Genomic DNA, 57,671 nt, shown 5'->3' with positions numbered 1-57,671 from the left:
TAATGCTGGTCACGGCATTTTCATATCGTGATATCTGCTGCTGGCTCAGATTTAATAATTTACCCAACTGCTTACCCGATAAGGATTTATTTTTACGTGCATTTTTAATATAAATACCAATATTTTTCCGCAATAATAAATCATTATTTCCTCTCATGTTATAAAATTGTTTTTTTTGATTCATTATGATTATCTCACCATACTCATCGAATTTAATTAGTCGAAATAAGATTCCTTTATTATTATTTAACTCTCTTTATTACTTTCTTTATTTTTTATTATTTAATAATTTATTGAGTTAAATTTAATATTATTAATAAGCCGTGTAAACACGTTACTACCGATCAATAAATAGCAATTTGATAGGAAAAACCTATTAAATAACTTATTATTGATCGTTATTTTCTATTTGTTTTTTTATATTTTGCTTTATTATCAATACATTAATGATAAGATCACTAATAACATGAACAGATAACATTAAAAAAGGTTTAGAGGATATTTTCAATTTATATGATGAAGATAAATATTAAGTAATCGAATAATGATTAAATGCGTAATAACCTAATTTAAAAAATGGTTAGACTAGGTTTGAATAAATAAATAATGCGAATAAAAATAAATTTTCTTTAATCAATTTCTAAGAGCGCAAATAAAATTTCGCGGAGTTATTATTTAAATTAGCGCCCTTTTTAGCGTCTTATACATCAAGTTCAATCCCCGAGACTTCCTATGAAAATGGATACTTATTTTTATCGAAAAATAAGCCAATTTAAGACTAGTTATTATTAAAATAAAAAGATCCTGTATTATTAATAATTTTATCTAAAAATAACTTGTGGATACATAAATAACCTGTGTTTATATTGACTTGTTACAGAACTAGCTTGTGCCATCCAAATTCACTCAAAAGAGAGTATGCCGATCCTATTTACTTTAGTGTTTCCTAAATAATAATTAAACCATGCAGCTCATTTTTATCGGTGATCTTGCTTTGTAGTGATCAACTAAAACTAACCACGGTGTTAGCGTTTTTCCAGTATCACTTTTCAAATTTGTTGGGTGATAACCCTCGGTTATATTCGTGCGGTCTGTGTATGCTGCAATACCCAACGATATGACCCGTTATTACATGAGCATCATCACTAAACTTATGTAGCCAGCCACTGGTACCCGCTCGTTCTTCAGGCTCATAAAGAAGCACTCCATTAAGCTATTATCCCAGCCGTTTCCGCGCCTACTCATAATTTTGTCTGATCCGGTATCTCCACAGTAACTACCAGAACTGCTTACTTGTATAGTGACTAACCTGATCGCTATGGAATTACCTCGAGTTGCCCACTCCATATCTAGCGCTTTGATGGTCAGTTTATTGTCCAGAGAAAACGATACTGCAAACGCCAATATTTTGAGCCGTTGGTATGTATCATCAAGTGCATACCATCACCGTCTGTTAGTTTATACGATTTATCCAAAGGTTTGGCAGCCCTGACTTGAGCATCTGTAAAAGCAATTATTTATCTACTTCTATTGATACAAACTATTATCGAATCAAAAGATGCCAACACTTATACCAACAGTAGGTACTTGATGTGGGTTGATCTTAATATACTTGGGAAGATTAAAAAGTGGCGAAAAGCCTTATAAAACGCAGATTTTGGACATAAAAAAAGACGCTCTTAGGCGTCTGATTTTGGTGCCGAAGGCCGGACTCGAACCGGCACACCCGAAGGCGGTTGATTTTGAATCAACTGCGTCTACCAATTTCGCCACTCCGGCACTGAAGTGTATCTGGAAAACCCGCCCATTATACTTGCGTTAAATAGCCCCGCAACAATTATTGTTGATTTTCAGGCTGATTGGCGAAAAAAAGTGCACTTCTGACTTTTGGTGTATATAAAATCTGCTATTTTTACTATCCAATCAATTATTAGCTATCCTTAATCCTTAATCCTTAATCCTTAATCCTTAATCTTAGATAAATATTATGATTAAATTATCAATATATTTATATTGGTTAATTTATTTCGATATCTCGATATAAATTATTTTATATATCGAAAAGCAAAAAAAGGATCAAAACTTGGGTTAGTGTTTTGATCCAACAGTACTTCTAATTGAGGGCTTAGTTTTGTTTTAATGACTATAAATTATTATTTTAGCGTCACTGCCCTTTCTTCCCTGGTGTGAGGAAGATGGTAGTTATTTTTTATATAAGAGATAACTCTATTACAAATAGATATTTTATTTTTAATAAAAAATATTTTTTATTAAAACAAAGAGCTTCATTTTAATTCTAGGTACTTTGTAATATATTTAAAGAAATATCTCATTTAATATATAATAATGTAAAACTAAAAATTTATTCTTATTTATAATTTACTTTATTAAATCTCTATTATTTACTGTGTTATCTTTGCTCTATTTAAAACAATTTACTGGCTCTTAACTCGATGAAGCTATAATAAGTTTAATTTGTGAATCTCACAATGGATAAATTATTACAAAATATGACACACCATTATATTATCTTTATATAACACCAAAGATTACATCATAAAAAGATAATATTTAAAATAAAGAACCAATATTGTTAACCATATTGAATGATAACTCTATTAATTAACATTTTCTTGATAAACATATGCTAACTGAATAATAAAGAAAAGCTAATATTTAGATTGAAATAGCAGAACTTAAGGCTAGATTGTAACTTAGCTGTAATACTAATTTCTTTTTTCGATGGTAAAAACACAAAAAAGAATATTTATTGTCTTTTTGTGATACCCACCGTAAACATTTTTGAGTTATGACAATTTGACACATTTACCTTCATATTTTTGTTAACTCACACTTGCACTGATAGACATTCTTATTTCTGATAATATAATCAAAATTTAGTTTAAATCTGATAGAACGGGGTGGGTTATGGGCATAGTTGGCTGGATTATAACAGGTATGTTTGTTGGTATTATATTAGGCGCTGTACTAAAAATGATAAATAAAAACAAGAAGTAGCACGACGAAAACAGCACAAACCAGAACATAAATGGATTTATGTTGCTCATACTCTTTCTACTCACTTACTTTTGTTGATCGTAAAAATGAAAAAACATGTTCTGAATTATCTATTGCTCCCTCTTGCCATGTTAACGCTAAATGCTTGTAGCCAGCGATCATCAATACCACCAGCATCATTGCCTTCTTCAACATTTAGCCAGAATGTACCTGAGCTAACGCAGTGGCCAACAACGTTAACACCAAATGCCCGAAATGCCAGCGCTCTATTTGATAAATATGCATCACAGATTTATCAAAAAAGTAATCCGCAAGGTATGGTCATTGTGATGATCAATAATGATCAATCTATGAATCGTGCATTTGGTACCACAACACCTGAAAGCCGTAATGCTCCAACAATGAATTCACTTATCCGTATTGCCTCTATTACTAAATTAATGACGAGCGAAATCATGCTCAAACTGCAAGATGAAGGCAAACTGTTAGTGACAGATCCTTTGCAAAAATATAATTATTACGGTGTTGATATCCCATTAGTTAGTGCACAGTCGCCTATTCGTCTTTATCATTTAGCGAGCCACACTAGTGGCTTTCCTCGCGAGCAGCCCGGCGGAAAATGGGGAAGACCTGTTTTTATTTGGCCGACACATGGTGATCGTTGGAATTGGTTGAAGAAAGCGACATTAACTTCGCCTGCTGGAAATAGCGCCGCTTATTCTAATTTAGCTTATGATCTTCTTGCTGATGCGCTAATTAAAGCATCTGGCAAAAGCTATCCTCAATTACTGCAACAATATGTCGCTAAACCTGCGGGTATGAGAGATACCACTCTGACGCCAACACCCGCGCAGTGTCAGCGTTTATTAGTAGGTTATCGTCCAAGTCCATGCTCAGATACTTTAGCGGCAGCAGGTAGTGGTGGGGTTTACTCAACACCAGCCGATATGCAACGCTGGATGCAAGGTTTTTTAACCTCACATAACGCCATGAGAAAAGCAACAGCGAGTAAAGAGCAATCTATCTATTTTCCTCGTAATCAACTCTCGTCAATAGAAGGTATGGATGTTGCCGGGCGTGCTGATGGCGTTGGCTTAGGTTGGGTTTATATGGCTCCGGCAAATGGTATTCCGGCTATTTATCAAAAAACCGGTGGTGGTGGTGGATTTAACACTTATATGGCCACCATTCCAGAACTTAATATTGGAGTGTTTGTGGTGATAACACGTAAACCTAATGGCACTAAATTCAGCGAAGTCACACAAGGTACCAATGCCCTTGTGCGTGCTTTAGCAAAAGATTTTTATCAATAACACGATAAAACATCCATAAAATAACCAATAAAAAAGCACCTTCGATTTTTAATCAAAGGTGCTTTTACTTTTAATTATGCTCTATCTTTTAACGATTACGTCTCATTAATAACCAAAGGCTAAGAGTAAGAAATAATATTCCTGGGACTAAAGCAGCAATGACTGGCGGAATGCCATATACCAAACTTAATCGACCCGAAACTTCATTCACAATATAGAACAAGAAACCAAAAGCGATACCTGTTACTACTCTTAATCCCATGGGTACTGTACGTAATGGCCCAAAAATAAATGACAATGCCATCAGCATCATTACCGCAACAGAAACAGGAGCAAAGATTTTTTTCCAAAAGTTCAGCTCATAATTACCAGACTCTTGCCCACTCTGTTTTAAATATTTAACGTACTGATATAAACCACTAATGGATAAAGCATCAGGATCTAATGCCACGACACTCAGTTTTTCAGGCGTTAAACGTGTATTCCACTCGACTGAAACCTGTTTTTTGCCCGTGATTTGTTGCTCATTACTTAAATTCGATTCTTCAACTTGTTTTAATACCCAAGTTTTCTTCTCGCTATTGTACGTCGCACTAGAAGCGTATCGAACTGATACCAGTTTTCTATCCTCATTAAAGTCATATAGTGATACACCTTGCATCTCATTTTGACTTTTAATACGGTTGATATAAATAAACTGATTACCGTCTTTTGCCCACATACCGCGATTAGTTGAAACCAAAGAGTTACCCATGATTTTCTCTGCACGATAGTTACGAGCGTATTGCTCGCCTTGTGGTGCGCCCCATTCACCAATCAAGACTGTGAGTAACACCAGCGGTATTGCTGTTTTCATCACTGAGCCCGCAATTTGCAAACGGGTAAAACCAGAAGCTTGCATTACCACCAACTCACTACGCGTGGCTAATGCACCTAGCCCCAACAATGCACCAAGTAATGCCGCCATAGGGAAGAAAATTTGCACATCTTTTAGGATATTTAAAATGGCATAAATACCAGCATCTAATGTGGTGAAATCACCTTGCCCTACTTTACGCAGCTGATCGACAAACTTAATAATGCCAGAGAGTGATACCAGTAAGAAAAGCGTCATCAAAATAGACTGCAATATAGTACGCCCGATATATCTATCTAATACACCAAACATCAGGCAACTCCTTTCTTAAAGCGAGAGCGTAATTTACGCATTGGCAAGGTATCCCAAATATTAAACAAGATAGCCAATGCTAGATAGGCGCCATTTACCGCCCACATTGCAATTAAAGGATCTACTTTCCCTTTTTCTCCACTAGAGCGTAGAGAGCTTTGTAATAAGAAAAAGACCAAATAGAGCAACATTGCTGGCAACATACTTAATACTCGACCTTGACGAGGATTTACCTCACTTAAAGGTACGACCATTACCGCCATTATGACTACAGAGAAAATCAGCGTTAATCGCCAATGGAATTCAGCAATAGATTCTGCTTCTGTCGAGTGCCATAACTCTGACATGGTTTTTTGTTCAACACGATTACTGTTGATGGTTGACTCATGGTGCCCAATGACAGCTTGGTAGTCGGTAAAATCAGTAATACGGAAATCACGCAACACCGCAGTACCTTCGTAGCGAGTCCCTTCACTCAAGACCACAACCTGATTACCATTTGGTAATTCTTTGGTATAGCCCTTATCGGCAACAACCACAGAAGGACGCTGATCTTGTGTTGGTCGTACTTGTGCAAGGAAAACATCTTGGAACTGATTTCCTTTTACACTACCAAGATAAAGCACCATATTGCGGTCGCTGGACATTTTAAATTGCCCTTCCATCAATGCTGCTAAACTTGGATTTGCTTTAGCATCTTCAAGTACTGTCTCTTGGTGCACTGATGACCAAGGAATAAGCCAAATAACATTCCCTGCGGCTAATGCGGTTGTCAGTAATGACAGCAGAAGTGCAGCTTGCACTAAGGCTTTCTTACCTATTCCACACGCATTCATGACGGTTATCTCACTTTCAACATAAAGTTTGCTGTAAGTCATCAAGAGCCCAAGAAAAAGGCTTAGTGGAAGAATAAGCTGTGCCATCTCTGGTATTCCCAGCCACAGCAGAGAAATAACAAGATTAGTAGGGATATTCCCTTCTACTGCTGCCCCTAAAATTTCAACCAATTTCTGGCTAAAAAAGATAAGCATCAAAATAAATAAGATGGCTATCTGACTTTTAAGGGTTTCCCGAGCTAAATATCGAATTATAATCACGCTAGTTATGCCTGTGAAAACTTGTCTTTTTGCAGGAAAATCGCTAACTTCGTTGTCTATCTATCATTTGCGCATCTCAGTTAGACATTCTTGCAGCCCAAATGATATCAAAACATGCTATAAACAGGTTCCCAATAAGAACAAGCTTATAAGTTAGCTAAATTAGTTGTGTTCAATTAATGCATTTAGCTTAACATAAAAAGTAAACTTTCTATGGGGTAGATTAATGCGGATCGTTATTCTAAACGATACTTTCCGTCTTTGTCTTTAATATTCAGGAGAACGCATGGAGTTTAATGTAAAAAGCGGCAGCCCAGAGAAACAACGCAGCGCTTGTATTATCGTGGGGGTGTTTGAGCCTCGTCGTTTATCTCCGATAGCGGAGCAACTAGATAAAATCAGCGATGGTTACATCAGCGCCTTATTACGCCGAGGTGAACTGGAAGGTAAAGTCGGCCAGTCATTGCTGCTTCACCATGTACCAAATGTTCTCTCTGAGCGCGTGTTACTCATTGGTTGTGGTAAAGAGCGTGAGCTGGATGAACGTCAGTATAAACAAATCATTCAGAAAACAATTAATACGCTCAATGAGACGGGCTCAATGGAAGCAGTCTGCTTTCTGACTGAGTTACATGTTAAAGGCCGTAATAATTACTGGAAAGTTCGTCAAGCTGTCGAGACTGCAAAAGATTGCCTCTATACTTTTGATCAACTGAAAAGTAATAAAACTGAATTACGCCGTCCATTGCGTAAAATGGTCTTTAATGTGCCAACTCGTCGTGAGTTACCAAGTGGTGAACGAGCTATCGCTCACGGTTTAGCTATCGCATCAGGAATTAAAGCCTGTAAAGATTTAGCGAACATGCCACCAAATATCTGTAATGCCGCTTATTTAGCCTCTCAAGCGCGTCAATTAGCAGATACAGCACCTAATGTTGCAACGCGTGTTATCGGCGAAGAGCAAATGAAAGAGCTGAGTATGAATGCTTATTTGGCAGTAGGCCAAGGCTCGCAAAATGAATCTTTAATGTCGATTATCGAATACAAAGGCAGTAAAGATCCGCAAGTACGCCCTATCGTATTAGTGGGTAAAGGACTCACCTTTGACTCTGGTGGTATTTCAATCAAACCTGCTGATGGCATGGATGAGATGAAATATGACATGTGTGGTGCCGCAACTGTTTATGGTGTGATGCGCGTCGTTGCTGAATTACAATTACCTATCAACGTCATTGGTGTACTTGCTGGCTGCGAAAACATGCCAGGTGGCAAAGCGTATCGTCCAGGTGATATTCTCACTACGATGTCAGGCCAAACGGTTGAAGTACTTAATACTGATGCGGAAGGCCGTTTAGTATTATGTGATACATTAACTTATGTAGAACGTTTCGAGCCTGAATTAGTTATCGATATCGCAACACTAACGGGTGCATGTATGGTCGCTCTTGGGCATCATTACAGTGGATTAATGTCAAACCATAATCCATTAGCTCATGAATTAATGAATGCATCAGAACAAGCAGGTGATCGTGCATGGCGTTTACCATTAGGCGATGAGTTCTACGAGCAAATCGAATCTAATTTTGCTGATTTAGCCAATACAGGTGGCCGTTTAGGTGGTGCTATTACCGCGGGCTGTTTCTTGGCGCGTTTTGCAACCAAATACAACTGGGCACACTTAGATATCGCAGGTACTGCATGGCGTTCAGGTAAAGCGAAAGGCGCAACAGGTCGTCCTGTTTCTTTACTGTCTCAGTTCTTACTTAATCGCGCGGGTTTGAATAGCGACGATTAATACCGCATAATTATTAGGGTAAAGGTATTATCCTAATTTGCTAGCGACGTACTTAATAGCTAGTTAATTATTACGGTTAATAGAGCAGACTCAAAGAAGGGTATTGCAGCGCAATACCCTTCTGTTATCGGGATATCATGAAAAACGCCACGTTTTATTTAATGGAACATCCATCAATACATGAAGATCTACAGGCTCATGAGTGGCTTGCCTGTCAACTTATTGCTACTCATTGGCGATTAGGTAAACGTATTTTGCTCGTTTGCGAGTCACAGGCACAAGCTGAGTTACTTGATGAAGCGCTATGGGCAAGAGAGCCTCATCAGTTTGTTCCTCATAATTTAGCAGGTGAAGGGCCTCGTTATGGTGCTCCTGTTGAATTATGTTGGCCTGGTAAGCGTGGAAATGCCCCTCGTGATCTCTTAATTAATTTGCAATCTCAATTTGCAGACTTTGCCACAGCTTTCCATGAAGTGATAGACTTTGTACCTATCGATGAACAATTGAAACAGTTGGCGCGTGAGCGATATAAAATCTATCGTAGCGTCGGCTTTACTTTGACTATGGCTACGCCGCCAACCTACTGAATACGTAAAGAATATGGAAAATAAATCCGCACCTAAAGAGCCATCGCTCGACACAACTTATAACCCAGCAGAGATTGAACAACCTCTGTATCAGCACTGGGAAAAAAACGGTTATTTTAAAGCTAATGGTGATACGACCCAGGAAAGTTTCTGCATCGTTATCCCGCCACCAAACGTTACTGGTAGCTTACATATGGGTCATGCTTTTCAGCAAACCATTATGGATACCATGATCCGTTACCAGCGTATGCAAGGTAAAAATACCTTATGGCAATCAGGTACAGACCACGCCGGTATCGCGACACAAATGGTAGTAGAACGTAAAATTGCGGCTGAAGAAGGTAAAAATCGTCATGACTATGGTCGTGATGCATTTATTGACAAAATTTGGGAATGGAAAGCTGAATCAGGCGGTAACATTTCTAACCAAATGCGTCGTTTAGGTAACTCCGTGGATTGGGAGCGTGAGCGCTTTACCATGGATGAAGGTCTATCAAAAGCCGTTAAAGAAGCGTTTGTTCGCTTACATAAAGAAGACCTTATCTACCGCGGTAAACGCCTCGTTAACTGGGATCCTAAATTACACACTGCCATTTCTGATTTGGAAGTGGAAAATCGTGAAGTAAAAGGTTCCATGTGGCATCTGCGTTATCCATTAGCGGATGGTGCAAAAACCGCTGAAGGTAAAGATTACCTGATTGTCGCAACCACACGCCCAGAAACCATGTTAGGTGATACAGGTGTTGCGGTTAACCCTGAAGATCCACGTTATAAAGACTTAATTGGTAAAGAAATTATTCTGCCTATCGTCAACCGTCGTATTCCAATTTTAGCGGATGAACACGCTGATATGGAAAAAGGCACGGGATGTGTAAAAATCACCCCTGCTCATGATTTTAATGACTATGAAGTAGGCCGCCGTCATCAATTACCAATGATTAATATCATGGATTTTGATGGCAATATTCGCGTGAGTGCCGAAGTATTAGATACTAACGGTGTCGAGACTGACGTTTACAGCACAGAGATCCCACAAGCCTACCAAGGCATGGAACGTTTTGCTGCACGTAAAGCGATGGTTGCTGAATTTGAACGTTTAGGTTTATTAGAAGAGATCAAACCGCACGATTTAACCGTACCTTATGGTGACCGTGGTGGTGTTGTTATTGAGCCTTTACTCACAGACCAATGGTATGTGCGCGCTGCGCCTTTAGCAAAACCCGCTGTTGAAGCCGTTAAAAATGGTGATATCCAGTTTGTGCCAAAACAGTACGAAAATATGTACTTCTCTTGGATGAACGACATTCAAGACTGGTGTATTTCTCGTCAACTGTGGTGGGGTCACCGCATCCCTGCTTGGTACGATAATCAAGGTAATGTTTACGTTGGTCGTGATGAAGAAGAAGTTCGTCGTGAAAATAATATCGCGGCTGATGTCGCATTACGCCAAGATGAAGATGTGCTGGATACTTGGTTCTCTTCTGCATTATGGACATTCTCAACATTAGGCTGGCCTGAAAATACTGAAGCACTAAAAACATTCCATCCAACGAATGTATTGGTCAGTGGCTTTGATATCATTTTCTTCTGGATCGCACGCATGATCATGATGACCATGCACTTTATTAAAGACGAAGATGGTAAACCACAGGTTCCATTTAATACCGTTTATATGACGGGTCTTATTCGTGATGAAGAAGGCCAGAAAATGTCAAAATCTAAAGGTAACGTACTTGATCCTTTAGATATGATTGATGGTATTTCATTAGAAGCGCTGTTAGAAAAACGTACGGGTAACATGATGCAGCCTCAAATGGCTGAAAGAATTGGTAAACGTACGAGCAAAGAGTTCCCAGAAGGCATTGAAGCCCACGGTACAGATGCACTGCGTTTCACTTTGGCGGCATTAGCCTCTACGGGTCGTGATATCAACTGGGATATGAAGCGCCTGTCTGGTTACCGTAACTTCTGTAACAAGCTGTGGAATGCTAGCCGCTTTGTGCTGATGAATACCGAAGATCAAGATTGTGGTTACCAAGGTGGAGAGATGACACTCTCGCTAGCAGACCGTTGGATCTTAGCTGAATTTAATAATACCGTTAAAGCCTATCGCGAAGCGTTAGATAACTACCGTTTTGATATTGCAGCAGGTATTTTATATGAGTTCACATGGAACCAGTTCTGTGACTGGTATCTGGAGCTATCAAAACCTGCGGTACACAAAGGTAATGATGCGCAAAAACGTGCGGCTCGCCATACGTTAATTGAGGTGTTAGAAGGCTTACTGCGTCTTGCACACCCAATCATTCCATTTATTACAGAAACTATCTGGCAGCGTGTGAAGGAAGTAAAAGGTGTTGAAGGCGAAACGATTATGTTACAACCTTTCCCTGCTTTCGATGCCGCTCAAGTGGATGAACAAGCGCTAAACGATCTGGAGTGGATCAAAGAAGTTATCGTTGCTGTACGTAATATTCGTGCTGAAATGAATATCTCTCCAGGTAAACCGTTAGAAGTTATCTTACGTGGTGCTGATGATACAGCGCAGCGTCGTGTCACTGACAATATCGGTTTCTTAAAGGCGATGGGTCGTTTAGAAGATATTCGTCCATTAGCGCAAGGCGAAGAAGCACCATTATCTGTAACCAAATTGGTTAGCGGTGCAGAATTGCTGATCCCAATGGCTGGCTTTATTGATAAAGATGCAGAGCTTGCACGCTTAGATAAAGAGCTAGAAAAAGTAGAAAAAGATATTACTACTTTAGATAGCAAACTCTCTAACGATGGCTTTGTTAGCCGAGCACCCGAAGCGGTTGTTGCTAAAGAGCGTGAGCGTTTAGCGACTTGCTTAAGTGCAAAAGAAAAACTGATTGCCCAGAAGATCTCTATTGCATCACTGTAAGTGATAAACCAACAAGCCACTTTTATAGTGGCTTGAACATTGGCACTAAAACCCGCATTTATCGCGGGTTTTTACTTATTTTATCATCAATAAAAACCAGTACCAAAGAAAGCTATTTTCTACTTAATTGTTATGATTTTTCTAGTTCATTTATTTATAAACTTATTTTAATCTCTCCATTTCCTCTTTGATTTAATTGATTAATAAAATATAAAACTATTAATAATTAGTATTACTTTATCAATGAGTCAGTTTCGCTGTTTACAATCATCTCAAATCAATTAAGATGGATTTTGTAGCTATCAATGCTACTTCCTATGAAGAAGTTCCTTTCCGGTGCTCTCTCAATAAATTATCAAAAAATATTCCACTAAAAAGTAAAAACGATGAGTGCAACTATGACTGCAATCCAAGCTACAACACAAAATATTGTTATCAGAGCTATTGAAGAAAAAGACAATGCGGGCATTGCACGCATTATTCGTGAAGTCTCTGCCGAGCATGGCTTAACTGCCGATAAAGGTTTTGCTGTTGGCGACCCTATTTTAGATACTCTATATGACGTTTATGATCAACCTCGTAGTGCTTATTGGGTTGTTGAAATGGATGGCGAAATCGTTGGTGGTGGCGGTGTTGCACCACTTGCTGGCGGCGATAATAATACCTGTGAGTTACAGAAAATGTATTTATCATCGGTATTACGAGGCAAAGGTATTGCGAAGAAAATCGTTCAGCAATCCTTGGCCTTTGGTAAAGAACAGGGCTATAGCCGCTGCTACTTAGAAACAACAGATATTCTGAAAGCGGCTATCGGTTTATATGAAAAACTTGGTTTTGAATTTATTGATGAAGCACTGGGTAACACGGGTCATGGTGACTGTGAGATCCGTATGCTGAAATACCTATAGTCGTTTAACTTTATACCCTCGATTAAAAATAAGAACAATCTATCTTACCCACATAATAATATGTGGGTTTTTCAACGCCAAATAGCATCTATCAACACAATTCCTATTTATCAAAATGATATAAAAGAGCAGTTTCCTTCCCCCTTCTTTTTCTAATTAATTTATTATTTAATAATGAGTGACTCAGTTCTTGCCTTAAATACTATCAAATTAATAAAGTTTAATTTATTTTTCATTTCACTATAAATAATCATATTTCATTTCTTAAATAAAATATTTTTTATCTTATTTTTTATTTTAAAAATTCTATTTTTTCACATTGCTATTTTTATTTATTTCAATATCTTTATACAGATAAAATCATGCATTGATTTTTATTACTCTAAAATTTAAAAGGAATTTTTTCATGAAAAACTTTGTTAAGATTGCACTTCTTGCTTCTGTTATCACCGTTATGACTGGTTGTACTGGTAGCGTATACAATAAAGAAAAAGACTGTAACTACGACTATTTATTGCATCCAGCAGTTTCTATTTCTAAAATCATTGGTGGCTGTGGCGACACAAGCAAATAAGAAATAAATTTATTAATAAATTACATTCTGACTTATTGTTGCTAAGAAAGAATGTAGTTTATTATCTTATAAAATAATTAATTCTATTTTCCTCTACATTATAAACTCTATTTTTAATTCTCTAAATAAACCTTATTTTTTATTCTTGTTCTACTCATTAGATTAATAGTTATTTCTATTCTCTCGTTATCAAAGTCATTCATATTTTTTGAACCCTATCAACAAATTCACCTTATTTTGTTTATTGTCAGAACACTTTAAGATGACTGTCATTAAGAAGTCGCGATAACCTGTTTTGCCTCCTTCTGTGTTTGGGTTGTTGCGATTTCTTTCCTTAACTCGGAGAATAATCATGACCATCAGACAGGTTAATCATATTTATGACGCGCCAAATTCACATTGGGTAGGTAACGGTTTTCCAGTGAGTTCAATGTTTTCTTATCAAGAAAACCCTGAGCAACACAGCCCATTTCTGCTGATGGACTATGCCGAGCCAACGCTTTTTAAACCAGTAACAAATGCGCGTGGGGTTGGAGCACATCCACACCGTGGATTTGAAACCGTAACCATTGCTTACCAAGGTGAAGTTTCACATCATGACTCAAAAGGTCATGCTGGAACTATTGGTACTGGTGATGTTCAATGGATGACCGCAGCATCTGGCATTTTACATAAAGAGTATCACTCTGAAAAAATGACCAAAGAAGGCGGCATGCTAGAAATGGTGCAGCTTTGGGTAAATTTACCAGCAGCGTATAAAATGACACAGCCTCGTTATCAGGCGCTGAAAGCAGAAAATATTCCCCATGTTGAATTACCCAATGCTCAAGGTTATGTCAGAGTCATCGCGGGTGATTATTTGGGAACCCAAGGCGCAGCAAATACCTTTTCGCCAGTAAATGTATGGGATATGCACCTAAATAATGCGGGTGTTTCTCATCACCACATCCCAAACAGCTATAATGCAATGTTATTTGTGGTAAAGGGTGCAGTACATATTAATGACCGTGAAATTGCTCGCCAAAACGAAATGGTTATTTTAGATAACCAAGGTGACACACTAACATTAGAATCAATGGGCGACACTATTGTGCTGATGTTAAGTGGTGAAGCAATTAATGAGCCGGTAGTCGGCCAAGGCCCTTTTGTGATGAATACACAAGAAGAGTTAGCACAAGCATTTGATGATTATGATAATGGGAAGTTTGGTGTATTAGAATAATGATTAATTGCTAATATTTAAGAACTAAAAACAAACAACACCAGTCACAACTCATTGATTTTGTGGCTGGTGTTATTATTTTGTACTGACAAATTTAGTACAAAGGGACAACATTTAGCGAAAAATTAATGTAAACGTGATGATTTGTCAGAATCGTCTTCGTCTTCTTCAGCTTCATCATCGCCATCTTCATCATCATACTCAGCATCAGGATCTTCAAAGTAAGTTCCCCAGCCATCGTAATAGACACCCATTTTTTCAGCTAAATTCATTAACTGTTCAACTTGCGCATCAATAAGTTCTGCATTAAGACCACTTTCACTTACGGCATCAAAACAGACTAAAATTTGCCCTGATTCAACTTCTATTTCTTCAGGTTCTGTCACTTCATAACCCAGTTTAAATACTTCAACGGCTGCTTTTTCTAATGTTTCAAAATCTTCACAAGAGATGTGATGTTCGATAGCATACAGCGCATCGGGATCACTACCATCCTCAAGTAATTCTTCAATAATCAGCCGAGTTTCTTCACATTGTTCTGCTAATTCTTTGCTGTCCGCCATAATCATGCTCCGCAATAGTCTGAAAAGGTATCCGGCTCATTCTCCCACAGCCAGAATCAACACACCATACCTAATCGCGCGCTCGTTAAGTTCTCTCTTTCTATTAAAAGTTTTCTTTCGGGGGTTGTTTGTGAATATTTATTGATATAAATTGAATATAAATTCAATGAGAGGATAGATTTTTTATGAACCCATTTTACCAAAAATCATTTTTGCGGTTGCTAGATTTTTCTCCTACAGAGATCCAGCAATTACTTACGTTATCGGCAAAACTTAAAAAAGCAAAAAAATCAGGTAATGAAATTCAATACCTTACTAGCAAAAATATTGCCTTAATCTTTGAAAAAGACTCAACACGGACTCGTTGTGCTTTTGAAGTTGCTGCATTTGATCAAGGTGCCAGAGTGACTTATCTCGGTGGTGGTAGCCAAATTGGCCATAAAGAATCAATTAAAGATACAGCCCGTGTATTAGGTCGCATGTATGACGGTATTCAATATCGTGGCTATGGGCAAAAAACAGTGGATGCACTAGCACAATATTCTGGTGTGCCGGTTTGGAATGGCTTAACTAATGAGTTTCATCCAACACAATTACTCGCAGATTTATTAACAATTACAGAGCATCAAACCAAACCATTGTCTGACACTGTTTTTGCTTACTTAGGTGATGCTCGTAATAATATGGGAAACACCATGCTAGAAGCAGCCGCATTAACAGGAATGGACTTACGTTTAGTTGCGCCAAAAGCCTGTTGGCCAAATGCAGAACTCGTTACACAATGCCAAACTATCGCGAGTAAAAATGGTGGAAAGATAACCTTAACAGAAGAGGTTGCAGCCGGTGTTAAAAATGCTGATTTTCTCTATACCGATGTTTGGGTTTCCATGGGAGAACCCAAAGAAGTTTGGCAAGAACGTATTACCCTACTCAAGCCTTATCAGGTAAATATGGATGTCATCAAATTAACCGGCAATCCTAACGTTAAATTTTTACACTGTTTACCTGCATTTCATGATGAAGAAACCACGATGGGTAAAACGTTAGCACAAGAATTTAATCTATTTGGCGGCTTTGAAGTGACAGATGAAGTGTTTGAGTCAAAACATAGCATTGTGTTTGATGAAGCAGAAAACCGTCTTCACACCATAAAAGCGGTTATGGTGGCAACTCTTGCAAATCCTTTCTAAAATACATATTCATGCAAAAACACCGTATTTTTTATCCTAAAAAGAGCGGTGTTTTATGCATTTATCTTCAATCTCTTTGATTTTTAAATTAAAAAAAATTATTTTGCAAAAAATAAAAGCAAACGCTTGCGTGCGAATTTAAGATGCGTATAATGCGCCACAATTTGTCAGGAGGAAAGATGAAACAGCGCCTATTCCAGTTTGTCTCAATAAAATGCACCCTACCATCGGGTCGCAAGCGCATTCTCTTTTTTCCAACAATCCTATTTTTTAAAACCCCTCTATTTGAGGGGTTTTTTTTGGCCTGCAAAAAACCATTCATCGCACTATTCCATCTCATCGCACGAGGAGAACTCAAATGACTAATCCGCTCTATCAAAAACATATTATTTCCATTAATGATCTGGACAGGGAAGATTTGGAGTGTGTTCTCCGTGTTGCTGATAAATTAAAACAGCAACCGAATAATGAATTATTAAAAGAGAAAGTCATTGCCAGCTGCTTTTTTGAGGCATCAACGCGTACTCGCCTCTCTTTTGAAACAGCCATTCATCGCCTTGGTGCATCTGTCGTCGGTTTTGCTGATGGCAGCAATACATCACTAGGTAAAAAAGGGGAAACACTGGCGGATACAATTTCGGTCCTTCGCACTTACGCTGATGCGATAGTCATTCGTCATCCTCAAGAAGGTGCAGCGCGCTTAGCGGCCGAGTTTGCTGGCGATATTCCAGTACTCAATGCAGGCGATGGTGCAAATCAGCATCCAACTCAAACTTTGCTGGATTTATTTACCATCAAAGAAACTCAAGGCCGATTAGATAACCTCAATATCGCAATGGTCGGTGATTTAAAATATGGTCGAACAGTACACTCACTAGCGCAAGCCTTAGCCAAATTTACAGGTAATCACCTCTATTTTATCGCGCCTAAAGTATTAGCGATGCCAGAGCATATACTGCACTTACTTGAGGAAAATGGTGTCGAATATAGCCAACATGAAACGCTTGACGAAGTAATGCCAGAGCTAGATATCCTCTATATGACAAGAGTGCAAAAAGAACGTTTAGACCCTTCTGAATACGCCAACGTGAAAGCACAGTTTGTTTTAACCACTGCTGATTTAACTCATGTGAAAGACAATCTAAAAATTCTTCATCCACTACCTCGCATTGATGAAATCACCACTGATGTAGATAAAACCCCTTACGCTTACTATTTTCAGCAAGCAGGTAACGGTATCTACGCACGTCAGGCATTACTTGCCTTAGTTCTGAATAAAACACTGGTTCTTTAATAAGGAGCACACCATGACACATGATCACAAATTAAAAGTTGAAGCAATTAAACGTGGCACTGTGATTGATCATATCCCAGCGCAGGTGGGCTTTAAAATCCTATCGCTCTTTCGCTTAACAGAAACAGACCAAAGAATTACTGTCGGTTTTAACTTACCTTCTGAGAACTTAGGTAAAAAAGATTTAATTAAAATCGAAAACGTGTTTTTAACCTCAGAACAAGCAAACCGTTTAGCGATGTATGCACCACAAGCTACGGTGAATATTATCGACGATTATCAAGTCGTTGATAAAATGGCATTAAGTTTGCCAGAGTTACTTGAAGATGTAGTTCCATGCCCTAACAGCAACTGTATTAGCCATAATGAACCCGTACAGAGCAGCTTCCGCGTTAAAAAGCTAGCCACAGACGTTGTATTAACCTGCAAATATTGCGAAAAAGAATTCGAGCGTCATGCCGTTATTCGTTAATTCTTTTAACTATCTGCTCGAAAGGGCAGATAGTTTTTTATTAGCTAATCTGTTGAATAACAAATTCTTTCCCACCTATAATAAAATGAATTAATTTACTATAATTAGAATCTGGGTTAGCAATAGAAATAACAACACTGATAAAAAATGCGAAAAATGTAAATATAATAGAACCCAATGCACTTTTTAACCCAGCTTTCCACCATCCTTCTCTATAGCGTTTGATCTCTTTAATAATTGAAATATTTTTAATTTCATCTTTAGCAAGATCAATAGCTATTTCTGTATATAATTCAGCAAACCTTATCAAGGATAATTCAGCACTATTTTTTAAACGTAATAAATATTCATCATTATAAATTAATAAGAAATTATTCAAATCACTCAATGGAATATTATTAGTATTATGTTTCTTTCTATATGACTCAGCCCATTCGTGCTTCTCTTGTTTATACATAGCATATGCAAGCATCCCTGAAAAAAAAGATTGGGTATCATTTTGATTAATATTAATAACAAGTTTTTCAAATATATTATTATATCTTTCATTATTTTTTATTTTATAATCATCCATAATAACTATCTCAGTTTTACTGCTCTACTCATTTTGCCTTACAAAATAACCACATTAATAATCCAGCCTCTCTAAATGCCTTTGAATAATGGTTCATATCTATTTTTTTTACCTTACCATTTATATATACAACTCTCAAATTAGAAAAAGAATTAATATTTATCTTAGCCATTACAAACCCCTTACATTAGTTTATTTTTAAATTATTTTATTTAATAAAATATAAATTTAAATCTGTACCAAAAAAAATAGAATTAAGATAAATATAAACAAAATTAAAAGAAATTCTAGCGAGTTTACAAAAGGTACTTTATTTTAAGACTGATTATTTACGACTCGTCATTATTAATAAATGTTTACTATAATTATTAATAAAATTAATTTTATTATTTATACAATAAAATACTAATTCACACTTATTGTAGATATTTTATCTACATAGAATCGCCAAATTCGTTCTTCTGTTTGATTTCACTTTTTGTCACCATAGCCATCAAGGATATATCCGCAAAACTATTTACTTACTCTCTTTAACAGGGACGAAATATCGTCTTCTGCGGATAGACTTATGCAAACGAAAACTCACTTATTACTTTTAACGCTGTCACTTGCTGTATTTGGTGTAATTACAACTGAAGTTGCAGTTATCGGGCTTCTACCTCAATTAATAGAACAACTTAATATTACTGCACCACAAGTTGGCTTTTTAGTCAGTATTTACGCCATTGTGGTCGCAATTACAGGTCCTGTGATTACTTTATTATTCGGTAAATTTAATCGTAAAACTATATTGTTGGTTATTATGGCGCTCTTTATTGTCTCTAATACTGTTTATGCTTTAACTCATCAATACCATGTTATTTTGCTATTTAGAATTCTGCCTGCATTAACGCACGCCCTATTTTTTGCCATAGCACTAATGGTAGCAGCCAATTCAGTACCCGTTGAAAAATCGGCACATGGTGTTGCAATTGTTTTTTCTGGGGTCGCGGTGGGGATGGTATTAGGTATGCCTTTAAGTGCTTTTATTGCTGAAACTTGGTCGCTTAATATGGCATTTTGCTTTGGAGCACTTACCAGCATTATTGCTTTTCTGGGTATTGCTATTTTTATTCCTTCGATGAAAGTCACACAACCACTAAAAGTTCGTGATCAATTAAAAGTACTAACACAATTTAATGTTTGGTTAAGTATCATAACTGTTACCCTTATTTTTTCTGCTATGTTTGCCGGTTTTAGCTATATCGCTGATTTTTTGGTTAATATCACCGGTTTTTCTAACAATATCACCAGCACATTACTCATTGTTTTCGGTATTAGTGGCTATATAGGTAACTTTATTTTTAGTCATTATTTACAGCAAAATACGATTAAAACCACACTGACTTATCCCATTTTATTTAGCTTAATCTATTTTGTTATTTGGTTAACCGGTGCTCATACATTTGCGATGATCCCATTAATTATTGTTTGGGGAATGCTCCATACTTCTGGGTTAATTGTATGCCAGACTTGGTTAATGCGAGATGCAAAAGCGGCACCTGAATTTGCCAATAGTCTTTATATCGCTTTTTCTAATTTAGGTATTACGGTGGGGTCTATGGTAGGTGGTTGGGTTATTTTACACCTAGAACTAAAAATGATTATGTGGGTAGGAATACTTTTTTCATTATTAGCCTTAAGCACAATTTGGTTGCGAGTACGCTTACCGTCACTGAATACTCATATTGCTTATCAATCAGAAAATTAATTAAATCCCCCTTCTTTTGCCACTTGAAGCAATGCATCTGCAATATAGCGGGTTTTAGGTGGCACATTGCGTCCTTTAGGCCACATCATATGAATAGCCGATTGATATCCTTGCGACTCAGGTAACACTCGTTGTAATTGACCTTCTTTAAGTTTATCGCCAATCATCCATAAAGGCAGTTGAGCAATACCATTACCTTGCAGCGTGGCCTCTAACATTGCATCACCATCCGCCAATTCATAAAAAGGAACAGGAGTATATTGACGAAATGTATTTCCCTCTTTTAATGTCCAATAAAAAGGCGTTTCTTGGCGAAATCCAACAATACAACGATGCGCTGATAACGCATCAATATCTTTAGGATGCCCTTGTTTTTGCAAATATAAAGGTGAAGCACAAAGCACTAATTTTTGAGTCGTGAGTTGTCGTGCAACCACATGAGTACTATCAGGTAAATGGCCGATTCGAATGACGAGATCCACACTTTCATCATGCATATCAATATAGCGTTCACTAAAAGAGACACTCATTTTAAGTTGAGGCTGTTTATCCATTAGCTTAATTAAAATGGGCATAATACATTTGCGACCAAAAGCAGCAGGCAAATCGATACGCAGTTTTCCTGTTAATACAGACTGATGTTCTTGAATTTGATGATTCGCTTGCTCAAGAATAGTCAGTGCCATTTGACATTGCTGGAGGTAATGTTCCCCTTCCGATGTCAAAGTTAAACGCCGCGTTGTTCTTAAAAAGAGAGTGACACCAAGATGTTCTTCTAATCGAGTCACACTTTTCCCTACCGCGGACTTTGTTATCCCTAAACGGGAGGCAGCACTAGTGAAGCTTCCTGTTTGAGCCGCGGCAACAAAAGCGGTAATACCAGCAAGTGAGTTAAACTGAAACATAAATTCCTACTACTGTTTTAGCCAAATCTAAAAATAATACTGAGTTTGTTTATTATAGAAGATTTAACCCTTAAATGAATAAAGGCTAGAGAAGCAAAAAATATAAACTTTCAAAAATCCATTATTTATAAAAAAATTTTCTATAAAACCCCCGTTAAACACGATAAAAAATGATGTTATATCGGGATCTTTACTTAAGTTCATTTTCTTTTTATCTATATAGACTTTATGATAAAGCCTGATATCTATCATATTGCTAATACTACCCGCTGGCTATAATAGCGGCGTGCTAACTCAGCGTTAGCGTCAATCTTATAAAAACAGGAGTTATACATGTCTTACGAGATTAATACCGAAAAAGCCCCTGCTGCTATCGGCCCTTATGTACAAGGTGTTGATTTAGGTAATTTAGTTATTACATCAGGCCAATTACCTGTTGACCCTGCTACCGGTGAATTTGTTTCTGACAACGCCGCAGAGCAAGCCCGTCAATCTTTAGAAAACGTGAAAGCGATTATCGAAAAAGCAGGCTTAACTGTTGCTAATATCATCAAAACAACTGTTTTCGTTAAAGATTTAAACGATTTTGGTACAATCAATGCTGCTTATGAAGCATTCTTTAAAGAACACAATGCCGCTTTCCCAGCACGTTCTTGCGTAGAAGTTGCTCGGTTACCAAAAGACGCAAAAGTAGAAATCGAAGTTATCGCTATCCGTTAATTTCGTCACAATTATTTATATTAAAAAAGCAAAGGTCTCTTTCTGAGCACTTTGCTTTTTTTATGTTCTCACTTTTTGATGGATAATTTATCACTTCGCTTTTCGGCACATATTTACAATCTCACCAAGCCCTCGACTTGCCTGATGTAGCAAAAATACCTTGATTTAGATCAGTATTTATGAAGATTATTTCCCTTTCAATTACTATATATTGTGCTTTAATACTTGGCGACATACAACATATAGTAATTATACACATCTTATCCACAATAAGCCTAAATGCAGTGCCATCGCCTGTTTTTATGGGATTTAAGCCTGTGGATAAACAGTTAAGGAGTAGGATTGTGAAAACCATAGTGATAAAACGAGACGGATGTAAAGTCTCTTTTGACCAAACCCGCATCAGCGATGCTATCAAAAGAGCAGCCGTAGCTTGTGAGATCACTGATGATGATTATTGCGAATCTGTCGCTCAATCTGTTTCGCAATCTCTCGCAGGACGTTCAAATGTCGATATCCGTGAGATCCAAGACGCCGTAGAAAATCAGCTGATGGCTGGCGAACATAAAGATGTTGCCAGAGCCTATATCGAATACCGTCATGACCGAGATGTTGCCCGTGAACAACGTGGCAGGTTAACTCAGGAAATCCGAGGTCTTATCGAACAAAGTGATGTCTCTATTCTTCATGAAAATGCGAATAAAGACAGTAAGGTTATCCCAACTCAACGCGATTTACTCGCGGGTATTGTGGCTAAACATTACGCAAAATTACATATCCTGCCAAGAGATGTGGTACTAGCTCATGAACGCGGTGAAATTCATTATCATGATCTTGATTATTCGCCATTTTTCCCCATGTTTAACTGTATGCTTATCGACCTTAAAGGCATGTTAACTAATGGGTTTAAAATGGGTAATGCCGAAATTGAGCCACCTAAATCAATTTCAACAGCAACCGCAGTAACAGCACAAATTATAGCGCAAGTTGCTAGCCATATTTATGGTGGTACAACAATAAACCGTATTGATGAAGTACTGGCTCCGTTTGTTAAAGCCAGTTATGAAAAAAACTATCAAGTTGCACAAGAGTGGCAAATTGCTGATAAAGAAGCCTATGCTAATGCACGTACTGAAAAAGAGTGTTATGACGCATTCCAATCATTAGAGTATGAAGTAAACACACTGCATACCGCTAATGGACAAACACCTTTTGTTACTTTTGGCTTTGGTCTTGGTACATCGAAAGAAGCACGCCTAATCCAACGTTCTATTTTAGAAAATCGTATGGCTGGCTTAGGTAAAAATCGTAAAACGGCGGTATTTCCTAAACTTGTTTTTGCTATTAAAGATGGACTAAACCATAAGTTTGGTGATCCTAATTACGATATCAAACAGCTTGCTCTTGAATGTGCAAGTAAACGTATGTATCCCGATATTCTTAATTATGATCAAGTGGTTAAAGTCACTGGCTCGTTTAAAACACCAATGGGTTGCCGTAGCTTCTTAGGTGTTTACGAAGAAAATGGTGAAATGATCCACGAAGGCCGTAATAATCTTGGTGTTATCAGCTTAAACTTACCACGTATCGCAATAGAAGCTCGGGGAGATGAAACCGCTTTCTGGTCACTACTTGATGATCGCCTCGAATTAGCGAAAAAAGCGTTAATGACACGTATTGCTCGTTTAGAAAATGTGAAAGCACGGGTTGCACCTATTCTTTATATGGAAGGCGCTTGTGGCGTTCGCCTAAAAGCTGATGACAATATTGCTGAAATCTTTAAAAACGGTAGAGCCTCAATTTCACTTGGTTACATTGGTGTTCATGAAACGATTAATGCACTCTTTGGCACTCAAAAACACGTTTTTGACGATGAAGTATTAAGAGAAAAAGCTGTCGCGATTATTAATCGTTTAAGAGAAGCCACCGATCAGTGGAAAGCAGAAACAGGTTATGGCTTTAGCCTTTACAGCACGCCAAGCGAAAATCTGTGTGATCGTTTCTGTCGTTTAGATGCTGCCGAATTCGGTATATTACCTGGTGTAACGGATAAAGGTTATTACACCAACAGCTTCCACTTAGATGTTGAAAAGAAAGTAAACCCATACGATAAATTGGATTTTGAAGCGCCTTACCCTCCTTTAGCGAATGGCGGTTTTATCTGTTATGGCGAATATCCTAACTTACAGCATAACCTCAAAGCCTTAGAAGATGTTTGGGACTATAGCTATACCCGAGTTCCTTACTATGGCACCAATACGCCTATAGATGAGTGTTATGACTGTGGTTTCACCGGTGAGTTTGCTTGTACCAGTAAAGGTTTTACTTGTCCTCGTTGTGGTAACCACAACCCTGCAAGAGTCTCTGTTATTCGCCGTGTATGTGGTTATTTAGGTAGCCCTGATTCACGCCCATTTAATGCAGGTAAGCAAGAAGAAGTTAAGCGTCGAGTAAAACATCTGGCAAATGGTCAGTTAGGTTAAGATTGTGAATTACCATCAGTATTACCCGGTTGATGTGGTTAATGGCCCAGGAACTCGTTGCACCCTGTTTGTTTCAGGGTGCATACACCAATGTCGAGGCTGTTATAACAAATCAACGTGGTCATTAAATTCAGGTAAGCCATTTACCCAAGAAGTGGAAGATCAGATCATTTTTGATCTTCAAGATAACCGTATTAAACGACAAGGATTATCACTTTCAGGTGGCGATCCCCTACACCCTCAAAATCTTTCTGCTATATTAAAATTGGTAAAACGTATTAAAACGGAATGCCCTGAGAAAGATATTTGGGTTTGGACTGGCTATTTACTCGCTGACTTAACCCCAGAGCAGCAAGAAGTCGTTAAGTATATTAACGTACTGATTGATGGGAAGTTCGTACAAGAACTTTATGATCCCGCATTACTGTGGCGTGGTAGTAGTAATCAGGTGATCCATAAATTGAAGTAATACACATTGAATTAACTGGAGGATGTATGCCTTTAAGTGATAATAAATATGTAAGCTTTTCTGAAGATCATGAATTGAACTACCATTTAAAAAAATGGGGTAAAAAGCAGTCTAAAGCGAATCGAGAGCAACTCGTGAAGCTAGGCACCGAATTGAAAAAGAAACTCGGTGCTAAACATCTCCAACATACTGAAATTGATGCTGAGATAGAAAAAAACCTTTCATCATTTGAGTAATAGTTAAAAAAACCTGCTGATAATAGCGATATTCTATCAGCAGGTTTTCTTTTTCTAGCTTCCTTTTACTTAATTCTAACTAATCACCTTAGTTATCAAATGCGAATCATTTTCAAAAAAGATAGCAAAATCTATTAATTCTGTTTTATTATTATTGTTCTTAACTATTCTTTTTACGATGATTAACTTTATGAAGTCTCTTATTTTATCTTTATTTTCAATCGTTTTACTTTCAGGATGTAGCAGTACTTGGGAGCCGAAAGGCGTATCAGACTACACATTACAAGAAGCAAAGCTTCTTTGTGATCTTAATGCCAATACCCGTTATCCAATACGTAAAGAAGTGCTACAACGTACAGTCTATCGTGATGTGCAAAAAACATGCCGCAAAGACGATAAAGATCACTGTGGTGATAAAAAAACCTACACAGAACGTGTGCCAATGACTGAAAGTTATGTAGAAGATATTAACCAAGAAGATAGAAAACTATTCTATACTTCATGTATGTCTTTAAAAGGATGGGAGCAAAAAAATCATTACTTTTGGGAATAAGCAGAAAATATTAATCTCGTTGCCAATAGAGTTTAGTGCCAAAACCTAAACTATTATTAACCATCTTGATTTCTTGCAATTGTAATTGCCATATGGGGGTATGAATTGCGGCCAACGCGACAGGAAAACGCGAACAATAATGCTGTCTTGCACTCAGTTCTTCAATACCTGTTAGCAAAGACACTGAGCCTGTAAATTGAATACCTTGCAGATTCGAGATACTCATCTCTTGTGTGCTAATACTCCCTGCAACAGATAAATTTTTCTGCATCATTTGAGCGTGACGCGTCTTTTTTTCTGTTAGAAAGATCAGCCGCATTTGCTGCTTATCAAACCAATAAAAACAATTCGCACACCAAATATCTTGCATAGAATTTGTTGTGCACAAAGTAAATACATGGTGTTCGTTTATAAATTGTTTAATTATTTTGAGCGAGTTTATAGGCAACATTATGTACCTGTATAAAATAAAAAGAGACGCTGTTCATCAGATAATTATATCATCAGAACAAGCGTCTTGCGCGTGTCTCTTATTACAGGTTATTTATCGTTAATAATATGCTATTAACGATAAATTTGAGCACTAACAGTCAGATATTCGTCACCTGTAGCACCAATAACTTTATAGCTTGTTGCACCTTGGTCTTTCGCGATTTGTGCAATTTTAGTTGTTAAACCGTCTAAAGTATCATTACCTGAAATAGTGATATACTCACCTGTTGAAGTATGGCTTGTAGATACGCTATCAGCAGCGATTGAACCGAATGAAATAGCACTTAAAGCTAATGTTGCAGCGATTAATGTAGATTTTTTCATAATAAACTCCAATTAAATTCTAAGATTTGTTATTTATCGCGGAGTATGTCTCTGTGATGTGATTTATATTATGCACTTTCATTTGACTTTAAAATTAGCAATAATTGCTGTTCTTATTCAAAAAAATTGATTATCTTTTTATTGAAATGAGTGATTAACATCACAAAATATTTACAACTCATTGATAAGATTGATAGATTTAACATTAATAAAGCTGTAAATTATTCACCTCAACAATTAAGAAATATAATTTATTAAATAAATTTTCAGCACAAAAAGGGAAAATACGATGCCAAGTGAAGTATGGTCACTTTATATCGTTAGAAATCGTTTAGGACATCTTTATACTGGGATCTCGATTGATGTTGAGCGACGTTTTACTCAGCATGAGAAAGGCGTTGGTGCAAAAGCGTTAAAAGGAAAAGGCCCTTTATCTTTAGAATTTCAATGCAAGATAGGCAGTAAACAACGGGCTTTGCAATTAGAATACCAACTAAAGCAACTGAAAAAAAAGCAAAAAGAAAAGCTGATCACAGACCAGCCTTCAGACATTGCATGCTATTTAGCTCAAAGTTAAACCTGTTATGGTTATATTAGCTAAATTGATCAAACAGCGGTGAGTAATTAACTAAACCGTGGATATTTTCAATGCTGCCATTATCCAACGCATAAATTTGAAATGCGTCTTCAGTATCAGGCCATTTACAGTAAAGCCCTTGTGTTTTGGCTGCAACAAATCCTGATTTTTGATAAAAATCAGGCGAACCTAATACCACTACGGCACCATAACCAAACTCATTTAGGATATCAAGGCCTTCATTAATAAGCTGGCGGCCAATGCCTTGACCTTGGAACTCTTTAGCCACAGCCAGAGGGGCAAGTCCAACCCACTGACAATCTTTTCCATCAATATCAACAGGCGTAAATCCGATATAGCCCATTACTTGTCCTTCATCATCAACTGCGACCATACCTAATGTCAGCAGCCCTTCTTCTCGTAAATGTCCTACTAAATCAGCTTCAGCATGAGTAGGAAAACTATGGCGCAAAAGGTTATCTATCGCGGGGATATCAACAGGAATTTCAACACGTATTAGCATGAAGTTGAGCTCAGTTCATGGCTGTGAGTGATGTCTTCAGTTGATTCTTGAAGTCCACTTTTCACAAAATCAGCCAGTTGTAATAAACCAAAACGCAACACAGATGGCATTGAATCTAGTTCAATTGCATCCATCAGGTTTTTTACATATAACCCGAGTTCTGTATCGCCCTCAATTTGTAGGCGACGCTGGAAAAAGAGCGTATCTGGATCTTCTTTGCGAGCAGCAATTAAAATAAGATCATTGGCATTTCCGCTAAAGCTGACATCTTCTTTTTCCAAGCGGCTAACAATTAATTTATCATCACGAACACTGATAAACCACTGTAATTGTAAATCCTTAATTTCGATTTTTAGCCATTTATCTTCTAAAAAATGCAAATCACCTTCAGCGAGTGACTCACGAAATTGCCAGCTTAAAAACTGTTCTAAAATATCACGTTGCAATGCAAATGGCGTAACTTGCAAAGGGTAACGTAAGAAACGAGGGCCATCTTTTACTAGGCGGGTACGAATTTTACTGAACACTTTTTCGGACTCCTTTAAATTAAATAGAGGCTATTGTGCCAGAGATAGACAGATATTCTGCGATCCTATATCAATATTCCGTTAATCCGTTGGTCATATTTTGAGTTATCTTATTTTACTTAAGTTAAACGCACTGTTCTCTGCCCTAAATCAAAACCTTTTTTTATCTTGCTAATTACAATTTCTGATCATTTTTAATCTCTAAAGGGAAGTGAAGATGGAATTGTTATGCCCCGCAGGTAACTTACCTGCACTGAAAGCGGCTATTGATAATGGTGCTGACGCTGTTTATATCGGCTTAAAAGATGATACCAATGCCAGACACTTCGCCGGACTTAATTTCACGGAAAAGAAGCTACAAGAGGCGGTTAATTACGTTCATCGCCACCAGCGAAAATTACACATTGCTATTAATACTTTTGCTCATCCTGATGGCTTTGAACGCTGGCAAAGAGCCGTGGATATGGCGGCATCTCTAGGAGCCGATGCATTGATTTTGGCTGATATTGCGATGCTAGAATATGCCGCCGAGCGCTATCCCCATATAGAACGACATGTTTCAGTACAAGCCTCAGCAACCAATACTCAAGCTATTGAGTTTTATCAGCGTCACTTTGATGTAGCTCGAGTCGTACTTCCTCGTGTGCTTTCTATTCATCAAGTCAAACAATTAGCACAGAGTAGCCCAGTACCTTTAGAAGTATTTGCTTTTGGCAGCTTATGCATTATGGCTGAAGGACGATGTTATCTTTCGTCTTATTTAACTGGCGAATCCCCAAATACGGTTGGCGCTTGCTCGCCAGCTCGTTTTGTTCGTTGGCAACAAACACCACAAGGCATGGAATCGCGTCTGAATAATGTACTCATAGATCGTTATTTACCTGATGAAAATGCGGGTTACCCAACATTATGTAAAGGTCGATACCTTGTTGATGACCAGTGCTATCACGCATTAGAAGAACCCACCAGCTTAAATACGCTATCTCTACTGCCTGAGCTTATGGCAATGAATATTGCCTCAGTGAAAATTGAAGGCCGTCAACGTAGCCCCGCTTATGTTACTGAAGTAGCAAGAGTTTGGCGTGCAGCCATTGATCAGTGTAAAAAAGATCCTCAAGGCTTTAATACCAATCCACGTTGGATGAATGCGTTAGGAAATTTATCAGAAGGAACACAAACAACCTTGGGTGCTTATCACCGAAAATGGCAGTAATAAGGATTTGAAAATGAAATATGCTCTTGGTTCTGTACTTTATTATTGGCAAAAGGCGACGCTTGAAACCTTCTATGAAAAAGCCAAAGCATCAAATGCGGATATTATCTATTTAGGCGAAACCGTATGCAGCAAACGTCGTGAAACAAAACCACAAGATTGGCTAAATATTGCTAAAGAAGTTGCTAAAAGTGGTAAACAAGTCGTTATTTCTACATTAGCGCTTTTACAAGCGCCTTCAGAACTTAAAGAGATCACAAAGCTTGTTGATAATGGCGAATTCTTAATAGAGGCTCACGATTTTGGGGTCATCAATATGCTCGCTGAGCGCCATTTACCTTTTGTAGCAGGTCATGGGCTTAATTGTTATAACGCCTACGCGCTGCGTTTATTGCACAAACAAGGAATGATTCGTTGGTGTATGCCTGTCGAGCTTTCTCGTGATTGGTTAGATAATCTTTTAGCACAGTGTGAAACATTGGGTATTAGAGACAAATTTGAAGTTGAAGTATTTGCTTATGGGCATTTACCTTTAGCTTATTCAGCGCGTTGTTTTACCGCTCGTTCAGAAGACAGATCAAAAGATGATTGTGAAACCTGTTGTTTAAAATATCCACAAGGCCGCGAAGTATTTTCTCAAGAAAATCAGCAAGTTTTTATACTCAATGGCATACAAACACAAAGTGGCTATTGCTATAACTTAGGTAACGAACAAACCTCAATGGCAGGATTAGTCGATATTGTTCGTCTTTCACCTGAATCAGAAGCTATTTTTGCTACCTTGCAGAAATTTCGCCAAAATGAACAAGGTCAGCAACCTATTACAACAATTCAACACCATGATTGTAATGGTTATTGGCGTAAATTGGCTGGATTGGAGTTGGTTGAGTAGACAATCTAAACCACTCTATTTTATTTCATCATAGAGTGGTCTTATTCTTCCCAAGGTAATTTTGATTGTGAGGTTTTAATTAAATCAAATTTTGGGGTTAAATACACTTTAACTGATAAGATTATAATGTATTACCTACTTGGTTCCACCACGATGATACATCCAATGACGAAACTGATGAGTGATATGTCTTAACTCACCATTGCGTAGCATTCCTACAAATACGCCCAGCGCGGTGTAAACTAAGCCTAAAATTAACATCATCACGATATCACCCAATATACCTTGGAATGACATACCCATTTGATTAATCCCCGCCATCGCGTTTACAGCCCATGTAGAAGGAAGTGCGGATGAAACAGCGAATACCCAATCAGGCATTGCTTGCAAAGGCCAAATAGTGCCTGAAATATAGAACACAGGCGTGGTAACAAATGCTAGCGTTAAATAAATCATTTCCACACTACGTAAGCATTCTGTGATTAATTTACCTAATCCCAATACTGCTAATAAAAATGGGAAAGTTAACATCCATATTTGATAAAGCGGAGCTTCCTGGCGATAGCCCAATATCCAAGGCCATAATGCAAAAAATACGGTAGATAAAAATAACCAAATAGGAATAAGTGCAGATAATGCACCAAGATAAACAGCTAAAGGCGGTTTACCTTTTGGTGTACTTCTCACCGCAATACTCACTCGGACACAAGCAATTAATAAGGAGTGTTGTAATAACATCACTAATAAGCCCGGAAAAACAATTGCCGCAAAGCTCACACCGGGGTTATACATCGTGATTGTTTCACTTTGAATCGGCTTTAATAATATCTTCGATTGCTCAGCACTGAAACCTGCGTTCTGTAAAATACGATTATTGTAAGAATCTAATAACTGTTGATAGGCAAGCATTAGCTCTTGTTGAATTTGTCCACTGGCTAAACGGTTAGTGGCATCACCAAATACAGGAACCGTGACATCTTTGCCATTAAGTAATTTTTTTTCAAAATTGGTGGGGACAATAATAATGGCAAATAGCTCACGCATAATCATATCGTGACGAGCTTCCTCGAGATTATCGTAATTTTTTACACTCAGTTTGGGCGTAGCATTTAATGAACGAATCAGTGAATAACTAGCAGGACTATGATCTTGATTAATTACCGCAACCGGAAGCTCCCACAACACTGGTTTTGCATAAACTAAACTCATCACACAAAGGGATACAATCAACAACATCCACATTGGCTTTTCTAGCATTGACAATAAGACACGTTTAAACGTTTGAAAATACATCTGCATCATGCAACACCTACCTGTAATTTCAATCGTTTAAAAATACGTTTACGGATCAGTAGTGCAATAGCCACAGGATAAATCAGCAATAACAAGCACACATAGATAATACCTTGTAGCGATACCTCTCTTAAGAAAATATCAAACATCGCATTTAATGCGTGAGTTAAAGGCTCTAAATTAGAAATGATCCGCGCCGGTAAAATCATCGAAAGTTCAGGTACGGCCATACCTGAAAATGCCAAAGCAATACTCACAAGCATACCTATCATACTGTAAGCAGCAATGGCGCTGCTGGTAAACGCAAAGAGCAGTAACCCCACACTCTGTGCAGCTATAATATAAAAGAACCCCACTAACACCATATACAACGGATTACCGTTAACTTTTGCACCTGAAAAGTGTACCAATGCCGCTAACTCAACAATTAATAGAGTGAGAAAAAACAACGTATAAGGAGATAATTTACCAATTAAAGCAAAAGTGAATGGTTTAATATTGAGTAGCATATTGCCTCGTGACAGAGAATAGATAGTACATGTCACGACAAATAGCTGAAGCATATGAATCGTTGCAGCAAATTGTTGATAATAGATATAACTACCACTTGCATTAAAGAGGCTGTCATAAGAGAGAGTCACTTTGGCTAAAGGTGGTACAGGTTTATGCATTTCTTGTGCTAATACCGTGCGATATTGTGCATTTAATTCGGCTATTAACCCACTGAAATCCTGTATGGCGTAACTGCCTGCGGCATAATATAAGCCATTATAATACATACGTACTGTGGGCTGTTTTCCAGCAAGTACCCAATTTTGAAAATGGCGAGGAATAGTAAGAATAGCGTAATCTTGCGCACTACCTAATCTTTCCATTGCTGTGCGTGGATTACCATCCAAGGTATTTAATTGCGCATGAGAGCCTGCATTTAAGTTACGAATAAGTGTTCTTGATAACGGACTATTATCGTTATTAATTACAGATACCGGTAAATTCAGCAATGTGCCTTCAGAAAAGTTAGCGCTTATTAACGTAAACAACATCAATGGAAACAGCCAACTAAGCCAGTGGAAAACGGGGCTACGAACTGCCATATGAGTTTCTCGCGAAAACGCGCTATTAAATCCTCGCCAAGCTGCCTTTACTCTCATTATTCGTCCTTATTTATCCCAGCGCCATAATGCGCTCATACCCGGACGCAGCCCTTCAATTTGTGTTGTCGGATAAAGTCGAACTTCAAAAGTTTTAAGGTCAAAATCACCCGTTGCACGCGTTGCTCTTTTCGTAGCGTAATCCCCCATTGGAGCGATATATCGTACTTGCGCCTCAATTTCTTTATTACCTAATGCAGGAACCACCACTGTAATGCGATCACCTTTGCGGATATCAGCCAAGATATCTTCTCTTAGGTTATAAACAAAATAAGCTTCAGGAATACGAATCAGTGTTGCTAATGGACTATTTGCATTGAAAAGTTCACCAATTTCAGCAGGAATTGGGCCAACTTCACCATCAACTGGTGCTTTAACTTGTAGATCTTCTTGCTGGATCTTCAGTTCAATCAATTGTTGTTCTGCTTGATCTAACGCTGCCGTATATTTATTACGTAACTCAATACGATCACCATTTTTAGCTTCATCAAGATCAGCTTGTGCAGCGCGAACTCGCTGATTCGCTACATCTCTACTGCGTCGAGCATTATCTAACTCTGTCGCAGAAACATAACCTTTATTGGCAACAGCACTAATACGTTGAAAGTCTCTTGCTGCATTAGCAGCCTCAACACTGGCTTGAGATAAAACAGCGGTTAAATTACGAATGCTCTCTTCTCTTGTACCGTGGAGTGATAAATCTAATTGAGCTTGAGCCTGTGCTTTAGCCGCTTCAAGCGCAGCAACTTGTGCATTAAGTTCAGGGCTTTCTAATGTAATCATTAATTGCCCTGCTTTTACATCATCACCACGCTCAATATGACGCTCAATAACGCGACCTTTTGCTTTAGACGCAACAATAACTTCAGGTGCGTCAACTTCTCCTTGCAGCAATAAATATTGATTATGCGCGCGGAAAAGTATGGCTAATGCGATTAATATCAGCATTAGTAAAATCAGATAAATTGCACTTTTTTTCATATAACGATTAGACCTTAATAGTGAAGTAGAACACTCACTGACAAGTTATATTACACAAAAACATCAAATCCTTTTAAGAATTTTGTGCGCTAGATCACTGATGTAGAGGAATATTTTATTTGATAGATCACAGTTATTAGAAACAGGAAAGGTTACAATCCATGCTTATCAAGAGTGTCATTTAATCATTATCGAAATTTGCGATAATGCAGGTCTTTATCGCCCTCAGTGTCCTTCTCATGAGTTAGGACTAGGTATGAGGCTGGTGGATAAACGATTGAAACTGCGCTATGGCGACCTTTATGGCGTTGTTGTTGATTATCAACCTGACGAATTTACTAAGGTCAAAATCTGCTTACCTTTAGAGAAAAGTATGGATAACACAGCATAATAATGAATATATTAATTGTTGATGATGAGCCATTAGCTCGTGAAAACTTACGTTGCTTACTTGAAGTAGAAAAAGATATTCATATCGTTGGCGAATGCAGCAATGCCATTGAGGCTATTGGCGAAATACATCGTAAAAAACCCGATGTCGTCTTTGTTGATATTCAAATGCCTCGTATTACAGGGCTTGAAATGGTAACAATGCTTGATCCTGAACACCGTCCTTATATTGTTTTTCTGACTGCTTTTGAAGAATACGCTATTCAGGCATTTGAAGAACATGCATTTGATTATTTACTCAAACCACTAGAACAAGAACGTTTAAGTAAGACACTGAACCGTCTACGCCAAGGAAATAAACAAAATATCGATTTATTAACGCCACCAGAAGAGCGTTTAAAGTGTATTCCTTGCACCGGACATAGCCGTATTTGGCTAATGCCAATAGATGACGCAGTATTTGCGACATCAAGACTTAGTGGTGTTTATGTTACCAATAGCCAAGGGCAAGAAGGCTTTACTGAGCTGACATTACGCACATTAGAAATGCGTACACAGCTTGTACGTTGTCATCGCCAATATTTGGTAAATATGGACTACGTGAACGAAATTATTTTTGGCGATAGCGGCCAAGCCGAATTAATATTGCATAATAATAGTAAAATTCCTGTCAGCCGACGTTATTTAAAACCTTTAAAAGAAGCAATAGGTTTAAGTTAATTAAATAGCAATGAAAAAATAAAAGGATATAAAAATAGGATGGAACCTATTTATTTAAGGTATAGCTATTAAAGTTTATACAAATCGTATTGAAATGCGTGATCTTCATACTCAAGAAGAAACTTCAGCAGAAAGTCATTTTTCTCATACTCGAATGTTAATTGGTGATTTTTTCCTGCTATTAAAGCCATTCAGGCTGTGCTTGAGCGTGTGAATATTAATACTACCTCGCTATTTTGTAAAAAGAGAGATGTCGTCATTCATCCTTTAGAAAAAGTGGAAGATGGCTTATCTAAAGTTGAAATACGTTTATTTAAAGAAATCATCACTAGGAGCTTTAATAAAAAACATAAAAAAATCGTCATCAGTGCAAAATTAGCACCACTTGTAGATGCAGAAATAATTGCGTTAATTAGTAAAGCTGAATAATGAAGTAAATGGGTATTTAAATAATTATGAATATTTTTCTAAATACTCATTAAAGACTTGTTGATATTGCTGTCGAGTAAAAATAAGTTGTTTAATCATTCTAATTCTATGTTCATCAAGATCTAATGCATCTTCGCTATCTAAGCCATCGTCATAAGCAATATTACGCCATTTTACATATCCATCATTAATTTCCAAATCACAGGAAATAACAGAACAATAATCACAACCACAATGGCAACGATAAAGTACCAATCGGTTATCTTCTAATTGGGTAAAGACAGGTTTTATCCCTAGATATTGGTCTATTTTATTGCCAATAATTTGGCGATGGTCATAATCAGGAAACCGAGTTTTATCTACAACAAAAATATCAAAATCAAAATTCAAAAAACGCCAATCAGTTTGTTTATTAAAACCAAGCCATTCATCTAATGCTTTTCCATCGACATAAAAATTAAAATAATAATTTTGAGTTTCAGTATCTAACTCAATACAACGTAATTCTAATTAATTGGTTTGATTCCTTGGCATTGATTTCCTTCTTCCTCATATTGATAAATACAGTTCGTTATACTCCTTTTGTATCATCCAAGTAGGCATAAAAAAACCAGTCCATTTTCACAGACTGGTTTTTATTTTTATCACTAATTCAGATTAAAACTGAATTAATAGCCTTCTCTCTTATTGGTTATGAGAGCTGCTACGACGACGAGGAGTACCTTCGTTGCTACGGCTACGGAAGTTTCCACGCTCACCACCACGTTCATTACTGCTGCGTTCACCGCTGTTAGCACGATCAGCATTACCACGGCGTTGTGGTTGTTCAGCATTACTGCTAAAACGACGACCACCTTGTGGCTGACCTTCACGACGGCTGCCGCTATTGCTGCTGCCACCACCACGACGTTCGCGGTAAGGTTGTGCATCACCCACTAATTGCATATTCAGTGGTTTGTTCATGATACGCGTGCGAGTAAAGTGACTTAATAAGTCTGTTGGCATACCTTTTGGTAACTCGATAGTTGAGTGAGAACCAAATAATTTGATATTACCAATATAACGGCTGCTGATATCACCTTCGTTAGCAATTGCACCAACGATATGACGAACTTCAACACCGTCATCGCGACCTACTTCAATGCGGTATAAATCCATTTCACCGGCTTCGCGACGTTCGCGACGAGGTGAACGCTCACGGTCGTTATCACCACGACGACGATCATCACCACGACGATCATCACGATCATTAAATTCGCGGCGTGGACGACGAACTGGATCTGGTGGAAGAATAAGCGCGCGCTCACCTTGTGCCATTTTCAGTAATACCGCAGCTAATGTTTCCATATCTAACGCTTCTTCACCCGCTGGCGCTAATTTTGGTAACAGAGCACGATACTGATCCAGATTGCTTGTTTCTAATTGTTGAGTAATTTGTTGTGCAAATTTTTCTTGACGACGTTGGCTGATGAGCTCTGCATTTGGCAGTTCGACTTCAGGGATTGTCATCTTCATTGTGCGTTCGATATTACGCAGTAAACGGCGTTCACGGTTATCAACAAATAAAATTGCACGACCCGCACGACCCGCACGACCTGTACGACCAATACGGTGAACATAAGATTCTGAATCCATAGGGATATCATAGTTCACAACAAGGCTAATACGGTCAACATCAAGACCACGAGCAGCAACATCTGTTGCGATCAGGATATCTAAACGACCATTTTTCAAACGCTCTAATGTTTGTTCACGTAATGATTGGTTCATGTCGCCATTTAATGCCGCACTGTTATAACCGTTACGCTCTAACGCTTCAGCAACTTCTAATGTTGCGTTTTTAGTACGAACGAAAATAATTGCTGCATCAAAATCTTCCGCTTCAAGGAAACGAATTAGCGCTTCATTTTTACGTGCGCCAAATGTCATCCAATAGCTTTGGCTGATATCTGGACGAGTTGTTACGCTGCTTTGAATGCGAACTTCTTTAGGATCATTCATAAAACGGCGTGTAATACGACGAATTGCTTCTGGCATTGTTGCAGAGAACAGTGCTGTTTGGTGTTCTGCTGGGATTTTACTTAAGATATTTTCAACATCTTCGATAAAGCCCATGCGTAACATTTCATCAGCTTCATCCAGTACTAAACCTTTCAGTTTGGATAAATCTAAAGTGCCACGATTTAAGTGGTCTAACAGACGTCCTGGAGTACCAACAACAACTTGTGGTCCTTGACGTAATGCACGTAATTGTACGTCATAACGTTGACCACCATAAAGTGCAACAACATTCACTTTTGGTAAATGTTTAGCGAAATCTTCAATAGCTTCAGCAACCTGTACTGCAAGTTCACGGGTTGGTGCTAATACTAAAATTTGTGGTGCTTTTAATGATTCATCAAGATTGTGTAATAGTGGCAGGCTAAATGCAGCGGTTTTACCACTACCGGTCTGTGCCATACCTAAAACGTCATTACCGTTTAAAAGAGAAGGAATACATTGTTGCTGAATTGGAGAAGGCTTTTCATAGCCTAAGTCATTCAGTGCAGTCAAAATAGGTGCTGATAAACCTAGATCAGCAAAAGTCATATCGGTTTCAGTAGTCATTGTCACTGTGCCTCATTCATTATGGCAGCCAGTTGACATAACATACCGCATGGTTTGTCGGTCTTTATCATCTAAAATGTGAACTGGCTCAAATTATATTATTAAACGAACAAACAAGCCCTCATCCTTCATAGATGATGGCTTTCAAACTGATCAGAGAAATGTTCGTCAGCTATTGCTGGTCCGATTCCGCTAGGTCTTCTTGTTGGCCTAACAGCGCTAATTCCAACAATGCATAGCGGTGCTCAACAAAGTTATGTGCGTTGTTGGCAACCGTCAGCTTGAATAACGCTTGTGCGCTATCCATGTCCCCCAGACTTAGGTAATACTTACCTAAATAGAAGTTAGTTTCACTGAGATGCTCAGCGAGCGAAGTGTTATCGGTTGAAACTTCACCTAGTTTTGTCATCAATGTTTTTTCATTGATATCACCTAAGTAAAATTCAACTATATTCCATCCCCATTGCCCCGTTTTATTCGCCTGCTGGTATCGCTGTTTCAGCTGTTGTTTAGCTGAATCAGTGTTTATTTCTTTTTCAACAAGATATAACCAAAGCGAACGAATGGGGTCATTTGGATCGACCTGATAAAACGCCTGCAGATCATCCTGCGCCAATTTCAATCGGCCACCGTAGTATAAAGCGATACCACGATTAAAACGCGCATTATTGTAAGTTGGATCAAGCTCTAAAACAGAATCAAACGCTTCGTATGCAGCATCATAATTTGCTGCTTGCGTAAAATAGATACCTAGAAAATTAAATATTTCTAGCATATCGGGTCTCATTGATAGCGCCATTGAAAAATCATTACGCGCTAATGCTCTTAAACCGAGACTATCATACAGCACACCACGCTCATATAAAAGCTGTGCGTATTCATCTTCGGTTAATGAGCGGCTCGCAAGGATCTGTTCTATACGAGCCAATATCACTTCTTGTTGTAAAGAAGGCTGTAGTGGAGTAGCAAAAACTGCATTCTGACGCCATTCTGGGCTAGTGCTGCATCCTGAAATAAAGACGAAAGCAGCAATAGAACAACCGCGCAGAAATGTTTTCATTTCCAACTCCCAAAGTCAGACTCTTTCAACAAAAAGCATTCAATGACGTCCTATTTGTCAGTAATAATAAATCCCTACCGATACCTATGTCTAGATACCGGTAGTAGAATATCATTAATTAGCAGATTCTTCAGATGAAGTTTCTGTTGCTTCCTGCTGATTTGCTTGTGCTTCTTTCATGCTCAAGCGAATGCGGCCTTGACGGTCAATTTCCAGTACTTTAACAGGAACTTCTTGTCCCATCGTTAAATAATCACTGACTTTCTCAACACGCTTATCTGCGATTTGAGAAATATGAACCAAACCTTCTTTGCCGCCACCGATAGCAACGAATGCACCGAAGTCAACAATACGGGTTACTTTACCATTATAGATACGGTTCACTTCTACTTCCGCCGTGATTTCTTCGATACGAGCAATTGCCAGTTTCGCTTGGTCACCGCTAGTTGCAGCAATTTTCACAGTACCGTCATCTTCGATTTCGATAGTTGTACCTGTTTCTTCGGTTAACGCACGAATAACAGAACCACCTTTACCGATAACGTCTTTGATCTTGTCTGGACTGATCTTGATGGTATGAATGCGTGGTGCAAACTCAGAAATATCAGCACGAGGTTGGCTAATTGCTTCTTCCATTACACCTAAAATATGTAGACGAGCGCTTTTCGCTTGGTTTAACGCAACTTGCATAATTTCGCGAGTGATACCTTCGATTTTGATATCCATTTGTAATGCGCTGACGCCGTTACGGCTACCCGCAACTTTAAAGTCCATATCGCCTAAATGGTCTTCATCACCAAGAATATCTGAAAGAACAACGAAGTTTTCGCCTTCTTTCACAAGACCCATCGCAATACCTGCAACAGATTCTTTAATTGGTACACCTGCGTCCATCAGTGCTAAAGAAGCACCACAAACAGAAGCCATGGAAGATGAACCATTTGATTCTGTGATTTCTGAAACCACACGAACGGTATATGGGAATTCTTCAAGTGTTGGCATTACTGCTAATACACCGCGTTTTGCTAAACGGCCATGACCGATTTCACGACGTTTTGGTGAACCCATCATACCGGTTTCACCAACTGAGTATGGAGGGAAATTATAGTGCAGTAAGAATGAATCTGTGTGTTCACCCATAATATCATCGATATTTTGAGCATCACGCGTTGTACCTAATGTAGCAGTAACCAGCGCCTGAGTTTCACCACGAGTAAATAGTGCTGAACCATGAGTACGTGGTAATAAACCAGTGCGAATATCTAACGCACGTACCATGTCTTTTTCGCGACCATCAATACGTGGCTCACCAGCTAATACACGAGCACGAACAATGTTTTTCTCTAAGCTAGAGAAAATATCATTGATTTCGCCTTCGTCTAATGTTTCGTCTTCAGCTAATAAAGTCGTTACTACTTCATCGCGGATAGCATCGATTTGCTCATAACGTTCTTGTTTTTCAGTAATACGGTAAGCATCACCAATACGTGCTTGAGCAATTTGTGCAATACGGTCATGTAAAGGTTGATTAACGGTTTCTGGTGCCCAGTCCCATTTCTCTTTACCCACTTCTGCAACTAATGCATTAATATTTTCAATCACAACTTGTTGTTGATCATGACCAAATACTACCGCACCTAACATTTCTTCTTCTGATAATAAATCAGCTTCTGATTCTACCATCAGTACCGCACCCGCAGTACCTGCAACCACTAAGTCTAATTTACTGACTTTCAGCTCATCAACGGTTGGGTTCAGAACATATTGGCCATCGATAAAGCCAACACGTGCACCACCAATAGGGCCATTAAATGGCACACCTGACAGTGCTAAAACCGCAGAAGCACCAATCATTGCAACGATATCTGGGTTAACTTGTGGGTTAACAGAAACAACAGTAGCAACGATTTGAACTTCGTTTAAGAAGCCTTCTGGAAATAATGGACGTAAAGGACGGTCAATTAAACGTGCAATTAACGTTTCGCCTTCACCAGGACGACCTTCACGACGGAAGAAGCTACCTGGGATACGGCCAGCAGCGTATGAACGCTCTTGATAGTTAACCGTTAATGGGAAGAAATCTTGACCTGCTTTAACTTTTTTCTTGGCAACAACAGTAACAAAAACAGCGGTGCCGTCCATGTCTACCATTACAGCTGCCGTTGCTTGACGAGCCATCATGCCCGTTTCAAGCGTTACGGTATGTTGACCGTATTGAAATTTACGAACTGTAGGATTCAGCAAAATAATATCCTTTATCTTATTGTCGCCACATGTTTAGCGACGATGAATGATCTTTTCTCCGCTACGTCCCCTCGCGACTAATGAAAATATTTTCCGCATTGTATTAAAATATTTTCATTAGCCGCGCGAATTGTCGTAACTAGAGAATCTAAATAACAATCACCACATTAAAACATAACGACTAGTATTAAAAATAGCACGTTCTAGTAGAAAAGGGGCCAACAGGCCCCTTTCCACTGAAACTCGCTTAATTAGCGGCGCAGACCTAAACGTTCGATCAGTGCAGAATAACGAGCAACATCTTTACGTTTCAGGTAGTCCAGCAGATTACGACGGCTGGAAACTTTACGCAGCAGACCACGACGGCTGTGGTGATCTTTTTTATGCTCTGAAAAGTGACCTTGCAGGTGGTTGATTTCTGCTGTCAGCAGTGCAATCTGAACTTCGCTAGAGCCGGTATCGTTAAGACCACGACCGAATTCAGCAACGATTTTTGCTTTCGCTTCAGTACTTAGAGACATAATAAACTCCAAAATGATATAAAATATTTAGATAGCCAATCTCTAATTCAGCTACCCAACTCAGCCACCTAAACAGATAGCCGCATTATTCTACGCTGCAAACACAGTTTGCGCAAGAATTGCTATTAAGTGTTATCAGTTGTGTTGTATTCAACAACCACTCTTTTAGGTGCAACCAGTCCATCTCTGATAATCGCTAAACCAATAAATTTTTCTTCATCACCTTCAGTGACTCTAAGTAATTCACCTTCAGCAATATCATGGTTAACTCTAACAGGTTGACCTAATTTTAAGTATCCCGCAATAACCGTGGATAAGTTAACAACAGGGAAATGAGCAACTGCGGTATCCATTGGTAATAATAACGCATCAAGTCGAGAAAACGGCTCGTCTTCCATTGATTGTGCTTCTTCAATCAATTCTCTCAATTGCTCAAGTGTTACCATACGTTCTTTAGGATAATCAGCAACTTCTAATCGACGTAAAAAAATAACATGTGCTCCGCAATGTAATTTCTCACCAAGATCATCGATTATCGTACGAATATAAGTTCCTTTAGAGCAGTGAATTTCAAGCTCTAATTCGTCATTTTCCCAACGTATAAATTGTAGTTCATAAACAGTAATAGGTCGCGCTTCACGTTCAATTTCAATGCCTTGTCTTGCATACTCATACAAGGGTTTACCTTGATGTTTTAATGCAGAGTACATTGAAGGCACTTGTAACGTTTCGCCACGAAAGCTATCTAATGCACTATCCAATGCTTGTTGTGTAAACTCAATTGGACGTTCTTGGATAATTTCGCCATGTGCATCAGAAGTATCCGTTCGTTGCCCTAAACGCGCAATAACACGGTAACGCTTATCTGAATCCAACAAAAACTGAGAAAATTTAGTTGCCTCACCTAAACAAATAGGTAGCATTCCTGTTGCTAAAGGATCCAGTGCCCCCGTATGCCCTGCTTTACTTGCATTGAACATACGGCGGACTTTTTGGAGCGCATCGTTAGAGGAAATATCTTGGGGTTTATCGAGTAACAAGACACCGTTAATCTCACGCCCCTTACGACGCCGCGCCATTACTCTTCCTCTTTATGACGACGTTTTTCATCATCCTTAACCACATTAGTTACAAGGTTAGACATACGCATACCTTCAACTAATGAGTTGTCATAAGAAAATGTCAGCTCAGGCACAACACGTAAACGCATCGCTTTACCCAGTAATGAACGAATAAAACCCGCAGCTTCATTTAATGCTTTTAAGCCATTAGCAACCATTTCTTCTTCGCTTTCTTCACCACCAGATAGATTAAAGAAAGTCACGAAAACTTTGGCGTAAGCCAAATCACGTGAAATTTCAACACCTGATACGGTAGCCATTCCAATACGAGGATCTTTGACTTCACGCTGTAAGATGATTGCGATTTCTTTTTGCATTTCCTGAGAAACGCGTTGGGCACGGCTAAAATCTCTTGCCATTTTATCTCTCCCTGGCAATACAGCATTTTCTCTGATTGCCACTATTGATTCTGATTCAAAAATAGATAACTTCTAAAGAGTATACATGATGTGGCGTCTTACGACTGCTTTCTGCTCATATGCACTTTAGAAATAAACATTTTTCTTCGTTGCTATTTTACCCTGTTCTCTTGCTTTCATAAATTACTGAAAGCCAATCTATTTCGGTTATATTGAAAAATAAAGGAGAAAAATAAGCGAGGATAAACAGAGCAAAGAAGGGAATAAGAAGGGAGCTATTAAGCTCCCTTTTAAAGCAAGACGTACTAAATTAAGCAATAGAACGTTTGATTTCGATAACTTGGAACACTTCAATCATGTCGCCAACACGGACATCGTTGTAGTTTTTCACACCGATACCACATTCCATACCATTACGAACTTCGTTAACGTCATCTTTAAAGCGACGTAATGACTCAAGCTCGCCTTCGTAGATAACCACGTTATCACGTAGAACACGGATTGGGTTGTTACGTTTGATGTTACCTTCAACCACCATACAGCCTGCAACTGCGCCGAATTTAGGTGATTTAAACACATCACGGACTTCTGCAAGACCCATGATTTCTTGTTTGTATTCAGGTGCTAACATACCGCTCATGGCCAGTTTGATTTCATCAATCAGGCTATAGATAACGGAGTAGTAACGTAAATCAACACTTTCTTGTTCAATAATACGACGCGCTGATGCATCTGCACGCACGTTAAAGCCAAGGATGATTGCTTCAGAAGCTGCTGCTAAAGTTGCATCTGTTTCAGTGATACCACCGACACCAGAACCAATGATTCTCAGTTTCACTTCATCGGTAGACAGTTTAACTAATGCATCAGTAATTGCTTCACAAGTACCTTGAACGTCAGTTTTCAGTACGATGTTCAGTTCAGAAACTTTGCCTTCTTCCATGTTAGCAAACATGTTTTCCAGTTTAGATTTCTGTTGACGTGCAAGTTTCACTTCACGGAATTTGCCTTGACGATACAGTGCAACTTCACGCGCTTTCTTCTCGTCACGAACAACTGTCGCTTCATCACCAGCAGAAGGAACGTTAGACAGACCTAAGATCTCAACTGGCATTGAAGGACCAGCAGACTGAACTTCTTGGCCTAGTTCGTTACGCATTGCACGAATACGACCGTATTCAAAGCCACACAGAACGATATCACCTTTATTCAGTGTACCTTCACGCACAAGAATAGTTGCAACTGGACCACGACCTTTATCAAGGTAAGATTCAATAACAACACCACTTGCCATGCCTTCTTTCACTGCTTTCAGTTCAAGAACTTCTGCTTGCAATAAGATTGCATCCAGTAATTCATCGATACCAAGGCCTTGTTTTGCAGATACATGCATAAACTGAGTCTCACCACCCCAATCTTCTGACAAAATGCCATATTGAGATAGCTCAGTTTTAACGCGATCTGGGTCTGCTTCGTGCTTATCGATTTTATTCACAGCCACAACGACGGGTACGTTAGCCGCTTTAGCATGCTGAATTGCTTCGATAGTTTGAGGCATTACGCCATCATCCGCAGCAACAACGAGAACAACGATATCTGTTACCTGAGCACCACGAGCACGCATTGAAGTAAACGCGGCGTGACCTGGGGTATCAAGGAAAGTAATTTCGCCTTTATCAGTCTTAACGTGGTAAGCACCAATGTGCTGAGTAATACCACCCGCTTCGCCTGATGCAACTTTCGTTGAACGAATATAGTCAAGTAATGATGTTTTACCGTGGTCAACGTGACCCATGATAGTAACAACTGGCGCACGAGAAACCTCGCTTTCTTCACCAGTATCACGGTCATTCATAACTTGTTCTTCTAATTCGTTTTCACGACGTAAAATAACTTTATGACCCATTTCTTCAGCAACTAGCTGTGCCGTTTCTTGGTCTAAAACCTGATTAATGGTTGCCATTGCGCCCATTTTCATCATGGTTTTAATAACTTCAGAACCTTTTACAGCCATTTTGTTTGCTAGTTCAGCAACAGAAATGGTTTCACCGATGATAACATCACGGTTGACTGCAACAGCAGGTTTGTTAAAGCCTTGCTGTAAAGTGCTGCTCTTACGTTTGCCTTTCTTATTAGAACGACCCGCTGCACGTGCTTCTTCACGATCCGCTTTTTCAGAGTGGCGGTTATTTTTCTTAGCACGAGGTGCTTTAGCAGTACGACCGCGGCGGCGATCACCTTCTACTTCTGCATCGCTTTCATCTTCTGCATCACGAGCATAACGAGATGTAGTTACATGATAGTCCGCGCTTTCTGTTTCAGGAGCCTTAGGTTCAGCAGTCCATTTTTCAGCGTTTTCTTCAGCTAAGCGGCGTGCTTTTTCTGCTGCAGCGCGCGTCTCTTCTTCAACTTTAAGGCGCTGTGCTTCTTCTGTTTTACGTTTCAGTTCAGCCAGTTCAGCATTGCGACGTGCTTTATCCTGATCTGCTACATCAGCTTTTGGTTTATCGTTTTGTTTCACTTTATTTTTTTCCGCTGCTTCGCGCTTAGCTAATTCCGCTGCTTCACGTTTTGCTTCTTCAGCTTCACGTTTCGCTTTTTCTTCGGCCTGTTTCTTGGCCTCTTGTGCTTCACGTTTTGCTTTTTCTTCAGCTGCGCGCTGTGCTTTTTCTTGTGCTTCGCGCTGTGCTTTCTCTTCTACTTCGCGATGCGCCTTTTCTTCCGCTTCACGCAGCGCCTGCTCTTCCGCTTGTGATTTTTCAATTACATCACGGTTCACATAAGTGCGTTTTTTGCGGACTTCGATGGCTACTGATTTACTTTTGCCACCTGTACCAGGAACACTTAACGTACTACGAACTTTACGTTGCAGTGTCAATTTACTTGGCTGGCCAGTTGATATGTCTTTATCACGGTTCAACCAAGCCAGCAAGGTCTCTTTCTCTTTTTGGGAGACAGAATCAGAGACGGTCTTCTCAATACCAGCATCAGCAAACTGCTGTACTAAACGTTCAACCGGTGTCTGAATTTCTTCTGCCAGTGATTTTACTGTTTCATCTGTCATTCTGTTCCTTCCTGCTCAGTTATTATGCATCATTCCCAAACCAGCAGATATTACGTGCGGCCATAATGAGTTCGCCTGCGCGCTCACTATTTAAACCTTCAATATCAGTTAGGTCGTCGATACCCTGTTCGGCAAGATCTTCCAGTGTGCAGATACCACGGGCAGCTAGATCAAATGCTAAAGAGCGCTCCAAGCCTTCAAGGGCTAATAAGTCCTCAGCTGGCTGGTTATCGCCTAGGCTTTCTTTTTGAGCTAATTCAATTGTCGTTAATGCAGCTTTGGCTCTTTCACGTAGAGCTTCGATAGTTTCTTCATCTAAACCATCTATGGCTAACAATTCGTCAATTGGCACATAAACTAACTCTTCAAGGGTAGAGAAACCTTCTTCAACCAAGACGGTTGCGAAGTCTTCATCAATGTCGAGATGCTTAGTAAATATTTCAATGGCTGCGTTTGCTTCCGCCTGATGCTTAGCATTCAGGTCATCAGCAGTCATGACGTTTAATTCCCACTTGTCATCACCGCGATGTTTTTTCAGTAATTGAGCAGCAAGACGAACGTTTTGACCGTTACGGCCTATCGCTTGAGCTAAATTACTACTTTCAACTGCCACATCCATTGTGCATTTGTCTTCATCGACAACAATAGAAGCAACATCTGCCGGAGCCATTGCGTTAATAACGAATTGTGCAGGATTATCATCCCACAGAACAATGTCAATTCGTTCGCCGCCCAGTTCACTGGAAACAGCTTGTACACGCGCACCACGCATACCAACACATGCACCGACTGGGTCGATACGTTTATCGTTGGTTTTTACTGCGATTTTGGCACGAGATCCTGGATCACGAGCGGCGGCTTTAATCTCAATGATTTCTTCGCCAATTTCTGGCACTTCAATGCGGAATAATTCAACCAGCATTTCAGGGCGAGAACGAGTAACGAAAAGCTGTGCGCCACGTGTTTCGGTACGTACATCGTATAACACACCACGTAGACGGTCACCAGGACGGAAGTTTTCACGTGGAAGCATATCTTCACGTAGAATAACGGCTTCCGCGTTGTTTCCTAAATCTAGGGTGATGTTATCACGGTTCACTTTCTTCACAACACCGGTGATAATTTCGCCTAAGTGTTCGCGGAATTGATCAACAACCATTGCTCGTTCAGCTTCACGTACTTTTTGTACGATAACTTGTTTAGCCGTTTGTGTTGTGATTCGGTCGAAAGTAACAGATTCAATTTGATCTTCAATGAAGCCACCTAATTCAATTTCAGGTTCTTCATATTGTGCAGCTTCAAATGTAATTTCGCGGGTAGGCTGAGTCACTTCCTCAACCACAAGCCAACGGCGGAATGTATCAAAATCCCCCGTTTTACGATCAATGCACACACGCACATCAATCTCTTGTTCATATTTTTTCTTAGTTGCTGTCGCCAGTGCGGTTTCCAGTGCTTCAAAAATCTTTTCACGAGGAAGAGATTTTTCGTTAGAGACCGCTTCCACAACAGCCAGAATCTCTTTGTTCATCCTAGTTGCCTCTTCAAAACTTAAAAGTGGGGTACCAGGTTAGCTTTCTGGATGTTGCTCAGTGCGAACACTTCGTCTTTACCATCCACAGTAACCGTGATCATTTCGCCGGCGACAGATTTAATAATGCCCTGCCATTTGCGGCGGTTTTGCATTGCAATTCGTAATACAACGGCGACTTCTTCACCGATAAATTGCTCATAATGCGTTGTAGTGAATAAAGGTCTTTCTAAACCAGGAGATGAAATCTCAAGGTTATAAACTGTTTGAATCGGATCTTCAACATCCAACACAGCACTGACCTGGTGGCTGACATCAGCACAATCATCAACAGTGATACCATCTTCACTATCAATATAGATACGCAATGTTGATTCTCGGCCACGAATAAACTCAAGACCAACAAATTCGAAGCCTAATGCTTCTACTGGTGCTGAAACCATCGCTGTTAATTTTTGCTCTAATGTGGACAAAACCACCCCCAAGGCATAAAAAAAGGGCCTATAGCCCAGTATTCTATTCTCTGATAACAAAAAACCCCGAAATTCGGGGCTTTATGCAACTGGACCCTGTAAATTGCCATTCGAGAATAACCTCTTCTTACGGCACATTCCACTCAGGATCATAATCGATTTACAAGATGATTAATGAGAAAAGTGCTGTATTGTTAGAAGTGGTTGCGGGGGCCGGATTTGAACCGACGACCTTCGGGTTATGAGCCCGACGAGCTACCAAACTGCTCCACCCCGCGTTCGAAAAACGTGGCAAATTTTACGCTGATAACAAGCAAAACGCAAGTTATCTGGAATAATGGTGCCGAGAACGGGACTTGAACCCGTACGCCCGTTTTGTAGGCACTACCACCTCAAGGTAGCGTGTATACCAATTTCACCACCTCGGCACTTGAATGAGACTGTTATTTATAACTCAAAACCTAACAATCTCACTTTAAACTTTACTTAGATTACTGCGGAATATCTGTTTTTGCTGGCGCTACAGGCTGGGCTGATTGTTCAGCTTTCTTTTCTTCTTCTGCAGTCTGCTCGATAGACATCCACTTACTGTCTTCGCGTACAGTTTTATTGGCACTTAAATTACCTAAAATCAGGCAAAGTACAATAAACACTGTTGCTAAAACAGCGGTCATACGGGTCATGAAATTAGCTGAGCCGCTTGAACCAAATACTGTACCGGAAGCACCTGCACCAAAAGAAGCGCCCATATCAGCACCTTTACCCTGCTGTAACAGGATCAGGCCAACCAGCCCTGTTGCTGCAATGATAAGAATAACAATGAGTGCTGTATACATTTGCGTTACCTATTCTATGGAACTTATCGCCTCGGCGATAACCTTCGATTGCTTCACCCGCTCTAGCTAAACGACCTTACTAAGCGGGTGTGAATACTAACCAAAGCTGAACTGACAAGCAAGGTTATTTTTCTATAAAGTGATTGATTGAAGAAAAAAACAGCAATTAGCCAACGTGTTTTACTGCATCAGCAATACGGTTTGCCATCGCTGTGACTTGCTCTTCATTTTCGCCTTCAACCATCACACGAATTAATGGTTCAGTGCCCGATTTACGTAATAGAACACGACCTTTACCTGCAAGCTCTTCTTCAACTGCCTTAGCGACACTTTGAACTTCAGGGGTTTGTAGTGGATCATGACTACCCGTAAAGCGAACATTAACCAATATTTGAGGTAATAATTTCATACCGCTGCATAAATCATGCAGGCTCATATGATTACGTACCATTGCACTAAGCACTTGTAACCCAGCAACAATACCATCACCCGTTGTCGTTTTATCAAGTAAAATAATATGACCCGAGTTTTCAGCACCTAAACGCCAACCTTTTTCTTGCAGTTTTTCAAGAACATATCGGTCACCTACTTTAGCTCGAACAAAAGGGATACCCAATTGTTTCAGTGCTATCTCTAATCCCATATTACTCATCAGTGTGCCCACTGCGCCACCGCGTAATTGCCCCTGACGTAACGCTTCTCTTGCAATAATATAGAGAATTTGGTCGCCATCCACCTTCAATCCTCGATGGTCTACCATAATAATTCGGTCACCATCACCGTCGAAAGCTAAACCAACATCAGCACCTTCTTCCACTACTCTTTTTTGCAGCATACGAACATCTGTTGCACCACATTCATCATTAATATTAATACCTGTTGGATCACATCCAATAGTAATGACTTCAGCACCTAGCTCACGAAAAACATTCGGCGCGATGTGGTATGTAGCACCATGAGCACAATCAACAACAACTTTTAATCCATTAAGGTTATTTTCGCTTGGAAACGTTCCTTTACAGAATTCAATATAACGCCCCGCCGCATCAACAATACGATTGGCTCTACCTAATTCAGCGGACTCTACACAAGTAATTGGTTTTTCCATTTCAGCTTCAATGGCTTCTTCTACTTCGTCAGGAAGTTTTGTACCATCGATAGAGAAGAATTTAATCCCATTATCATAATAAGGATTATGAGAAGCTGAAATCACGATACCCGCTTCAGCACGGAAAGTCCGTGTAAGATAAGCTACAGCAGGTGTTGGCATTGGCCCTGTAAATGATGCAGATAATCCCGCTGCAGCCAGACCTGCTTCTAATGCAGACTCCAACATATAACCCGAAATACGTGTATCTTTACCGATAATGATTTTACGAGAGCCATGACGAGCTAATACTTTACCCGCAGCCCAGCCTAATTTTAAAACAAAATCAGGAGTAATTGGGCTATCTCCTACTTTTCCACGGATACCATCTGTTCCAAAGTATTTACGTTCGCTCATTCATTATTTTCCTTTGCAGAAAGAGTCGCTTGCACGACTTTCATCGCATCAACGGTCTCTTTAACATCGTGTACACGAATAATCTGTGCGCCTTGCATTGCCGCAATAACAGCGCAAGCAACACTACCAGCAACACGCTCTTGTGGTGGAACATTTAATAGTTGTCCAACCATAGATTTGCGTGACATTCCAGCGAGTATGGGTAAACCAAAGTGATGAAATTCACTTAAGTGTGCTAATAACTGATAATTATGCGCTAAATTTTTACCAAAGCCGAATCCTGGATCAAGAATAATTTGATTTTTTTCAATCCCAGCATCAATACAACGTTGGATATTTTCTTCAAGAAAACGACTAACATCCATCACCACATTCTTATAATGTGGCGCTTGTTGCATTGTTTTAGGGTCACCTTGCATATGCATGATGCAAACGGGTAATCCCGTTTTAGCAGCAGCTTCCAATGCACCAGGTTCTTGCAATGAGCGAATATCATTAATGATAGCTGCACCCACTTTTGCTGATTCGGTAATAACTTGCGCTTTTGAAGTATCAACAGAAATCCAAACATCGAAACGTTGTCTTATTGCTTCAACAACAGGAACCACTCGATGTAGCTCTTCTTCAATGCTCACATCACTTGCACCAGGTCTTGTTGATTCGCCACCAATATCAATAATCGTCGCGCCTTGTGCAATCATTTTTGCCGCATGATTGAGTGCATCATTAAGTGAGTTATGAGTACCCCCATCAGAAAAAGAGTCTGGGGTTACATTTAAAATTCCCATAACTTGAGGTGTTGCTAAACAAAGCTCTCTATCATTGGCAATTAATTTCATTATGTTGATACCTTTATAAAAAAACCCCAGAAGCCTGGGGTTTGTATTTTACAGCTTACTCATTTATCGCCTAAATAGGATTAGTGAGTATTGTTATCAGACGGTGTGTCACCATCCGATTTAGGTTCATTCGCAACATGCGATTGTTCTGGTTGTGCTGTTGTGGTGTTAGAACCACTGTTGCCATTACCATCCCAGCCAGCAGGTGGACGTACTTCACGACGATTCATTAAGTCATCAATTTGTGGTGCATCGATAGTTTCATAAACCATCAACGCATCTTTCATTGAATGCAGAATATCGATATTGTCCATCAGGATCTGGCGAGCACGAACATAGTTACGGTCTACAATTGCTTTAATCTCTTCATCAATTGTACGTGCCGTATCATCAGACATATGTTGTGCTTTAGCGACTGAGCGACCTAAGAAGACTTCACCTTCTTCTTCCGCGTACAGTAATGGCCCTAATTTTTCAGAGAAGCCCCACTGTGTCACCATGTTACGCGCAATGTTTGTCGCTACTTTAATATCGTTAGATGCGCCTGTAGAAACATGTTCTGAACCATAGATAATTTCTTCAGCTAAACGACCACCATATAAAGTTGAAATCTGACTTTCTAACTTCTGGCGGCTTGCGCTGATTTGGTCACCTTCTGGTAAGAAGAATGTCACACCTAATGCACGCCCACGAGGAATAATCGTTACTTTATGCACAGGGTCATGTTCAGGGACTAAACGACCAATAATTGCGTGACCAGCTTCATGATAAGCCGTTGATGCTTTTTGTTCTTCGGTCATTACCATTGAACGACGCTCTGCACCCATCATGATCTTGTCTTTAGCTTTCTCGAACTCAACCATAGAAACAACACGTTTATTACCACGGGCAGCAAACAGTGCAGCTTCATTAACTAAGTTAGCTAAATCAGCACCAGAGAAACCAGGAGTACCACGCGCTAAAATCGCTGGATCAACATCTGGTGACAAAGGTACACGACGCATGTGGACTTTCAGAATTTGTTCACGACCACGAACATCGGGTAAGCCAACAACAACTTGGCGGTCGAAACGACCTGGACGCAGCAATGCTGGGTCTAAAACGTCAGGGCGGTTAGTTGCCGCAATAACGATAATACCTTCATTACCTTCAAAACCATCCATTTCAACCAGCATTTGGTTTAGTGTTTGCTCACGTTCATCGTGACCACCACCTAAACCTGCACCACGTTGGCGACCTACAGCATCAATTTCATCAATAAAAATGATACAAGGTGCAGCTTTTTTCGCTTGTTCAAACATATCACGAACACGCGAAGCACCCACACCCACAAACATTTCAACAAAATCAGAACCAGATATAGTGAAGAATGGAACTTTAGCTTCACCTGCTATCGCTTTTGCTAATAATGTTTTACCTGTACCAGGAGGTCCTACCATTAAGATACCTTTAGGAATTTTACCCCCTAATTTTTGGAATCGACCCGGTTCACGTAGATATTCAACTAATTCGCTCACTTCTTCTTTGGCTTCATCACAACCTGCAACATCTGCAAACGTTGTTTTGATTTGGTCTTCCGTTAGCATACGAGCTTTACTTTTACCGAAAGACATCGCACCTTTACCGCCACCACCTTGCATTTGGCGCATAAAGAAGATCCAAAGACCAATCAGTAATAGCATTGGGAACCAAGAAACAAAAATCTGAGTCAGTAGACTTTGACCTTCTAGTGGTTCACCCGTTACTTTTACATTACGGTTCATTAAAGTGGTCAGCAGGTTGTCATCACGCATAGGCATATACGTGCTGTACTTTGAGTTATCTGTTTTAGTTACATTAATATCATAACCACTTATGCTGACCTCGCGTAATTGGTTATTAGTTAACTCATTGATAAAGGTAGAGTAATCCACCTTACGACTATTCGAATCGCTGGGTCCGAAGCTCTGGAATAATGACATCAAAACGACTGCAATGACTAACCAGAGGATCAGGTTTTTCGCCATGTCACTCAAGGGATTAACCTCATATTACAACTGTGTTAACAAATAGCTTTAGGGTACTAAAGTTTACGCCCTGTGGCTACAATATATACCTCACGAGAACGAGACCGCGAAGCGTCAGGTTTACGAACTTTTACCTTCGTAAACAGGGAGCGTATTTGCCCCAGGTATTCATCAAAGCCTTCTCCCTGAAACACTTTGACAATAAAACTTCCCCCGGGAGCCAGCACATCACGACACATATCAAGCGCTAACTCTACTAAATACATGGATCGAGGAATATCGACCGCGGGTGTTCCGCTCATGTTTGGAGCCATGTCAGACATGACAACCTGGACTTTGTTGTCACCTACTCTATCAAGCAACGCCTTCAATACAAGTTCATCACGAAAATCGCCTTGAAGGAAATCGACTCCAACGATGGGATCCATAGGTAAAAGGTCACATGCGATGATTCGACCTTTGTTCCCTAACTGCTGTACAACGTATTGAGACCACCCACCAGGAGCGGCTCCTAAATCGACAACGGTCATACCCGGTTTAAAAATGTTGTCACTTTGCTGAATTTCATCCAGTTTAAACCAAGCGCGAGAGCGAAACCCTTTTTTCTTTGCTTGTTGAACATATTTATCACTAAAATGTTCTTGTAACCAGCGGCTAGAGCTTGCCGAACGTTTTTTATTGGCCATTGCGTTTTCCAACTATCATACACTTAGCTATCAAAATTTTTACTATCTCACTCATTTAACCTCGTCATAACGACATTTTATGGTGATAAGTGAGAGATGGCGTTAGAATAGTGAGTTTTCAATCCCAACAAAGCAAAAATTAATGATGACTCTTAACAAAAAACAAATTCAACACCTGAAAGGGCTCGCTCATCACCTGAATCCAGTCGTTATGATTGGTAACAACGGGTTAACTGAAGGCGTTCTTGCAGAAATTGAACTCGCTCTGGCACACCATGAGCTTATCAAAGTCAAAATCGCAGGCGAAGATCGAGATGTTAAAAACTTGATCGTTGCAGCGATTGTACGCGAAAGCGGTGCACAGAATGTACAAGTTATCGGAAAAATATTAGTTCTTTATCGCCCTTCACAAGAGCGCAAGATTATTCTACCGAAATAAAACTTATACCTTTATATAAAAATGCCATTACTAACTCTATGGCAAAAAAGGCCTTTTAAGGCCTTTTTTTATATTACCACAGGATAACAGCTGAGTTTTCTATAGAAACGTAAAATTACAAATTAAATATATTTTACATCTAAAACTTCATACTCAACTTGACCACCTGGAGTGTTAATAACAACCACATCATCTAATTCTTTACCAATAAGTCCCCGAGCTATCGGTGAGTTTACTGAGATTAAATTTTCTTTGATGTTGGCCTCATCATCACCAACGATGCGATAAGTTTGCTCTTCTTCAGTATCAACATTTAGCAACGTCACTGTTGATCCGAAAATTACACGGCCATTATTAGTCACTTTTGTCACATCAATAACCTGAGCATTCGATAACTTAGCTTCGATTTCTTGTATGCGACCTTCACAAAAACCCTGTTGTTCTCGGGCAGCGTGATATTCAGCGTTCTCTTTTAAGTCGCCATGCTCGCGTGCTTCTGCAATAGCAGCAATAATTTCGGGACGTCGAACACTTTTTAAAAATTCCAGTTCTTCGCGTAATCTTTCTGCACCGAGAACTGTCATAGGGATCTGATTCATGTGTTAATACCTCAATACTATTCCTAATAAAAAATAGGTATCATCCTGATTTTTTATACTAACAACACAGAGAAAAAGATAAATTTCCTCTTCTCAAGACAAAAAAAGACACAGGCAACCTGAAATTGGGCCCGTCTCTACATAAATTCAGTGAATTAGCGACCTATTTGGCAACTAATTCGTGCTATTGAGAAGTGAAATTAACCTCTCACATTTAAACTAAATCTAACACAAGACTCGAATAGCTTCACGCCTTATCTATATTTATAAATAGATAACTAGACATTTTCTGATAATGACATAATCACACTTATCAACGTTTACTTTTGCCCTCATTGCCCTTTAGTATTACCTACTTGGCAATCAACACTGTAACGTTATCACGCTATAGTCATGGATAGAGAAATTATGCGCTTATTCCCTAATTTACGACGAATACTTTGCACTTTAAGTATCGTTAGCTTTTCAACACAGGCTATTCCTGTAGAAAACTACATAGAATATCTTCCTGACGGAACACAAGTTGGCTTGATAACGCAAACAGTTGGCGCTCCATCGCCTAATCTCACTTACCATGCAAATCAATTAGCACTTCCAGCCAGTACACAAAAAGTGGTAACCGCATTGGCAGCCTTATTACAGTTGGGTGGGGATTATCAATTTACAACAACAATGGAAACCGAAGGCAAAATCAATAAAGAGACACTGAATGGTGATTTAATCTTTCGTTTCAGTGGTGACCCAACCTTAACTCGCCAGCAACTTAGAGGTATGGTGGCTGTTTTAAAACAGTCAGGTGTCACAAAAATTAATGGCAATTTGCTTATTGATACTTCTGCATTTTCTAGCCATGACCAAGCCCCTGGTTGGGTTTGGAACGATATGACACAATGTTTTAGTGCGCCGCCAGGAGCTGCCATTGTTGATAAAAATTGCTTCTCCGTTTTATTGCAAAGCGGCACTAAAGATGGTGATATTGCAACTGTTCGCAAAGCGTCTTTTTATCCCGTTACCGTATTAAGTGAAGTTGAAACCTATGAGAAAGGTTCAACTCGCACCCGTTTTTGTGAATTAGATGTCACTGTTCGTGACTTAAATACCTATGTTATTACAGGTTGTATTCCAAAACGAGATGATGCAATCCCTCTTATGTTTTCAATTCAAGATGGCGCTCATTGGGCCGGAACAATTTTAAAAGAAGAACTACAAAGAGCTAATATTGAGCTTGATGGCTATGTAAAACGCCGTTCCCAAACTAAAGCCCCCGTTACCATTCTTGCTCAAACACAATCTAAACCACTGCATAAATTGCTCACCACCATGCTAAAAGAGTCTGACAATATGATTGCAGATACCGTTTTTAGAACAATAGGTCGTGAATATTATGGTGTAGCAGGCACTTGGCGCTCAGGTGCAGATGCAACTCGGGCTATTTTAAAACAAAAGGCAGGTATTGATTTAAGTAATACCATAATGGTTGATGGCTCAGGCCTTTCTCGCCATAACCTCATCGCGCCTGCGACCATGATGCAAGTACTTCAATATATTGGGGAACATGAGAGCGAACTCAATTTTATTACTATGCTGCCACTATCGGGTCACGACGGTACGCTGCAATATCGTGGAGGATTTCATGAGGCAGGTGTTGATGGCAAAGTATCAGCTAAAACGGGCTCTTTAAAAGGTGTTTATAATCTTGCTGGATTTATGACGACAGCTAATGGACAAAAAGTGGCTTTTGTACAATATGTTTCTGCTTACTCCCCTCCAACACAAAATCGTAATGCTGGTCGAGCCTATTTAGTTCGTTTTGAAACAAATTTGTATAAAGATATGTACAACAATAAATAATTGATGATTCAATAAATACTAATAATAGTTAATTTATGAGAAAAATAAGTTAGCAATAATAATTAATCATAAAAAATGCCTGATAAATCAGGCATTTTCTTTTAATTTACTATTTAAAGAAACGACAAATTAGCGTTTATAAATAAACTCGATACCTTCGTCATCTTCTTCATCCCAATCATCTTCGTCATCTTCTTCAAAATCAGGATTTTCAAGCTGTTCTTTATGGTAATCATCCCACATAAAATCAACTTTATCGCTGCTCTCAACAGTAGCAACCACATCTTGCTCTCGTGGTGTTACATTGAGGAATTCCATGATATTCCAGCAAAGTTTTTTCACACCCTCTTGGTTGATCGCTGCGATCATATAGTAATCGCCTTCCCAACCTAGCGCTTCAACGATAGCTTGTGCTTTCTCTTTTGCTTCTTCAGGATCAAGAAGATCAACTTTGTTGAAAACTAACCAACGTGGTTTTTGGGCTAATTTTTCACTGTATTTTTCTAATTCAGAAATGATAATTCTGGCATTTTCGACAGGATCTGAACCATCAATAGGATCAATATCAATCAAATGCAATAACACTCGGCAACGTTCTAAGTGTTTTAAAAATTGGATCCCAAGGC

General features: G+C 39.1%; 55 protein-coding genes, 3 tRNA genes and 2 pseudogenes (2 of these 60 cut by a window edge). 24 read left to right on the top strand and 36 right to left on the bottom strand.

Annotation, left to right across the window (positions count from 1 at the left end):
- The 4 genes and pseudogenes from M997_RS03295 to M997_RS03285 all read right to left on the bottom strand — a co-directional run.
- Positions 1-184: the 5' portion of a helix-turn-helix domain-containing protein gene (locus M997_RS03295; RefSeq protein ID WP_064718675.1), read on the bottom strand. It extends 86 nt beyond the left edge of the window; 184 of the gene's 270 nt are visible here — the first part of the coding sequence; its start codon is at positions 182-184; its stop codon lies beyond the left edge, outside the window.
- Between the two features lie 858 nt (positions 185-1,042).
- Positions 1,043-1,395 (bottom strand): annotated as a pseudogene (locus tag M997_RS17680) (transposase domain-containing protein); the annotation flags it as partial.
- Positions 1,383-1,514, bottom strand: a pseudogene (locus M997_RS17675) (Arm DNA-binding domain-containing protein); the annotation flags it as partial. The pseudogenes M997_RS17680 and M997_RS17675, both read right to left, overlap by 13 nt.
- A gap of 180 nt (positions 1,515-1,694) precedes the next feature.
- Positions 1,695-1,779 (bottom strand) — tRNA-Leu (locus tag M997_RS03285).
- 1,325 nt (positions 1,780-3,104) lie between these two features.
- On the opposite strand from M997_RS03285, the gene ampH reads away from it, so the two are divergent.
- A complete protein-coding gene (gene ampH / locus M997_RS03280; protein ID WP_064718674.1) occupies positions 3,105-4,331 on the top strand; it encodes a D-alanyl-D-alanine-carboxypeptidase/endopeptidase AmpH in 1,227 nt (408 codons plus the stop codon).
- Between the two features lie 88 nt (positions 4,332-4,419).
- Here the strand turns inward: ampH and lptG are convergent, their stop codons facing one another.
- Complete coding sequence (gene lptG, locus M997_RS03275) at positions 4,420-5,499, bottom strand: LPS export ABC transporter permease LptG (protein WP_064718673.1); 1,080 nt, start codon at positions 5,497-5,499, stop codon at positions 4,420-4,422.
- Positions 5,499-6,596, bottom strand: a complete 1,098-nt coding sequence (gene lptF / locus M997_RS03270) for an LPS export ABC transporter permease LptF (RefSeq protein ID WP_064718672.1) — start codon at positions 6,594-6,596, stop codon at positions 5,499-5,501. The genes lptG and lptF overlap by 1 nt, the downstream gene beginning before the upstream one ends.
- A gap of 286 nt (positions 6,597-6,882) precedes the next feature.
- Here lptF and pepA point away from each other — a divergent pair, with 286 nt between their 5' ends.
- From pepA to M997_RS03240, 6 genes are all read left to right on the top strand, one after another.
- A complete protein-coding gene (gene pepA / locus M997_RS03265) occupies positions 6,883-8,391 on the top strand; it encodes a leucyl aminopeptidase (RefSeq protein WP_064718671.1) in 1,509 nt (502 codons plus the stop codon).
- A gap of 137 nt (positions 8,392-8,528) precedes the next feature.
- Entirely contained in the window at positions 8,529-8,978 is a 450-nt protein-coding gene (locus M997_RS03260) for a DNA polymerase III subunit chi (protein ID WP_064718670.1), read from the top strand.
- A gap of 13 nt (positions 8,979-8,991) precedes the next feature.
- Positions 8,992-11,880, top strand: coding sequence for a valine--tRNA ligase (locus M997_RS03255; RefSeq protein ID WP_064718669.1), 2,889 nt, complete (start codon positions 8,992-8,994; stop codon positions 11,878-11,880).
- A gap of 398 nt (positions 11,881-12,278) precedes the next feature.
- Positions 12,279-12,788 carry a GNAT family N-acetyltransferase gene (locus M997_RS03250; RefSeq protein ID WP_064718752.1) on the top strand — a complete coding sequence of 170 codons (510 nt, stop codon included), beginning with the start codon at positions 12,279-12,281 and terminating at the stop codon, positions 12,786-12,788.
- Between the two features lie 406 nt (positions 12,789-13,194).
- Positions 13,195-13,362 carry a YhfL family protein gene (locus M997_RS03245; RefSeq protein WP_064718668.1) on the top strand — a complete coding sequence of 56 codons (168 nt, stop codon included), beginning with the start codon at positions 13,195-13,197 and terminating at the stop codon, positions 13,360-13,362.
- 358 nt (positions 13,363-13,720) lie between these two features.
- Complete coding sequence (locus tag M997_RS03240; RefSeq protein WP_205125577.1) at positions 13,721-14,584, top strand: pirin family protein; 864 nt, start codon at positions 13,721-13,723, stop codon at positions 14,582-14,584.
- 125 nt (positions 14,585-14,709) lie between these two features.
- Here the strand turns inward: M997_RS03240 and rraB are convergent, their stop codons facing one another.
- Positions 14,710-15,147 (bottom strand): ribonuclease E inhibitor RraB, encoded by a 438-nt coding sequence (gene rraB, locus M997_RS03235; RefSeq protein ID WP_064718666.1) that lies wholly within the window; start codon positions 15,145-15,147, stop codon positions 14,710-14,712.
- Between the two features lie 185 nt (positions 15,148-15,332).
- Between rraB and argF the strand changes: the two genes are divergently transcribed.
- From argF to pyrI, 3 genes are all read left to right on the top strand, one after another.
- Entirely contained in the window at positions 15,333-16,337 is a 1,005-nt protein-coding gene (gene argF / locus M997_RS03230; protein WP_064718665.1) for an ornithine carbamoyltransferase, read from the top strand.
- Between the two features lie 358 nt (positions 16,338-16,695).
- Positions 16,696-17,631 (top strand): aspartate carbamoyltransferase, encoded by a 936-nt coding sequence (pyrB, locus tag M997_RS03220; protein ID WP_064718663.1) that lies wholly within the window; start codon positions 16,696-16,698, stop codon positions 17,629-17,631.
- A 13-nt stretch (positions 17,632-17,644) separates the two neighbouring features.
- Positions 17,645-18,103 carry an aspartate carbamoyltransferase regulatory subunit gene (pyrI, locus tag M997_RS03215; protein WP_064718662.1) on the top strand — a complete coding sequence of 153 codons (459 nt, stop codon included), beginning with the start codon at positions 17,645-17,647 and terminating at the stop codon, positions 18,101-18,103.
- Between the two features lie 40 nt (positions 18,104-18,143).
- Here the strand turns inward: pyrI and M997_RS03210 are convergent, their stop codons facing one another.
- On the bottom strand, positions 18,144-18,677 hold the full coding sequence (locus tag M997_RS03210) for a hypothetical protein (RefSeq protein ID WP_064718661.1): 534 nt from the start codon (positions 18,675-18,677) through the stop codon (positions 18,144-18,146).
- Positions 18,678-18,705: 28 nt separating this feature from the next.
- Complete coding sequence (locus M997_RS17400) at positions 18,706-18,849, bottom strand: hypothetical protein (protein ID WP_156510802.1); 144 nt, start codon at positions 18,847-18,849, stop codon at positions 18,706-18,708.
- 396 nt (positions 18,850-19,245) lie between these two features.
- Here M997_RS17400 and M997_RS03205 point away from each other — a divergent pair, with 396 nt between their 5' ends.
- On the top strand, positions 19,246-20,427 hold the full coding sequence (locus tag M997_RS03205) for an MFS transporter (protein ID WP_064718660.1): 1,182 nt from the start codon (positions 19,246-19,248) through the stop codon (positions 20,425-20,427).
- Here M997_RS03205 and M997_RS03200 read toward each other — a convergent pair.
- Positions 20,424-21,332, bottom strand: coding sequence for a LysR substrate-binding domain-containing protein (locus M997_RS03200; protein ID WP_064718659.1), 909 nt, complete (start codon positions 21,330-21,332; stop codon positions 20,424-20,426). The two genes, M997_RS03205 and M997_RS03200, sit on opposite strands and share 4 nt — an antisense overlap.
- 333 nt (positions 21,333-21,665) lie before the next feature.
- Here M997_RS03200 and M997_RS03195 point away from each other — a divergent pair, with 333 nt between their 5' ends.
- The 5 genes from M997_RS03195 (at position 21,666) to M997_RS03175 (ending at position 25,793) form a co-directional block, all read left to right on the top strand.
- Complete coding sequence (locus tag M997_RS03195) at positions 21,666-22,052, top strand: RidA family protein (protein ID WP_004246200.1); 387 nt, start codon at positions 21,666-21,668, stop codon at positions 22,050-22,052.
- Between the two features lie 344 nt (positions 22,053-22,396).
- Positions 22,397-24,535, top strand: coding sequence for an anaerobic ribonucleoside-triphosphate reductase (gene nrdD, locus M997_RS03190; RefSeq protein WP_064718658.1), 2,139 nt, complete (start codon positions 22,397-22,399; stop codon positions 24,533-24,535).
- A 4-nt stretch (positions 24,536-24,539) separates the two neighbouring features.
- On the top strand, positions 24,540-25,004 hold the full coding sequence (gene nrdG, locus M997_RS03185) for an anaerobic ribonucleoside-triphosphate reductase-activating protein (RefSeq protein ID WP_064718657.1): 465 nt from the start codon (positions 24,540-24,542) through the stop codon (positions 25,002-25,004).
- 26 nt (positions 25,005-25,030) lie between these two features.
- Positions 25,031-25,240 carry a hypothetical protein gene (locus M997_RS03180; protein WP_023583554.1) on the top strand — a complete coding sequence of 70 codons (210 nt, stop codon included), beginning with the start codon at positions 25,031-25,033 and terminating at the stop codon, positions 25,238-25,240.
- Positions 25,241-25,430: 190 nt separating this feature from the next.
- On the top strand, positions 25,431-25,793 hold the full coding sequence (locus M997_RS03175) for a hypothetical protein (RefSeq protein ID WP_064718656.1): 363 nt from the start codon (positions 25,431-25,433) through the stop codon (positions 25,791-25,793).
- A 10-nt stretch (positions 25,794-25,803) separates the two neighbouring features.
- Here M997_RS03175 and M997_RS03170 read toward each other — a convergent pair whose 3' ends face one another.
- Together M997_RS03170 and M997_RS03165 are read right to left on the bottom strand one after the other, a co-directional pair.
- The gene (locus M997_RS03170) at positions 25,804-26,244 is read right to left on the bottom strand and encodes a YhbP family protein (RefSeq protein WP_064718655.1); all 441 of its coding nucleotides are present in this window, start codon (positions 26,242-26,244) and stop codon (positions 25,804-25,806) included.
- Between the two features lie 113 nt (positions 26,245-26,357).
- Positions 26,358-26,609, bottom strand: coding sequence for a YdgH/BhsA/McbA-like domain containing protein (locus M997_RS03165; RefSeq protein WP_064718654.1), 252 nt, complete (start codon positions 26,607-26,609; stop codon positions 26,358-26,360).
- A gap of 289 nt (positions 26,610-26,898) precedes the next feature.
- On the opposite strand from M997_RS03165, the gene M997_RS03160 reads away from it, so the two are divergent.
- Positions 26,899-27,186, top strand: a complete 288-nt coding sequence (locus tag M997_RS03160) for a GIY-YIG nuclease family protein (RefSeq protein ID WP_064718653.1) — start codon at positions 26,899-26,901, stop codon at positions 27,184-27,186.
- Between the two features lie 16 nt (positions 27,187-27,202).
- Here M997_RS03160 and M997_RS03155 read toward each other — a convergent pair whose 3' ends face one another.
- Entirely contained in the window at positions 27,203-27,709 is a 507-nt protein-coding gene (locus tag M997_RS03155) for a GNAT family N-acetyltransferase (protein ID WP_064718652.1), read from the bottom strand.
- A complete protein-coding gene (gene ubiT, locus M997_RS03150; RefSeq protein ID WP_064718651.1) occupies positions 27,703-28,236 on the bottom strand; it encodes a ubiquinone anaerobic biosynthesis accessory factor UbiT in 534 nt (177 codons plus the stop codon). Before ubiT ends, M997_RS03155 begins: the two co-directional genes overlap by 7 nt.
- Positions 28,237-28,453: 217 nt before the next feature.
- On the opposite strand from ubiT, the gene ubiU reads away from it, so the two are divergent.
- Positions 28,454-29,449 (top strand): ubiquinone anaerobic biosynthesis protein UbiU, encoded by a 996-nt coding sequence (ubiU, locus tag M997_RS03145; protein ID WP_064718650.1) that lies wholly within the window; start codon positions 28,454-28,456, stop codon positions 29,447-29,449.
- Positions 29,450-29,462: 13 nt separating this feature from the next.
- Entirely contained in the window at positions 29,463-30,341 is an 879-nt protein-coding gene (locus M997_RS03140) for a U32 family peptidase (RefSeq protein ID WP_064718649.1), read from the top strand.
- A 135-nt stretch (positions 30,342-30,476) separates the two neighbouring features.
- Here M997_RS03140 and M997_RS03135 read toward each other — a convergent pair whose 3' ends face one another.
- From M997_RS03135 to M997_RS03125, 3 genes are read right to left on the bottom strand one after another with little or no spacing between them, the layout of a single operon-like run.
- Entirely contained in the window at positions 30,477-31,640 is a 1,164-nt protein-coding gene (locus tag M997_RS03135; protein WP_064718648.1) for an ABC transporter permease, read from the bottom strand.
- A complete protein-coding gene (locus M997_RS03130) occupies positions 31,640-32,785 on the bottom strand; it encodes an ABC transporter permease (protein ID WP_064718647.1) in 1,146 nt (381 codons plus the stop codon). The genes M997_RS03135 and M997_RS03130 overlap by 1 nt, the downstream gene beginning before the upstream one ends.
- 9 nt (positions 32,786-32,794) lie before the next feature.
- Positions 32,795-33,766: an HlyD family secretion protein gene (locus M997_RS03125; protein WP_064718646.1), complete on the bottom strand. Its 972-nt coding sequence runs from the start codon at positions 33,764-33,766 to the stop codon at positions 32,795-32,797.
- A gap of 265 nt (positions 33,767-34,031) precedes the next feature.
- On the opposite strand from M997_RS03125, the gene M997_RS17835 reads away from it, so the two are divergent.
- The 3 genes from M997_RS17835 (at position 34,032) to M997_RS17670 (ending at position 35,305) form a co-directional block, all read left to right on the top strand.
- Positions 34,032-34,157 (top strand): hypothetical protein, encoded by a 126-nt coding sequence (locus M997_RS17835; protein ID WP_282955903.1) that lies wholly within the window; start codon positions 34,032-34,034, stop codon positions 34,155-34,157.
- Between the two features lie 2 nt (positions 34,158-34,159).
- On the top strand, positions 34,160-34,876 hold the full coding sequence (gene btsR, locus M997_RS03120; RefSeq protein ID WP_064718644.1) for a two-component system response regulator BtsR: 717 nt from the start codon (positions 34,160-34,162) through the stop codon (positions 34,874-34,876).
- A gap of 210 nt (positions 34,877-35,086) precedes the next feature.
- The gene (locus M997_RS17670) at positions 35,087-35,305 is read left to right on the top strand and encodes a hypothetical protein (protein WP_239994693.1); all 219 of its coding nucleotides are present in this window, start codon (positions 35,087-35,089) and stop codon (positions 35,303-35,305) included.
- 24 nt (positions 35,306-35,329) lie between these two features.
- Here the strand turns inward: M997_RS17670 and M997_RS17625 are convergent, their stop codons facing one another.
- The 17 genes from M997_RS17625 to rlmE all read right to left on the bottom strand — a co-directional run bounded on the left by M997_RS17625 (position 35,330) and on the right by rlmE (position 54,156).
- Positions 35,330-35,695, bottom strand: a complete 366-nt coding sequence (locus M997_RS17625) for a hypothetical protein (RefSeq protein WP_192876375.1) — start codon at positions 35,693-35,695, stop codon at positions 35,330-35,332.
- A 294-nt stretch (positions 35,696-35,989) separates the two neighbouring features.
- Positions 35,990-37,912, bottom strand: a complete 1,923-nt coding sequence (locus M997_RS03105; RefSeq protein ID WP_064718643.1) for a DEAD/DEAH family ATP-dependent RNA helicase — start codon at positions 37,910-37,912, stop codon at positions 35,990-35,992.
- Positions 37,913-38,084: 172 nt separating this feature from the next.
- On the bottom strand, positions 38,085-38,972 hold the full coding sequence (gene nlpI / locus M997_RS03100; protein ID WP_064718641.1) for a lipoprotein NlpI: 888 nt from the start codon (positions 38,970-38,972) through the stop codon (positions 38,085-38,087).
- A gap of 114 nt (positions 38,973-39,086) precedes the next feature.
- Complete coding sequence (pnp, locus tag M997_RS03095; protein WP_064718639.1) at positions 39,087-41,216, bottom strand: polyribonucleotide nucleotidyltransferase; 2,130 nt, start codon at positions 41,214-41,216, stop codon at positions 39,087-39,089.
- A 251-nt stretch (positions 41,217-41,467) separates the two neighbouring features.
- Positions 41,468-41,737, bottom strand: a complete 270-nt coding sequence (gene rpsO, locus M997_RS03090) for a 30S ribosomal protein S15 (RefSeq protein ID WP_064718637.1) — start codon at positions 41,735-41,737, stop codon at positions 41,468-41,470.
- 125 nt (positions 41,738-41,862) lie between these two features.
- A complete protein-coding gene (truB, locus tag M997_RS03085) occupies positions 41,863-42,816 on the bottom strand; it encodes a tRNA pseudouridine(55) synthase TruB (RefSeq protein ID WP_064718636.1) in 954 nt (317 codons plus the stop codon).
- The gene (rbfA, locus tag M997_RS03080) at positions 42,816-43,217 is read right to left on the bottom strand and encodes a 30S ribosome-binding factor RbfA (RefSeq protein ID WP_064718635.1); all 402 of its coding nucleotides are present in this window, start codon (positions 43,215-43,217) and stop codon (positions 42,816-42,818) included. Before rbfA ends, truB begins: the two co-directional genes overlap by 1 nt.
- 310 nt (positions 43,218-43,527) lie before the next feature.
- Positions 43,528-46,281, bottom strand: a complete 2,754-nt coding sequence (gene infB / locus M997_RS03075; RefSeq protein ID WP_064718634.1) for a translation initiation factor IF-2 — start codon at positions 46,279-46,281, stop codon at positions 43,528-43,530.
- Between the two features lie 22 nt (positions 46,282-46,303).
- On the bottom strand, positions 46,304-47,812 hold the full coding sequence (gene nusA / locus M997_RS03070; protein ID WP_064718633.1) for a transcription termination factor NusA: 1,509 nt from the start codon (positions 47,810-47,812) through the stop codon (positions 46,304-46,306).
- Positions 47,813-47,832: 20 nt separating this feature from the next.
- Positions 47,833-48,285 carry a ribosome maturation factor RimP gene (gene rimP / locus M997_RS03065; protein WP_064718632.1) on the bottom strand — a complete coding sequence of 151 codons (453 nt, stop codon included), beginning with the start codon at positions 48,283-48,285 and terminating at the stop codon, positions 47,833-47,835.
- A 201-nt stretch (positions 48,286-48,486) separates the two neighbouring features.
- Positions 48,487-48,563: transfer RNA gene (locus M997_RS03060), tRNA-Met, on the bottom strand.
- 60 nt (positions 48,564-48,623) lie between these two features.
- Positions 48,624-48,713 (bottom strand) — tRNA-Leu (locus tag M997_RS03055).
- Positions 48,714-48,776: 63 nt separating this feature from the next.
- On the bottom strand, positions 48,777-49,121 hold the full coding sequence (secG, locus tag M997_RS03050; RefSeq protein ID WP_064718631.1) for a preprotein translocase subunit SecG: 345 nt from the start codon (positions 49,119-49,121) through the stop codon (positions 48,777-48,779).
- Positions 49,122-49,287: 166 nt separating this feature from the next.
- Positions 49,288-50,625, bottom strand: a complete 1,338-nt coding sequence (gene glmM, locus M997_RS03045) for a phosphoglucosamine mutase (protein ID WP_064718630.1) — start codon at positions 50,623-50,625, stop codon at positions 49,288-49,290.
- Entirely contained in the window at positions 50,622-51,464 is an 843-nt protein-coding gene (folP, locus tag M997_RS03040; RefSeq protein WP_064718629.1) for a dihydropteroate synthase, read from the bottom strand. Before folP ends, glmM begins: the two co-directional genes overlap by 4 nt.
- Positions 51,465-51,544: 80 nt before the next feature.
- Positions 51,545-53,479 (bottom strand): ATP-dependent zinc metalloprotease FtsH, encoded by a 1,935-nt coding sequence (gene ftsH / locus M997_RS03035; protein ID WP_064718628.1) that lies wholly within the window; start codon positions 53,477-53,479, stop codon positions 51,545-51,547.
- 47 nt (positions 53,480-53,526) lie between these two features.
- The gene (gene rlmE, locus M997_RS03030; RefSeq protein WP_064718627.1) at positions 53,527-54,156 is read right to left on the bottom strand and encodes a 23S rRNA (uridine(2552)-2'-O)-methyltransferase RlmE; all 630 of its coding nucleotides are present in this window, start codon (positions 54,154-54,156) and stop codon (positions 53,527-53,529) included.
- A gap of 145 nt (positions 54,157-54,301) precedes the next feature.
- Between rlmE and yhbY the strand changes: the two genes are divergently transcribed.
- Positions 54,302-54,595 carry a ribosome assembly RNA-binding protein YhbY gene (gene yhbY / locus M997_RS03025; protein WP_064718751.1) on the top strand — a complete coding sequence of 98 codons (294 nt, stop codon included), beginning with the start codon at positions 54,302-54,304 and terminating at the stop codon, positions 54,593-54,595.
- Positions 54,596-54,717: 122 nt separating this feature from the next.
- Here the strand turns inward: yhbY and greA are convergent, their stop codons facing one another.
- Positions 54,718-55,194: a transcription elongation factor GreA gene (gene greA, locus M997_RS03020; protein WP_064718626.1), complete on the bottom strand. Its 477-nt coding sequence runs from the start codon at positions 55,192-55,194 to the stop codon at positions 54,718-54,720.
- Between the two features lie 408 nt (positions 55,195-55,602).
- Between greA and dacB the strand changes: the two genes are divergently transcribed.
- Complete coding sequence (gene dacB / locus M997_RS03015; protein WP_064718625.1) at positions 55,603-57,045, top strand: serine-type D-Ala-D-Ala carboxypeptidase; 1,443 nt, start codon at positions 55,603-55,605, stop codon at positions 57,043-57,045.
- A gap of 129 nt (positions 57,046-57,174) precedes the next feature.
- Here the strand turns inward: dacB and cgtA are convergent, their stop codons facing one another.
- On the bottom strand, positions 57,175-57,671 hold the end of the coding sequence (gene cgtA / locus M997_RS03010) for an Obg family GTPase CgtA (RefSeq protein WP_064718624.1). It continues 676 nt past the right edge of the window; the window shows 497 of its 1,173 coding nt (coding positions 677-1,173); its start codon lies off the right edge, out of view; it ends in the stop codon at positions 57,175-57,177.

Origin of the sequence: Proteus hauseri ATCC 700826, from assembly GCF_001654965.1 — a bacterium.
In the GTDB taxonomy this organism is placed as follows: domain Bacteria; phylum Pseudomonadota; class Gammaproteobacteria; order Enterobacterales; family Enterobacteriaceae; genus Proteus; species Proteus hauseri.
Note: the sequence above shows the minus strand (reverse complement) of the source record. Positions and strands in the feature narration are given on the sequence as shown.

Excerpts from the sequence above, each read along its gene's own strand:
- ampH (WP_064718674.1), top strand. The coding sequence starts at position 3,105 with ATGAAAAAACATGTTCTGAATTATCTATTGCTCCCTCTTGCCATGTTA.
- lptG (WP_064718673.1), bottom strand. The coding sequence starts at position 5,499 with ATGTTTGGTGTATTAGATAGATATATCGGGCGTACTATATTGCAGTCT.
- pepA (WP_064718671.1), top strand. The coding sequence starts at position 6,883 with ATGGAGTTTAATGTAAAAAGCGGCAGCCCAGAGAAACAACGCAGCGCT.
- M997_RS03260 (WP_064718670.1), top strand. The coding sequence starts at position 8,529 with ATGAAAAACGCCACGTTTTATTTAATGGAACATCCATCAATACATGAA.
- M997_RS03255 (WP_064718669.1), top strand. The coding sequence starts at position 8,992 with ATGGAAAATAAATCCGCACCTAAAGAGCCATCGCTCGACACAACTTAT.
- M997_RS03250 (WP_064718752.1), top strand. The coding sequence starts at position 12,279 with ATGACTGCAATCCAAGCTACAACACAAAATATTGTTATCAGAGCTATT.
- M997_RS03245 (WP_064718668.1), top strand. The coding sequence starts at position 13,195 with ATGAAAAACTTTGTTAAGATTGCACTTCTTGCTTCTGTTATCACCGTT.
- rraB (WP_064718666.1), bottom strand. The coding sequence starts at position 15,147 with ATGGCGGACAGCAAAGAATTAGCAGAACAATGTGAAGAAACTCGGCTG.
- argF (WP_064718665.1), top strand. The coding sequence starts at position 15,333 with ATGAACCCATTTTACCAAAAATCATTTTTGCGGTTGCTAGATTTTTCT.
- pyrB (WP_064718663.1), top strand. The coding sequence starts at position 16,696 with ATGACTAATCCGCTCTATCAAAAACATATTATTTCCATTAATGATCTG.
- pyrI (WP_064718662.1), top strand. The coding sequence starts at position 17,645 with ATGACACATGATCACAAATTAAAAGTTGAAGCAATTAAACGTGGCACT.
- M997_RS03210 (WP_064718661.1), bottom strand. The coding sequence starts at position 18,677 with ATGGATGATTATAAAATAAAAAATAATGAAAGATATAATAATATATTT.
- M997_RS17400 (WP_156510802.1), bottom strand. The coding sequence starts at position 18,849 with ATGGCTAAGATAAATATTAATTCTTTTTCTAATTTGAGAGTTGTATAT.
- M997_RS03205 (WP_064718660.1), top strand. The coding sequence starts at position 19,246 with ATGCAAACGAAAACTCACTTATTACTTTTAACGCTGTCACTTGCTGTA.
- M997_RS03200 (WP_064718659.1), bottom strand. The coding sequence starts at position 21,332 with ATGTTTCAGTTTAACTCACTTGCTGGTATTACCGCTTTTGTTGCCGCG.
- M997_RS03195 (WP_004246200.1), top strand. The coding sequence starts at position 21,666 with ATGTCTTACGAGATTAATACCGAAAAAGCCCCTGCTGCTATCGGCCCT.
- M997_RS03180 (WP_023583554.1), top strand. The coding sequence starts at position 25,031 with ATGCCTTTAAGTGATAATAAATATGTAAGCTTTTCTGAAGATCATGAA.
- M997_RS03175 (WP_064718656.1), top strand. The coding sequence starts at position 25,431 with ATGAAGTCTCTTATTTTATCTTTATTTTCAATCGTTTTACTTTCAGGA.
- M997_RS03170 (WP_064718655.1), bottom strand. The coding sequence starts at position 26,244 with ATGTTGCCTATAAACTCGCTCAAAATAATTAAACAATTTATAAACGAA.
- M997_RS03165 (WP_064718654.1), bottom strand. The coding sequence starts at position 26,609 with ATGAAAAAATCTACATTAATCGCTGCAACATTAGCTTTAAGTGCTATT.
- M997_RS03160 (WP_064718653.1), top strand. The coding sequence starts at position 26,899 with ATGCCAAGTGAAGTATGGTCACTTTATATCGTTAGAAATCGTTTAGGA.
- M997_RS03155 (WP_064718652.1), bottom strand. The coding sequence starts at position 27,709 with ATGCTAATACGTGTTGAAATTCCTGTTGATATCCCCGCGATAGATAAC.
- ubiU (WP_064718650.1), top strand. The coding sequence starts at position 28,454 with ATGGAATTGTTATGCCCCGCAGGTAACTTACCTGCACTGAAAGCGGCT.
- M997_RS03140 (WP_064718649.1), top strand. The coding sequence starts at position 29,463 with ATGAAATATGCTCTTGGTTCTGTACTTTATTATTGGCAAAAGGCGACG.
- M997_RS03135 (WP_064718648.1), bottom strand. The coding sequence starts at position 31,640 with ATGCAGATGTATTTTCAAACGTTTAAACGTGTCTTATTGTCAATGCTA.
- M997_RS03130 (WP_064718647.1), bottom strand. The coding sequence starts at position 32,785 with ATGAGAGTAAAGGCAGCTTGGCGAGGATTTAATAGCGCGTTTTCGCGA.
- M997_RS03125 (WP_064718646.1), bottom strand. The coding sequence starts at position 33,766 with ATGAAAAAAAGTGCAATTTATCTGATTTTACTAATGCTGATATTAATC.
- btsR (WP_064718644.1), top strand. The coding sequence starts at position 34,160 with ATGAATATATTAATTGTTGATGATGAGCCATTAGCTCGTGAAAACTTA.
- M997_RS03105 (WP_064718643.1), bottom strand. The coding sequence starts at position 37,912 with ATGACTACTGAAACCGATATGACTTTTGCTGATCTAGGTTTATCAGCA.
- nlpI (WP_064718641.1), bottom strand. The coding sequence starts at position 38,972 with ATGAAAACATTTCTGCGCGGTTGTTCTATTGCTGCTTTCGTCTTTATT.
- rpsO (WP_064718637.1), bottom strand. The coding sequence starts at position 41,737 with ATGTCTCTAAGTACTGAAGCGAAAGCAAAAATCGTTGCTGAATTCGGT.
- truB (WP_064718636.1), bottom strand. The coding sequence starts at position 42,816 with ATGGCGCGGCGTCGTAAGGGGCGTGAGATTAACGGTGTCTTGTTACTC.
- rbfA (WP_064718635.1), bottom strand. The coding sequence starts at position 43,217 with ATGGCAAGAGATTTTAGCCGTGCCCAACGCGTTTCTCAGGAAATGCAA.
- infB (WP_064718634.1), bottom strand. The coding sequence starts at position 46,281 with ATGACAGATGAAACAGTAAAATCACTGGCAGAAGAAATTCAGACACCG.
- nusA (WP_064718633.1), bottom strand. The coding sequence starts at position 47,812 with ATGAACAAAGAGATTCTGGCTGTTGTGGAAGCGGTCTCTAACGAAAAA.
- secG (WP_064718631.1), bottom strand. The coding sequence starts at position 49,121 with ATGTATACAGCACTCATTGTTATTCTTATCATTGCAGCAACAGGGCTG.
- glmM (WP_064718630.1), bottom strand. The coding sequence starts at position 50,625 with ATGAGCGAACGTAAATACTTTGGAACAGATGGTATCCGTGGAAAAGTA.
- folP (WP_064718629.1), bottom strand. The coding sequence starts at position 51,464 with ATGAAATTAATTGCCAATGATAGAGAGCTTTGTTTAGCAACACCTCAA.
- rlmE (WP_064718627.1), bottom strand. The coding sequence starts at position 54,156 with ATGGCCAATAAAAAACGTTCGGCAAGCTCTAGCCGCTGGTTACAAGAA.
- yhbY (WP_064718751.1), top strand. The coding sequence starts at position 54,302 with ATGACTCTTAACAAAAAACAAATTCAACACCTGAAAGGGCTCGCTCAT.
- greA (WP_064718626.1), bottom strand. The coding sequence starts at position 55,194 with ATGAATCAGATCCCTATGACAGTTCTCGGTGCAGAAAGATTACGCGAA.
- dacB (WP_064718625.1), top strand. The coding sequence starts at position 55,603 with ATGCGCTTATTCCCTAATTTACGACGAATACTTTGCACTTTAAGTATC.